This is a genomic window from Streptomyces sp. NPDC002054, from assembly GCF_040296685.1.
Taxonomy (GTDB): Bacteria; Actinomycetota; Actinomycetes; order Streptomycetales; family Streptomycetaceae; genus Streptomyces.
The window spans coordinates 282,918-340,588 of record NZ_JBEOXT010000001.1; the positions used below are offsets into that span (position 1 = coordinate 282,918).

Annotated in this window: 42 protein-coding genes and 1 pseudogene (2 of these 43 cut by a window edge); 30 read left to right on the plus strand and 13 right to left on the minus strand. The window is 73.4% G+C overall.

The features are described from left to right. On the plus strand, nucleotides 1–3,885 hold the 3' portion of the coding sequence (locus ABT123_RS01275; RefSeq protein WP_351307911.1) for a caspase family protein. Its footprint begins 1,824 nt before the window's first position; 3,885 of the gene's 5,709 nt are visible here — the last part of the coding sequence; its start codon lies off the left edge, out of view; its stop codon occupies nucleotides 3,883–3,885. On the opposite strand, the gene ABT123_RS01280 is transcribed toward ABT123_RS01275, so the two are convergent. After that, nucleotides 3,882–5,789 (minus strand): hypothetical protein, encoded by a 1,908-nt coding sequence (locus tag ABT123_RS01280; protein WP_351307913.1) that lies wholly within the window; start codon nucleotides 5,787–5,789, stop codon nucleotides 3,882–3,884. The two genes, ABT123_RS01275 and ABT123_RS01280, sit on opposite strands and share 4 nt — an antisense overlap. Nucleotides 5,790–6,004: 215 nt before the next feature. Here ABT123_RS01280 and ABT123_RS01285 point away from each other — a divergent pair, with 215 nt between their 5' ends. From ABT123_RS01285 to ABT123_RS01305, 5 genes are read left to right on the plus strand one after another with little or no spacing between them, the layout of a single operon-like run. Further along, entirely contained in the window at nucleotides 6,005–7,345 is a 1,341-nt protein-coding gene (locus tag ABT123_RS01285; RefSeq protein ID WP_351307916.1) for an ABC transporter substrate-binding protein, read from the plus strand. Then, nucleotides 7,342–8,271: a carbohydrate ABC transporter permease gene (locus ABT123_RS01290; RefSeq protein WP_351307918.1), complete on the plus strand. Its 930-nt coding sequence runs from the start codon at nucleotides 7,342–7,344 to the stop codon at nucleotides 8,269–8,271. The genes ABT123_RS01285 and ABT123_RS01290 overlap by 4 nt, the downstream gene beginning before the upstream one ends. Next, nucleotides 8,268–9,101, plus strand: a complete 834-nt coding sequence (locus ABT123_RS01295; RefSeq protein ID WP_351307921.1) for a carbohydrate ABC transporter permease — start codon at nucleotides 8,268–8,270, stop codon at nucleotides 9,099–9,101. The genes ABT123_RS01290 and ABT123_RS01295 overlap by 4 nt, the downstream gene beginning before the upstream one ends. Nucleotides 9,102–9,103: 2 nt before the next feature. Further along, on the plus strand, nucleotides 9,104–10,960 hold the full coding sequence (locus ABT123_RS01300; RefSeq protein ID WP_351307924.1) for a glycoside hydrolase family 36 protein: 1,857 nt from the start codon (nucleotides 9,104–9,106) through the stop codon (nucleotides 10,958–10,960). Then, nucleotides 10,957–11,958, plus strand: coding sequence for a LacI family DNA-binding transcriptional regulator (locus tag ABT123_RS01305; protein ID WP_351307927.1), 1,002 nt, complete (start codon nucleotides 10,957–10,959; stop codon nucleotides 11,956–11,958). The genes ABT123_RS01300 and ABT123_RS01305 overlap by 4 nt, the downstream gene beginning before the upstream one ends. Here the strand turns inward: ABT123_RS01305 and ABT123_RS01310 are convergent. Next, nucleotides 11,955–12,749 (minus strand): DeoR/GlpR family DNA-binding transcription regulator, encoded by a 795-nt coding sequence (locus ABT123_RS01310; RefSeq protein ID WP_351307930.1) that lies wholly within the window; start codon nucleotides 12,747–12,749, stop codon nucleotides 11,955–11,957. The two genes, ABT123_RS01305 and ABT123_RS01310, sit on opposite strands and share 4 nt — an antisense overlap. A 60-nt stretch (nucleotides 12,750–12,809) precedes the next feature. Here ABT123_RS01310 and galT point away from each other — a divergent pair, with 60 nt between their 5' ends. The 3 genes from galT to ABT123_RS01325 are packed head-to-tail and all read left to right on the plus strand — an operon-like array spanning nucleotide 12,810 to nucleotide 15,921. Then, nucleotides 12,810–13,850, plus strand: coding sequence for a galactose-1-phosphate uridylyltransferase (gene galT / locus ABT123_RS01315; protein WP_351307933.1), 1,041 nt, complete (start codon nucleotides 12,810–12,812; stop codon nucleotides 13,848–13,850). After that, nucleotides 13,847–15,073 (plus strand): galactokinase, encoded by a 1,227-nt coding sequence (gene galK / locus ABT123_RS01320; protein ID WP_351307936.1) that lies wholly within the window; start codon nucleotides 13,847–13,849, stop codon nucleotides 15,071–15,073. The genes galT and galK overlap by 4 nt, the downstream gene beginning before the upstream one ends. Beyond that, on the plus strand, nucleotides 15,070–15,921 hold the full coding sequence (locus ABT123_RS01325) for a class I SAM-dependent methyltransferase (RefSeq protein ID WP_351307938.1): 852 nt from the start codon (nucleotides 15,070–15,072) through the stop codon (nucleotides 15,919–15,921). The genes galK and ABT123_RS01325 overlap by 4 nt, the downstream gene beginning before the upstream one ends. Before the next feature lie 111 nt (nucleotides 15,922–16,032). On the opposite strand, the gene ABT123_RS01330 is transcribed toward ABT123_RS01325, so the two are convergent. Continuing rightward, on the minus strand, nucleotides 16,033–17,832 hold the full coding sequence (locus ABT123_RS01330) for an ABC transporter ATP-binding protein (protein ID WP_351307941.1): 1,800 nt from the start codon (nucleotides 17,830–17,832) through the stop codon (nucleotides 16,033–16,035). 288 nt (nucleotides 17,833–18,120) lie between these two features. Here ABT123_RS01330 and ABT123_RS01335 point away from each other — a divergent pair, with 288 nt between their 5' ends. Then, the gene (locus tag ABT123_RS01335) at nucleotides 18,121–18,342 is read left to right on the plus strand and encodes an acyl-CoA carboxylase epsilon subunit (protein WP_351307944.1); all 222 of its coding nucleotides are present in this window, start codon (nucleotides 18,121–18,123) and stop codon (nucleotides 18,340–18,342) included. Nucleotides 18,343–18,535: 193 nt separating this feature from the next. Here the strand turns inward: ABT123_RS01335 and ABT123_RS01340 are convergent, their stop codons facing one another. Next, on the minus strand, nucleotides 18,536–20,200 hold the full coding sequence (locus tag ABT123_RS01340; RefSeq protein ID WP_351307947.1) for an FAD-dependent oxidoreductase: 1,665 nt from the start codon (nucleotides 20,198–20,200) through the stop codon (nucleotides 18,536–18,538). A gap of 189 nt (nucleotides 20,201–20,389) precedes the next feature. Between ABT123_RS01340 and ABT123_RS01345 the strand changes: the two genes are divergently transcribed. The 7 genes from ABT123_RS01345 (at nucleotide 20,390) to ABT123_RS01375 (ending at nucleotide 25,699) form a co-directional block, all read left to right on the plus strand. Further along, on the plus strand, nucleotides 20,390–21,499 hold the full coding sequence (locus ABT123_RS01345) for a SchA/CurD-like domain-containing protein (protein ID WP_351307950.1): 1,110 nt from the start codon (nucleotides 20,390–20,392) through the stop codon (nucleotides 21,497–21,499). A 128-nt stretch (nucleotides 21,500–21,627) separates the two neighbouring features. Then, a complete protein-coding gene (locus tag ABT123_RS01350) occupies nucleotides 21,628–22,086 on the plus strand; it encodes a cupin domain-containing protein (protein WP_351307953.1) in 459 nt (152 codons plus the stop codon). Then, entirely contained in the window at nucleotides 22,083–23,369 is a 1,287-nt protein-coding gene (locus ABT123_RS01355) for a beta-ketoacyl-[acyl-carrier-protein] synthase family protein (protein ID WP_351307955.1), read from the plus strand. Before ABT123_RS01350 ends, ABT123_RS01355 begins: the two co-directional genes overlap by 4 nt. After that, the gene (locus ABT123_RS01360; protein ID WP_351307957.1) at nucleotides 23,366–24,628 is read left to right on the plus strand and encodes a beta-ketoacyl synthase N-terminal-like domain-containing protein; all 1,263 of its coding nucleotides are present in this window, start codon (nucleotides 23,366–23,368) and stop codon (nucleotides 24,626–24,628) included. Before ABT123_RS01355 ends, ABT123_RS01360 begins: the two co-directional genes overlap by 4 nt. Nucleotides 24,629–24,639: 11 nt before the next feature. Next, nucleotides 24,640–24,897, plus strand: coding sequence for an acyl carrier protein (locus tag ABT123_RS01365; protein WP_351307960.1), 258 nt, complete (start codon nucleotides 24,640–24,642; stop codon nucleotides 24,895–24,897). Between the two features lie 2 nt (nucleotides 24,898–24,899). Further along, nucleotides 24,900–25,346 carry an SRPBCC family protein gene (locus ABT123_RS01370; protein ID WP_351307963.1) on the plus strand — a complete coding sequence of 149 codons (447 nt, stop codon included), beginning with the start codon at nucleotides 24,900–24,902 and terminating at the stop codon, nucleotides 25,344–25,346. A 26-nt stretch (nucleotides 25,347–25,372) separates the two neighbouring features. Next, nucleotides 25,373–25,699, plus strand: a complete 327-nt coding sequence (locus ABT123_RS01375; RefSeq protein WP_351307966.1) for a TcmI family type II polyketide cyclase — start codon at nucleotides 25,373–25,375, stop codon at nucleotides 25,697–25,699. On the opposite strand, the gene ABT123_RS01380 is transcribed toward ABT123_RS01375, so the two are convergent. Next, on the minus strand, nucleotides 25,688–26,602 hold the full coding sequence (locus ABT123_RS01380) for a LysR family transcriptional regulator ArgP (protein WP_351307968.1): 915 nt from the start codon (nucleotides 26,600–26,602) through the stop codon (nucleotides 25,688–25,690). The two genes, ABT123_RS01375 and ABT123_RS01380, sit on opposite strands and share 12 nt — an antisense overlap. A 79-nt stretch (nucleotides 26,603–26,681) precedes the next feature. Between ABT123_RS01380 and ABT123_RS01385 the strand changes: the two genes are divergently transcribed. Together ABT123_RS01385 and ABT123_RS01390 are read left to right on the plus strand one after the other, a co-directional pair. Continuing rightward, complete coding sequence (locus ABT123_RS01385) at nucleotides 26,682–27,305, plus strand: LysE/ArgO family amino acid transporter (protein WP_351307971.1); 624 nt, start codon at nucleotides 26,682–26,684, stop codon at nucleotides 27,303–27,305. 73 nt (nucleotides 27,306–27,378) lie between these two features. Further along, complete coding sequence (locus tag ABT123_RS01390) at nucleotides 27,379–28,302, plus strand: NADP-dependent oxidoreductase (RefSeq protein WP_351308200.1); 924 nt, start codon at nucleotides 27,379–27,381, stop codon at nucleotides 28,300–28,302. Between the two features lie 54 nt (nucleotides 28,303–28,356). Here ABT123_RS01390 and ABT123_RS01395 read toward each other — a convergent pair whose 3' ends face one another. Next, nucleotides 28,357–31,056: a SpoIIE family protein phosphatase gene (locus ABT123_RS01395; RefSeq protein ID WP_351307973.1), complete on the minus strand. Its 2,700-nt coding sequence runs from the start codon at nucleotides 31,054–31,056 to the stop codon at nucleotides 28,357–28,359. Then, complete coding sequence (locus tag ABT123_RS01400) at nucleotides 31,053–33,086, minus strand: SpoIIE family protein phosphatase (RefSeq protein WP_351307976.1); 2,034 nt, start codon at nucleotides 33,084–33,086, stop codon at nucleotides 31,053–31,055. The genes ABT123_RS01395 and ABT123_RS01400 overlap by 4 nt, the downstream gene beginning before the upstream one ends. Before the next feature lie 110 nt (nucleotides 33,087–33,196). Here ABT123_RS01400 and ABT123_RS01405 point away from each other — a divergent pair, with 110 nt between their 5' ends. Beyond that, nucleotides 33,197–35,254, plus strand: coding sequence for a SpoIIE family protein phosphatase (locus tag ABT123_RS01405; RefSeq protein ID WP_351307979.1), 2,058 nt, complete (start codon nucleotides 33,197–33,199; stop codon nucleotides 35,252–35,254). Between the two features lie 797 nt (nucleotides 35,255–36,051). Here ABT123_RS01405 and ABT123_RS01410 read toward each other — a convergent pair. After that, nucleotides 36,052–37,773, minus strand: coding sequence for a tetratricopeptide repeat protein (locus tag ABT123_RS01410; RefSeq protein ID WP_351307982.1), 1,722 nt, complete (start codon nucleotides 37,771–37,773; stop codon nucleotides 36,052–36,054). 156 nt (nucleotides 37,774–37,929) lie between these two features. Here ABT123_RS01410 and ABT123_RS01415 point away from each other — a divergent pair, with 156 nt between their 5' ends. Continuing rightward, complete coding sequence (locus ABT123_RS01415) at nucleotides 37,930–38,592, plus strand: DUF4360 domain-containing protein (protein WP_351307985.1); 663 nt, start codon at nucleotides 37,930–37,932, stop codon at nucleotides 38,590–38,592. 32 nt (nucleotides 38,593–38,624) lie between these two features. Here ABT123_RS01415 and ABT123_RS01420 read toward each other — a convergent pair whose 3' ends face one another. From ABT123_RS01420 to ABT123_RS01435, 4 genes are all read right to left on the minus strand, one after another. Then, the gene (locus tag ABT123_RS01420) at nucleotides 38,625–41,396 is read right to left on the minus strand and encodes a helix-turn-helix transcriptional regulator (RefSeq protein WP_351307988.1); all 2,772 of its coding nucleotides are present in this window, start codon (nucleotides 41,394–41,396) and stop codon (nucleotides 38,625–38,627) included. Nucleotides 41,397–41,656: 260 nt separating this feature from the next. Next, nucleotides 41,657–43,441: a S8 family serine peptidase gene (locus ABT123_RS01425; protein ID WP_351308202.1), complete on the minus strand. Its 1,785-nt coding sequence runs from the start codon at nucleotides 43,439–43,441 to the stop codon at nucleotides 41,657–41,659. Nucleotides 43,442–43,825: 384 nt separating this feature from the next. Continuing rightward, complete coding sequence (locus ABT123_RS01430) at nucleotides 43,826–44,638, minus strand: VOC family protein (protein WP_351307990.1); 813 nt, start codon at nucleotides 44,636–44,638, stop codon at nucleotides 43,826–43,828. A 137-nt stretch (nucleotides 44,639–44,775) separates the two neighbouring features. Next, a complete protein-coding gene (locus tag ABT123_RS01435; RefSeq protein WP_351307993.1) occupies nucleotides 44,776–45,027 on the minus strand; it encodes an EF-hand domain-containing protein in 252 nt (83 codons plus the stop codon). A gap of 160 nt (nucleotides 45,028–45,187) precedes the next feature. Here ABT123_RS01435 and ABT123_RS01440 point away from each other — a divergent pair, with 160 nt between their 5' ends. From ABT123_RS01440 to ABT123_RS01470, 7 genes and pseudogenes are all read left to right on the plus strand, one after another. Next, the gene (locus ABT123_RS01440; RefSeq protein ID WP_351308205.1) at nucleotides 45,188–45,940 is read left to right on the plus strand and encodes a methyltransferase domain-containing protein; all 753 of its coding nucleotides are present in this window, start codon (nucleotides 45,188–45,190) and stop codon (nucleotides 45,938–45,940) included. Nucleotides 45,941–46,073: 133 nt separating this feature from the next. Then, the gene (locus ABT123_RS01445) at nucleotides 46,074–48,920 is read left to right on the plus strand and encodes a TIM-barrel domain-containing protein (protein WP_351307996.1); all 2,847 of its coding nucleotides are present in this window, start codon (nucleotides 46,074–46,076) and stop codon (nucleotides 48,918–48,920) included. 33 nt (nucleotides 48,921–48,953) lie between these two features. Continuing rightward, complete coding sequence (locus ABT123_RS01450) at nucleotides 48,954–49,958, plus strand: DUF1996 domain-containing protein (protein ID WP_351307999.1); 1,005 nt, start codon at nucleotides 48,954–48,956, stop codon at nucleotides 49,956–49,958. Between the two features lie 81 nt (nucleotides 49,959–50,039). Further along, a complete protein-coding gene (locus ABT123_RS01455) occupies nucleotides 50,040–50,621 on the plus strand; it encodes a sigma-70 family RNA polymerase sigma factor (protein ID WP_351308002.1) in 582 nt (193 codons plus the stop codon). Continuing rightward, complete coding sequence (locus ABT123_RS01460; RefSeq protein ID WP_351308005.1) at nucleotides 50,618–51,352, plus strand: anti-sigma factor family protein; 735 nt, start codon at nucleotides 50,618–50,620, stop codon at nucleotides 51,350–51,352. Before ABT123_RS01455 ends, ABT123_RS01460 begins: the two co-directional genes overlap by 4 nt. Nucleotides 51,353–51,421: 69 nt before the next feature. Continuing rightward, a pseudogene (locus tag ABT123_RS01465) lies at nucleotides 51,422–51,961 on the plus strand (DUF7873 family protein); the annotation flags it as partial. 186 nt (nucleotides 51,962–52,147) lie between these two features. After that, on the plus strand, nucleotides 52,148–53,419 hold the full coding sequence (locus ABT123_RS01470; RefSeq protein ID WP_351308008.1) for a S8 family peptidase: 1,272 nt from the start codon (nucleotides 52,148–52,150) through the stop codon (nucleotides 53,417–53,419). On the opposite strand, the gene ABT123_RS01475 is transcribed toward ABT123_RS01470, so the two are convergent. Beyond that, nucleotides 53,416–54,363: a nucleoside hydrolase gene (locus ABT123_RS01475; RefSeq protein ID WP_351308011.1), complete on the minus strand. Its 948-nt coding sequence runs from the start codon at nucleotides 54,361–54,363 to the stop codon at nucleotides 53,416–53,418. The genes ABT123_RS01470 and ABT123_RS01475 overlap by 4 nt on opposite strands. 117 nt (nucleotides 54,364–54,480) lie before the next feature. Between ABT123_RS01475 and ABT123_RS01480 the strand changes: the two genes are divergently transcribed. Together ABT123_RS01480 and ABT123_RS01485 are read left to right on the plus strand one after the other, a co-directional pair. Next, complete coding sequence (locus ABT123_RS01480) at nucleotides 54,481–54,969, plus strand: hypothetical protein (RefSeq protein WP_351308014.1); 489 nt, start codon at nucleotides 54,481–54,483, stop codon at nucleotides 54,967–54,969. 3 nt (nucleotides 54,970–54,972) lie between these two features. Continuing rightward, on the plus strand, nucleotides 54,973–57,671 hold the 5' portion of the coding sequence (locus ABT123_RS01485; protein WP_351308016.1) for a CHAT domain-containing protein. Its footprint extends 661 nt past the window's final position; only the first 2,699 of its 3,360 coding nucleotides appear in the window; its start codon is at nucleotides 54,973–54,975; its stop codon lies beyond the right edge, outside the window.

The window sequence follows — 57,671 nt, forward strand, 5'->3', positions numbered from 1 at the left end:
CCGCTCGCCTTCGCCCAGGGCGTCGGCCTGCCCTGGGCGGGGATCTGGCCCCAGCTGGCCACCGCCCTGGCCGGCCGCCCGTACGGCGATGCCGACCTGTTCCGACTCCGGGACGAAGCCGGTTCGTACATGGTCGAGAGCGTCGAGGACGGCGGCTCCGTCTACCGCGTCTACCATCGCGCCCTGATCGAGTACCTGCGGGAGGGCCGGGACGAACGCGCCGTCGAGGCGACCGTCACCGCCGTCCTGCGGGCCGCCACCGACCGCCTCCCCGGCGGCTGGCGCTCCGCCCACCCGTACGTACGCCGCTATCTGGCCCTGCACGCGGGCGCGGCCGGCGTCCTCGACGAGCTGGTCCAGGACGCCGAGTACGTCCTGACCTGCGCCCCCGGCCAGCTGATGGCCGCACTGCCCGGCCTGCGCACCCCGGCCGGCCGCCGGGCGGGCGCAGCCGTACGGGAACGGGAGGCCGAACTCCGCAGCCTGGACGGCCGCCCCGCCACCCCGGAGGCCCGCGCCCGGCTCCGCCTGGCCGCCGTCTGCCGGGGCGCCGGGGCCCTCGCCGACTCCTGCGACCCGGCGCCGGGGGAGGACCGGCCGGAGTGGCGGGCCCGCTGGGCGGTGTGGAACCCGCACGGCGGCAAACGGGACTACGCCGGGCTGTCGGACTGGACGGGGCTGGTGGTGCCGCGGGCCGACGGCGGCGCGGACTTCTGCGGGCTGCGGGACACGCGGGCCTTCTTCCGGTGCGACGTGGATTCGGGGGAGCAGGCCGCCGACATCCCGGTCCCGGGGCCGCAATGGCTGCGCAGAGGCCCCTGGACGGCGCTGCCCGGGCAGCACGGCCGGGCAGCGGTGGTGCTCGACGACTTCATCCCGCGGGAACCGGAGGACAACGCCGCGCCCTACGGCCGGCGGACCTCGCCGCTGGAATCCGCCTGGGAGCTGCGGGTCTTCGACGTCCGGACGGGTGACACGACCTCCTGGCGGCTGCCCCTGCCGCCCGACGAGCCCGACTCCTTGCGGCGCAGTCCCCTGGACGTGGCGGTCGTCCTCCGCCGAGGTGCCAGCGGTCGCGCGATCCTGCGGATCTCGTCCACCCAGGTGTTCGTCTACCGTCTCGACGCCGGTCCTGCGCGGCGGCGGCTCACCCGTGCGGTGAACCGGGTCGCGGACGATTACCAGCGGGAGCAGGTCCGGGAACGGTCCCACCAGCGTGCCGCCGAGCTGGTCTACTCGCTGGGCGGCGACTTCGGCCCGGTCACCGCCTGTGCCGTGCCGGACGGTCTGCCGGAGGGCACCTTCCTGCTGGGCCTGGCCGACGGCGATGTGATGCAGATGGGCGACGTCTTCGAGGCCGGCATCGTGGGCGAGACGATCCCCAGCGAGCACCGGGCCGCGGTACTCGCCATGGCGGTGATCCACCCTCATCCGCTGGGGCGGCTGCTGGTGTCGGGCGGGCGGGACGGGCGGGTGCAGATCACCCCGATGAACCCCGCCTCGGAGGAGCCCGCCCGGACCGTACTGAAGTGGCCCTACATCGTCACCTCGGTGGCCGTCCTGCGGTCGGACCGGCAGTGGCTGATCGCCGCCGCCACCGCCGACGGCCTCGTCCACCGCATCGACGTCGAGAGCGGCCGTCCCATCGGACGCCCGCTGCACGTCGGCCGGTGGGGCGGCCGGCTGTCGGCCTTCCGTATCGGTGTGACGGACTGTGTGGCCGTCTGGGGCGGCGGTCGCGGCCTCCAGCTCTACGACCTGGTCTCCGGAGAGCGCATCGGTGGCCAGGAGGACGAGCACGAGGTGTGGTCCCTGGCCCGGGTGGACGGCATCCGGAGCCTCGGCGGCTCGGACGGCATCGTCCGGCTGCTGCCCACCCCGTACGCCGTCGACGCCCAGCAACTCGTCGCGCACGATGTGCCCGTGCTGGCCCTCGGTGAGATCCGGGGACCGGCCGGTGTTCCCTGTCTGGTCAGCGTCGGAGCCGACCTCGGGATCCGCTGCTGGGATCCCCGCCGGCGGGCCGAACTGTGGAGCCGTCCGGCCGAGCCGCTGCCATCGGGCATCAGGGAACGGACGGACTCCCTCGCCCACGCCGTGTGCGGCCGGACCGCGGACGGCCTCGACTATGTGGCCACCACCCGGTACGTGGGCCTCGGCCGGGTCCGGATCCTGCTGCTGGACGCCGGAGTGCCGGTGCGCGAGCAGGAGTTCACCGCGCCGGGCCCGGTCACCGCGCTGTGCGCCGGCCGGGTCCGCGGCCGGGACGTGGTCGTCGCGGGTACCGACGACGGGCGGGTCCTGTGCTGGGACCTGGCGGACGGCGGGCGCCCGTTCGGGCAGAACCCGCCGGCCGCCGACGGCGGCGCGGCCGGTGCCTGGCTCACCGCGCTCGCCCTCGCCCCGGACGGCTCGGGCCGGCTCGCGGGCGGCGCCGAGGACGGCAGTTTGCGGCTGTGGTCCCTGCCCGGCGGGCGGCTGCTCTCCGGCCCGGTGGCCGCGCACCGGCGCCCGGTCGCTGCCCTGTCCTTCGTCACGGCCGCCGGCCCGGGGTTGTGGCTGGCCAGTACGGGGGACGACCACCGGCTGACCGTCCACGAGCCGGACGAGAGCGGGATGCTGCACCCGGTGTGGGAGCGCCGCACCGACCGCCGGATCCGCTCCCTGTGCCCCGAGGACCGCGGCCTCGCCTGCGGTGACACAGGGGGCGGCCTGCACCTGCTCGTCCGGGAGCCGGGCGGCGGCTGGACCCTGACGGACGGCCGGGAACCGGTCCCCTCCGGGCTTGCCGTCGCCACCACCTCCCTCGGCGACCGGCCGGTCTGTGTCTCCCCGGACGGCCGGGACGGGCTGCTGGTGCACGACCTGGCCGACGGTACGACGGTCCGGCGGCTCGCCTCGGCCTGCGGCAGCGGCTATCGCGCGGTGACCGCGGCCCGCCGGCCCGCTCCGGGAGCGCTTGTGGTGGCCCGGAACCACCACGGGCTGGTGGAGTACTGGGACTTCGCCGATCCGGCGGCGCTCGCCCCGGCCGGGACCCCGCTGCGGCTCGCGGTACCGCACGAGAACGGTCCGGGCCGCAAGCGGCTGACCGCACTGCCGGACCCGGCGGGGGAGAGGGAGGACCTGCTCTCCCTCTCGGCCGGCCGCGGCTTCCTCGCCGTCGAGGACCTGGCGCGCGGCCCGCTGCTGCACCAGCTGCTGTGGACCGGCAGGCACCGTGCCCTGCTGCACAACCTGCGCCCGGAACCCGTGCCGGTATACCCGCAATGGTCCCGGTACGACACGGACCACGTCCGGCTTGCCGCACTGCACGATGCCTGGGCCGTGCGCTGCGCCGGCCACACCCTCGGGTTCGCGGAGACGGACGAAGGGATCTGGCTCGCCGACCCGGCCACCGGCCGGTGGGCCCGCGCGCGGCTCGACGGGTCCGGAGTACGGGCGGCCTTCACCGCCGTCCTCGACCGGAGGCCGGGGGTACTGCTGGTGCACGGCGACCGGGCCCGGTTCCATGCGCTGACCGACCTGCTCGCCGCCCTCGCCGACCCCGAACCGCCGCTGGAGGGACTCCGGTTGCTCGGCCGGGAGCGGCTGCTGCGGCGCGGGCGCGGGCGGGTGCTCCGCGCGACCGCGGACCACGCCACCCCGCACCCCGTCCGGCACGCCGCACCCCTCCCCGGCGGCCACGCGTACGTCGCCGCCGGCACCCGTGAGCTCCACATCCGCCCGGTGGCCGGCGGGGAACCCGGCCACCGGGTCGAACTGCCCTCCCCCTGCACCGGCCTGGCAGTCTCCCCGGCCGGCGAGATCGCCGTCGCCACCCGCAACGGCCTGCTGCTCTTCGACCCGCCGGGGAGCCCCAACCGGGACCTCCAGGAGAGCTAACCGACCCGGACGGTGGCCGTCCGGCCCGGGGCGACCGCCGTGGTGGTGTAGGTGTACGTCACTCCGTCCACCACCTTGGTCCGGGCCGGCCGGGGCACCCCGTTGACCGTGATCCGGTTGTGCCGGCCGGGGAAGCGGGCCTCCCAGGAGTACGTGGCACTGCCCGCGGTGTTGGCCAGCGTGGACCGGGTGGCGCCGTCGTGCCGCAGCGAGAAGCCGGAGTCGCCGACCCGCAGGTCGTCGATCTTCAGCCAGTCCATGCCGGACGGCAGCCGGGACTGGGTGGTGAGGGTCCGGGCGGGGGCGTCGGGGGTGACGCCCATCAGGCCGCGGACGGTCTGGCCGAGGAGGGTGAAGGAGACCTCCGGGTAGTCGCCGTTGGTGCCCTGCTTGGCGTTGACGTGCTGGACGTCCTTCCGGTCGTACACCTCCTTCATCCACTTCCAGGCGGTGTCGTTGCGGTTGTTGGTGAAGAAGGTGTCGGGCAGGTAGGTGAGGGCCTCGATGTTGTCGGGGCGGCCGGGGCCCGAGGCCTCGCGGTCGATGTAGTCGAGGTAGGCCTCCCGGCGGGCGCCCGGGTCGATGATCTGCTTCATCGGCATGAACCAGCTGTTCTCCTTGCCCCAGCCGGTCAGCGCCCGCCCGTCGGTGGTGTAGCCGCGTACCATGTCCGCGCCCGAGCCGGAGCCGCTCCACACCGTGTTGTAGTACGTCTTGAGGTCCTTGGCCCGACGCTCGTGGGCGTCGGCCAGCTCGCAGTCCCCCTTCGCCCGGGCCAGCGAGGCCATCGCCAGGTAGGCCTGGTACTGGGAGCCGATCGCGTCGCCCGCCTCGGCCAGCGGCTCGCCGCTCTGCTCGTTGTAGCTGGCGGTGCCCTGGAAGATGCCGCCGCCGGTGCCCTCGGCCACCTTCACGGTGCCGTTGTCCTTGAGGCCGTTGTGGAGGTCGACGAACTCGCCGGTGGTGTGCCGGTAGAAGTCCCACAGCACCGGGTCGTCGAGGTAACTGCGGTCCCCGCTCCAGCGGTAGGCCTCCTCGGCCTTCTGCACCAGCTCGAAGGGGGCGGGCACCTCGCGGACGAAGTTGGTCGGGCTGCGGTAGTCGATGGCGAGGGGGGTGCCGTTGTCGAAGTTCAGTGCCCACACCGGGTAGTACTTGTGCTGCGCGGTGGCGGTTGCCGCGAAGGACCTGAGCATCGCCTTGTTCTCGGCGGAGAGGCCGAGCACGCCCGCGCCGGCCAGCTGGTGGGCCATGTCGCGGGAGTAGTAGCCGCTGCGGTTGGCATAGCCGGCCCAGTAGGAGGGCCCGTACGTGCCGGTTCCGGTGCCGCCGGTGCGGTTCTCGTCCACGTTGAGCGGGCCGGGGGTGCCGGGCAGGTGCACCCAGCTGTTGGCCTTGCGCTTGGACCAGTCGAACATCTCGACGATCTTCGGGTCGGAGGAGCTGACCCTGGGGTCGGCGGGCGCGGCGGGGGAGAGCATCAGGTCGTCGGCGTTGACCCAGCCGTCCCCGGACTCGAAGGCGATCTCCAGCCGGTCGCCGGGCACGAGCGCGATCCGGCTCAGCGTGTAGCGGCGGTAGTTGGAGGCGGCCGGCAGGGTCAGGGCCGCCCGCTCGGTGCCGTTGACGCGGGCGACGTAGCGGCCGTTCGGGCCGCCGGTGGCGATCCAGGCCGACACGTCGTAGCTGCCCCGCTCGGTGGCGGTGAGGGTCTGTGCGACCTTCCGGCCCGCCCCGGCATCGAGGTAGATCAGTCTGCTCCCGCCGTGCGGGTAGTTGGTGGCCACCCCGGTTCCCGGACCGAACTCCCAGCCCTGACCGCCCTGTTCGAAGCCGGGGTCGAGGAAGGTGAGCGGTGCGAGCAGGGCGAGCGCGGACAGCAGCGGCACAGGGGAAAGCGGCATCGGGTTCTCCCGGGTCGGACGGCCGGATCTCGGCGCGCGGCACGCTAGCAACGCTTCAGGAAGGCTTGCAATGGATCCGGCAGAACTTTCTGCCAGGCCGAACTGAAAGATTTCATCGAACTCTTGCAAGTGTGACGGACGGCGTGGTTGAGTTCCGGCCAGTCAGCTACCGCAACGGTGCGAGCAGGGGTGGATCAGCCATGGAACTGGAACGTATGGGACGTCGGAGAGCGCTGAAGACGGTCGGCGCGCTGGCCGCCGGGGCCGGCCTGACCGGGCTCACCGCCTGCTCCGGCAGCGGCGCCGACAGTGCCTCGGGCAGCGCGGGCGACCCGGCCAGCGGTCGTATCTCGGTCTGGTCCTGGCAGGGCCCGGCCGCCGAACTGAAGGCCCTGATACCGGAGTTCAACCAGAAGTTCCCGGACATCCAGGTCACCATCGAGGACATCGGAAACCCCGCCATCTGGGACAAGATCACCACCGCGATGGCCGCCGGCGGCCAAGGCCTCGCCGACGTCCTGCACATCGGCGTCGACTACCTCCCGGGCTACGTCGAGAAGTTCCCCGGCGCCCTCGCCGACCTCGGCCCGCTCGGCGCGACCGCCCACAAGGACGCCTTCGCCCAGGGCCTGTGGCAGACCGTCTCCCCCGACGGCAAGCGGGTCAACGCCCTTCCCTGGGAGGCCAACTCGGCCGGCTTCTACTACCGGGCTGACCTCTTCGAGAAGGCCGGCATCGACGTCGCCGGACTGCAGACCTGGGACGAGACCATCGAGGCCGGCCGGCAGCTCAAGGCCAAGACCGGCGCCTTCCTGCTCGGCATCGACAAGCCCGCCTCCCAGCCCGACGCCGCCAATTTCTTCCAGATGCTGCTCCAGCTCCAGGGCACCTCCTACTTCGACCAGGACGGGGCGATCACCCTCGACACCCCCGAGGCCGTGAAGGCCATGACCCTCATCAAGACCATGAACGACGCCGGCCTGGTCAACGATCTCTCCGGCGGCTGGAACGCCCTGATGAGCGCCCTCAAGAAGGGCACCGCAGCCGTTCACCCCTCGCCCACCTGGTTCGGCGGCGTCGTCGAGGAGCAGGTCCCGGACGAGGCCGGCAAGTGGAAGGTGCGGCTGCCCCCGGCCGTGCGCCGGGGTGGCCCCACCGCGGCCACCGTGAACTCCACCCACCTCGCCGTCGCGGGCAGCAGCAAGCACCAGGCCGCCGCCTGGACCTTCATCGAGTTCGTGCTGACCCGCCCGGCCTCCCAGGTCAAGATCTACCGCAGCAAGGGCATCGCCCCGGCCCTGATGAAGGCCTACGAGGACAACGTGTTCCACGAGCCCTCGCCCTTCTTCAGCGGCCAGAAGAAGGGCGAGATCTTCCTGGAGGCCCTCAAGGCCCCCTCATCCCCCTTCCACTACACCGCCGACTACGCCCGGGCCCTCAAGCTCGTCACCGACGCCCAGTCCAAGGTCCTGCTCAAGGGCGCCGATCCGGCGAAGGTCCTGGCCGACGCGGCCGACCAGCTCGCCGCCCAGACGGGACGCAAGGTCCGGCGATGACCGCCGCCGCCCCCATCCGTACGCGCACCCCCGCCGCTCCCGCTCCGGGGGCGGCGGCCCGCCGCCCCCGGAGCCGCCGCCGGCTCGCCCCGTACCTCTTCGTACTGCCCGCCCTGCTGCTCTTCGCCGCCTTCAAGCTGTACCCGATCGGCTCGTCCTTCGTCCTCAGCCTGCATACGACCGTCGGCGGGAAGGAGACCTTCGCCGGCGCGGACAACTACACCCGGCTGCTCCACGACCCGCTGTTCTGGACCGCCCTGAAGAACACCGCCGTGGTGCTCCTCGTCCAGGTCCCGCTGATGCTGGCACTCGCCACCGGCCTCGCCGTGGCCCTCAACTCCCGGCTGCTGTACGGCCGGAGCGTCTTCCGCCTCGGCTTCTTCCTGCCCATGGTCACCGGCCTGGTCGCCTACGGCATCGCCTTCTCCGTCCTCCTCAACAAGGACTACGGCCTGGTCAACTGGGTGCTCGGGCTGGCCGGCCTGGACGCCGTGCCCTGGCTGACCGACCCGCTGTGGGCGCGGATCTCCCTCGGCCTCGCGCTCACCTGGCACTACACCGGCTACAACGCGGTGATCCTGCTGGCCCGCCTGCAGACCGTGCCCGCCGAGCTGTACGACGCCGCCGCCGTGGACGGGGCGGGCGCCTGGCAGACCTTCCGCCACGTCACCCTGCCCGGACTGCGGCCCGCCCTGCTGCTCACCACGGTCCTGTCCACCATCGGGACCCTCCAGCTCTTCGACGAGCCGTTCGTCCTCACCGGCGGCGGGCCGGACAACGCCACCCTCACCATCGGCGTGTACCTCTACCAGAACGCCTTCAAATACTTCGACTTCGGCTACGCGTCCGCCATCGCCTACGCCCTGGCCGTCCTGATCGGAATCCTCGGACTGATCCAGTTCCGGATCCTGGGGGAGAAGACATGACCACCACCGCTGCCCGCCGCGGTCGCGGCATCCTGCTCACCTCGGGCCTCGCGATCGTGCTCGCCGTCGTCGTCGTGCCCTTCTACTGGCTGGTGGTCGCCGCCACGCACAGCTCCCAGGAGATCTTCTCCAGCCCGCCGCCCCTGATCCCCGGCGGCCACCTGCCCGACAACCTGGCCACGCTCCAGGAAACCGCCGACTTCGGCCGGGTCCTGGTCAACTCCCTGCTGATCGCCGTCCTCTACACGGTGTGCGCGGGCGCCGTCTGCACCCTCGCCGGATACGGCTTCGCCACCTACCGGTTCCGGGGCAGCAACGGGCTGTTCGGGCTGATCATGCTGGGCCTGGTGATCCCCGTCCAGGTCACCCTGGTGCCGCTGTTCCGGATGATGGCCGACCTGCACTGGCTCGACACCTACCAGGCGGTCATCGCCCCCAACCTCGCCCTGCCCTTCGGGATCTTCCTGATGCGCCAGTCCATGTCCGCCCTGCCCCAAGAGCTCCTCGATTCCGGGCGGATGGACGGCTGCGGCGAACTGAAACTGTTCTGGAAGGTCGCCCTGCCGCCGATGAAACCCGCCCTCGCCGCCCTGGCGATCTTCCTCTTCCTCTACCAGTGGAACGACTTCATCTGGCCGCTGATCGTGCTGCGCGACAGCTCCTCGTTCACCGTCCCGGTCGCCCTCGCCTCGCTCCAGGGCCTGGACGACACCGACTACGGAGCAATCCTCGCCGGCACCGCGATCGCCGCGGTCCCGATGGCCCTCGTGTTCCTGGCGCTGCAGCGCCACTTCGTTTCCGGCCTGCTCGCCGGCGCCGTGAAGGAGTGACCGTGCAGACCCCGTACATCCAGCCGACCCCGCCCGTCCCGCCCGTCGTGCCGGGCCTCGCCGACGCGGAGCCGGTGACCACGGCCTGGCTGCCCCCCGTCCCGTACGAGCCGCTGCTCGACCGGGTCGAACTGGCCGTCCTGGCACACACCCCGCGCACCGCCCCGAGCACCACCACCCCGGCCTGGACCCTGACCGAACTCCCCGACGGCCTGCGGATGCTGGAGGTCCGGGCCGACGGCGCCGCCGTGGAGATCCGGCTGTCCGTCCCGCTCGGCGACGCCGCCGGCTACTGGCACCCCCAGGGCGGCTGGCGGCGCACCCTGCTCGCCGACTGGGAGGGCCGGGCCCGGGTCTCGCTGGTCGACGGGCACGCCGCCGGCTGCCTGTACGACCACTCCGGGGCCACCCTGCTGACCTTCGCGGCGGCCGACCCGGTCCCGGAGGCCACCCTCCGGTTCGGTGTCTCCGAGGAGGAGGACACCCATGTCGTCCACCTCCGGCTGCCCGCCTCCGACGCTCCCCACCGGCTGCTGCTCGTCCCCCGCGCCCCCTCGGTGGCCACCGCGCTGCGGGCGCTGCGCAGCTGGTTCGCCCGCGAGATCTCCCCCGCGCCGGTGCCGGAGGCGGCCCGGGCCCCCGTCTACTCCACCTGGTACGCCTTCAACCAGGACGTCAGCGCCGCGGAGGTGGAGACCCAGGCGGCCCTGGCCGCCGGACTCGGCTGCCGGGCGCTGATCCTCGACGACGGCTGGCAGCGGGGCGGCCACGGCCGCGGCTACGCGGGCTGCGGCGACTGGACCCCCGACCCCGCCAAGTTCCCCGATTTCACCGCCCATGTGGCCCGGGTCCGGGCCCAGGGCCTGCACTACCTGGCCTGGGTCGCCCCGCTGCTGATCGGCCCGGCGGCCGACGCCTACGCGCGCTGGGCGGCGTACGCACCGGCTGCCGCCATGGTGCCCGGAGCGTACGTCCTCGACCCGCGCCGGCCCGAGGTCCGCCGGCACGTGGTGGAGCTGTGCACCGGCCTGGTCCGCGAGCACGGACTCGACGGACTGAAGCTCGACTTCCTCGACCATGCGATGGTGTACGCGTCCGAAGCCGAAGGCGGTGAAGGCAGCGAGGGCGCGGGGGACATCGGCCGGGCCATGGTCCTGCTGCTGACCGAACTCCGGGCCGCGCTGGAAGCCGTACGCCCCGGCGTGCTGCTGGAGCTGCGCCAGCCCTACACCGGCCCCGGCATGGCCCCCTTCGGCAATATGCTGCGCTCCTTCGACTGCCCGGCCGACGCCTCCGCCAACCGGGTCCGCATCCTGGACACCGCCCTGCTCGCGGTCGGCGGAGCCGTCCATTCCGACATGCTGCTGTGGTCCGCGGACGCGCCCGTGGAAGCGGTGGCCCGGCAGCTGATCGGCGCCCTGCACGCGGTTCCGCAGATCTCCGTACGGCTGGACCGGATCCCCGAGGCGCACCGCGCCACCGTCGCGTTCTGGCTCCGGCAGTGGCAGCTCCACCACGAGCTGCTGCTCGACGGCGAGGTCGAGCCCGGCCGGCCCGACACCCTGTACCCGCTGGTGCGGGTGACGGCCGGGGACCGCTGTCTGCTGAGCGTCCACGGGGACCTGGTGGTCCCGGTGGAACCGGCCCGCCACCGGACGATCCAGCTGGTCAACGGCTCCGACCGGGACCGGCTGATGCTGGAGGTCCGCGGTGGCGGGGCCCGGGTCGCGGGAGTGATCCACGGACCGGACGGCCGTATCATCGAGGACACGCTGCTGCTCCTGCCGGAGGGGCCCCACTCCCTGACCGTGCCCCGCGGCGGTCTGGCTTCGCTCACGATCACGGAAGGACCGCGATGAAGGTCGGCATCACCGACGTCGCAGCCCGCGCGCAGGTCAGCGAGGCGACCGTCAGCCGGGTCATCAACCGCCGGCAGGGGGTGTCCAAGAAGACCCGGGACGCCGTCGAGCAGGCCATGGCCGAGCTCGGCTACGAGCGCCAGACCCAGGGCCAACTGGTGGCGGTGGTCACCGAGTTCGTGTCCAACCCGTTCTTCGCCGACGTCGCCGAACGCATCGAGTCGGCGCTCGCGCCGCACGGCCTGAAGAGTGTCCTCTGCCCGGCCTTCCCGGGCGGGGTCCAGGAGCGCGAGTTCATCTCCGCGCTGGTCGACAAGGGCATCGCGGCCGTGGTCTTCCTGTCCGCCTCGAACACGGTCGAGGGCTCGGACACCGACACCTACGAACTGCTGCGCCAGCGCCGGGTTCCGTACGTCGGGATCAACGGGGAGTTCGCGGACGGCGTGCCGGTGCCGGTGTTCTCCACCGACGACATGCTGGCCGCCGAGCTGGCGGTAGACCACCTCTACCGGCTGGGCCACCGGCGCATCGGCATGGCCTCCGGCCCGGCCGGCAACCAGCCGGCCGACCGTCGGGTGCGGGGGTTCCTCGACGCCATGGCGAAGCGGGGCCTCGAGGACGCCGAAAGCCGGGTGATCCGGCAGTCGTACACGGTAGAGGGCGGGCAGGCGGCGGTGGCGCCGCTGCTGGCGCTCGGCGCCACCGGGATCGTCGCCGCCAGCGACTACATGGCGCTGGGCGCGATCCGCGGGATCCGCCGCCAGGGCCGTTCGGTCCCGGACGACGTCTCCGTGGTCGGCTACGACGGCTCCGCCATCACGGAGTTCACCGACCCGCCGCTGACCACGGTCCGGCAGCCGGCCGACCGGCTGGCCCTGGAGGTCGGACGCAGCGTGCTGGCGCTGGTCGGCAACCGGGACGTACCCACGGGCGAGCTGCTGTTCGACCCCGAGCTGGTCATCCGCTCCACCACCGGCCCGCCCCCGGACAGGGCCTAAGCGGTTTCGGCCACCAGCAGCTCGCCGACGGCCCCGGCCAGGATCTCGCGGGCCGGCTCCGGCATGCCGGCGTCCGTGACGAAGTGGTCGACCCGGTCCAGCGGGGCGAAGCCGCTCAGCCCGACCACCCCCCATTTGCTGTGATCGGCGACCACGGCGACCCGCCGGGCGGCTGCGACCAGCGCCCGGTTGGTCTGGGCCTCCGCCAGGTTGGGGGTGGTCAGCCCGGCCCGCTCACAGACCCCGTGTGCGCCCAGGACCAGCAGGTCCACATGGAGCGAGGAGATCACCAGGTCGGCGAGCGGGCCGACGAGCGCGGCCGACGGGGTGGGGGAGCCGCCGGTGAGCAGCAGTGTGGGGGCCTGGGCCTCGCCGCGTTCCCGGCCGGCCGCCCGGACCAGCTCCGCCACCGGCAGCGAGTTGGTGACCAGGGTGAGGCGCGGCACCTCCAGCAGCCGGGCGGCGACGGCATGGGCGGTGGTGCCGGCCGAGACCGCGACCACGCTGCCCGGTTCGACCAGCCCGGCGGCCACGCCGGCGATGGCCGCCTTGGCGGCTTCCTCCCGGCCTGACTTGGATTCAAACCCGGGTTCCTCGCCGCGTGCCCCCGAGACGGCGACCGCGCCGCCGTACACCTTCTCCACCACCCCGCGGGCGGCGAGCGCGTCGAGGTCGCGGCGGATCGTCATATCGGACACGCCCAGCCGGTCGACGAGGTCGGCGACCCGGACCGCGCCGTCGCGCCGTACCGCTTCCAGGATGAACGCACGTCTCTGCTGAGCCAGTTGCACCTCGACAAGATAGCACGCAGCAACTGTTGATTCTTGCGGAATCTTGTTTAGTCTTGGGGCGTGAAGAAGAGCGTCACGAAACTTGCCGACGGTCGTGAACTGATCTACTACGACGCCGCGGACAGCCCCGCCGTACGGGACCACATCCCCGACCTCCGGCCGCTGGACCGGGTCGAAAGCCGCCCCGAACTCCGCCGCGACCCGGCCACCGGCGACTGGATCACCATCGCCGCCCACCGTCAGGCCCGCACCTACCACCCGCCCGCCGACCAGTGCCCCCTGTGCCCCTCGCGGGACGGCCGGCTCGGCGAGATCCCCGCCGCCGACTACGAGGTCGCGGTCTTCGAGAACCGCTTCCCCTCCCTGGCCGGCCCGGCGGGCCGCTGCGAGGTGGTCTGCTTCACCCCCGAGCACGATGCGGGCTTCGCCGACCTCACCCCGGCCCGGGCCCGCCTGGTCCTGGACGCCTGGACCGACCGCACCGCGCAGCTGTCCGCCCTCCCCGGAATCGAGCAGGTGTACTGCTTCGAGAACCGGGGCGCCGAGATCGGGGTGACCCTCGCCCACCCGCACGGCCAGATCTACGCCTTCACCACCCCTCCGCCGCGCACCGCGAAGATGACCGCCGCCGCCACCGCCCACCGCGCCGCCACCGGCCGCAACCTCTTCGAGGACCTGCTCGCCGAGGCCCGCGCCGCCACCGCCCGGGTGGTCACGGCCGGCGAGCACTGGACGGCCTTCGTCCCGTACGCCGCCCGCTGGCCCTACGAGGTGCACCTCTACCCGCACCGCCGGGTCCCCGACCTCACCTGCCTCACCGAGGCCGAACGGGCCGAGTTCCCCGGCCTCTACCTGGACCTGCTGCGCCGCTTCGACCGGCTCTTCGGCAGCCCGGAACCCACCCCGTACATCTCCGCCTGGCACCAGGCGCCCGCCACCGCCCCCGGGGGCACCGAACTCGCCCTGCACCTGGAGCTGTTCACCGTCCGGCGGACCGCGGAGAAGCTCAAGTACCTGGCCGGCACCGAATCCGGCATGGAAGCCTTCATCAACGACGTGGCGCCCGAGACGGCCGCCCGGCACCTGCGGGAGTCCGTATGACCCTGGCCGACGGCACGGCAGCCGACACCACGGCCGCCGCCTTCCACCACGTGTACGGAGCCCACCCGGACGGCGTCTGGTCGGCGCCCGGCCGGGTCAACCTGATCGGCGAACACACCGACTACAACGACGGGTTCGCGCTGCCCATGGCCCTGCCGCAGGCCACCCGGCTGGCCGCCCGCCGGCGCACGGACGGCCGACTGCGCCTGCACAGCGCCCAGTTCGACGGACAGGTCACCGAACTGGAGGTGGCAAAACTCGCCCCCGGCACGGTCGACGGCTGGGCCCGCTACCCGGCCGGGGTGGTCTGGGCGCTCGCGGAGGCCGGCCATCCGGTCGGCGGCGGCGCCGACCTGCACGTCGACAGCAGCGTCCCCACCGGGGCCGGGCTGTCCTCCTCGGCCGCCCTGGAATGCGCCGTCGCCGTGGCCTTCGACGAGCTGTACGGGCTGGGCCTGACCCGGCCCGAACTCGCCCGGACCGCCCAGCGCGCGGAGAACGCCTTCGCCGGGGTGCCCTGCGGGATCATGGACCAGATGGCCTCCCTCTGCTGCACCGAGGGCGCCGCCCTGTTCCTCGACAGCCGCACCCTGGGCCACCACCGGGTGCCCTTCGACCTGGCCGGCCACGGCCTGCGGCTGCTGGTCGTCGACACCCGCGTCCAGCACGACCTGGCCGACGGAGCGTACGCGGGCCTGCGGGCGGGCTGCGAACGCGCGGCGGCCCTGCTCGGCCTGCCCGCCCTCCGCGACCTCGCGGCCGAGGACCTGCCCGCCGCCCTCGCCGCCCTGCCCGCCTCGCTGGCCCCGCTGGTGCGTCACGTGGTCACCGAGAACGCCCGGGTCACCGAGGCCGTCGCGCGGCTGACCGCCGGCGACCCGGCCGCCCTCGGCCCCCTGCTCACCGCGGGCCACGCCTCCCTCCGCGACGACTACCGGGTCAGCTGCCCCGAAACCGACCTCGCCGTCGACACCGCCGTCGCCGCCGGAGCCCTGGGCGCCCGGATGACGGGCGGCGGCTTCGGCGGCTCCGTCATCGCCCTCACCCCGGCCGACCGCGCCGAGGCGGTGGCCGCCGCCGTCACCGCCGCCTTCGCCGCCGCCGGCCACCGCCCCCCGGCCCTCCTCACCGCCACCCCGTCGGCGGGCGCCGGCCGCCTCACCACCCGGTCCGGCCTGCCGCCGTGCGGGCCCCCGACCGGTGAGGCATGCTCGGGAACATGACCGACCCGAGCGACGCGGTCGAAGCCGACCGAGCCCTGAAAGACAAGCACCGCACCATGTGGGCGCTGGGCGACTATCCGGCCTTGGCCTCCCGCCTCATCCCCGAACTGGGCACCGTACTGGTCCGGGCCTGCGGGGTGAAGGGCGGCCAGCGGGTGCTCGACATCGCCGCCGGATCGGGCAACGCCTCCATCCCGGCGGCGCAGGCCGGCGCCCATGTGGTGGCCTCCGACCTCACCCCCGAACTGATGGAGACCGGCCGCCGACTGGCCGGCGAGGCGGGGGTCGACCTCGAATGGCGGGAGGCCGACGCCGAGGCGCTGCCCTTCGGTGACGGGGTTTTCGACATCGTGATGTCCTGCCTCGGGGTGATGTTCGCCCCGCACCACCAGGCCGCCGCCGACGAACTCGTCCGGGTCTGCCGCCCCGGCGGCACCATCGGCCTGATCAACTGGACCCCGCAGGGGTTCGTCGGCCAGATGTTCGCCACCATGAAGCCCTTCATGCCCCCGCCCCCGCCCGGCGTGCAGCCGCCGCCCCTCTGGGGCACCGAAGCCCATGTACGCGAGCTGCTGGGCGACCGGGTCACCGATGTGGAGGCCCGCACCCGGATGCTCCGGGTGGACCGCTTTGCGCGGCCCGAGGAGTTCCGCGAGTTCTTCAAGGCCTGTTACGGGCCCACCGTCGCGGTGTACCAGCACATCGCCGACCGGCCCGAGCAGGTCGCCGATCTGGATGCGGAACTCGCCGCGCTCGCCGACCGGAACCTCCGCGACGGCGGCATGGACTGGGAGTACCTGCTGCTGACCGCCCGCCGCGCCGGCCAGGCCGCAACCGGCCCGGAGTAACCGGCCGCGCCCGCGAACTCCTGGACCTGTCCCGTCGACAAGACGACCAAGACCGAGATCATGGAGCAGTGCCTGATCCCGGTCCCGCCCGTCTGCGGTCCGACCAGTGGACTAGTGCGTGAGCTCGGCCGCGGCCAGGAACTGGGTCGCGGCCAGCTCCCCGTACAGCGGGTCGCCCGCCACCAGCTCCTCGTGCGTGCCGGTGGCCCGCACCCGGCCCGCCTCCATGACCACGATCCGGTCCGCCAGGGTCACCGTCGACAGCCGGTGCGCCACCACCAGCACCGTGGTGTCCCGGGCCGCCTCGGCCACCACATCGCGCAGCGCCAGCTCGTTGACCGCGTCCAGCTGGGAGGTCGCCTCGTCGAGCAGCAGCAGCCGCGGCCGGCGCAGCAGGGCCCGGGCGATCGCCACCCGCTGCCGCTCACCGCCCGACAGCGTCGACCCGCGGTGTCCGACCATGCTGTCCAGACCGTCCGGCAGCTTCTTCACCAGACCGTCCAGCCGGGCCCGGACCAGCACCTCGGCGATGTCCTCGTCGGTGGCATGCGGAGAACCCATCAGCAGGTTCTCCCGCAGGGTTCCGGCCAGCACCGGGGCGTCCTGCTCGACATAGCCGATGGCCGCCCGGAGTTCGGTCAGCGGCCAGTCCCGCACGTCCCGGCCGTCGAGCAGCACCCGGCCGCCGGTCGCCTCGTAGAACCGCTCGATCAGGCCGAACACGGTGGTCTTGCCCGCACCCGACGGACCGACGAAGGCCGTCATACCGGCCCCCGGGACCTCGAAGCTCACCCCGTGGTGGACGAGGGGCAGTTCCGGCCCGTACCCGAAGCGGACGTTCTCGAACGTGACCGAGGCCGGGGTGCGCACTCCCGCCGCGGGCTGCACCGGGGCCGCCTCGCCGCCGGTCGGCTCCGTCTCCAGCGCCTCGGCCTCGACGATCCGCGCCAGCGCCGCCGAGCCCACCTGGTACTGCGAGGCCGCGTCCGCGAGCTTGGAGATGGGGTCGATCAGGTAGAAGAGGAACAGCAGGAAGGCGACCAGGGTGGAGACGGATATCTCCCCCGAGGCGACCCGGGCCCCACCGATGCCCAGGACGGCCAGGAAGGACACCTGCACCGACAGACCGATCGAAGGACCGGCCACCGCCTGCCACTTCGCCGAGGTGACACCGTGCCGCCAGGCGTCCTCCGCCGCGGCTTCCACCCGGGCCGTCTCCCGGGCCTCCGCGCCGGACGCCTTGATGGTCCGGTAGGCGCCGAAGGCCCGCTCCAGCACCGTCGAGATCTCGCCGACCGCCTCCTGGGCGCGCGCCGAGGCCTTCGCGATCTTCGGGTACACCATGCCGGTGGCCCCGCCGACCAGCACGATCACACCGAGGGTGACACCGAGCAGCACCACGTCCATGGCCGCCATCAGCGCCACCGTCGCCAGGAAGGTGAGGCTGCCGGTCACCGCGGAGACCACCGACTTGGTCGTCACCTCGCGCAGCAGGGTGGTGTCGGAGGTCACCCGCGACATCAGGTCACCCGGCTGGGTGCGCTCCACCTCCGGGATCCGCAGCCGCAGCAGCCGGCCCACCAGCGTGCGCCGCGCCGCCAGGACGACGGACTCGGCGGTCCGCTCCAGTACGTAAGAGCCGATCGCCTCGATGAGCGTGCCCAGCACCACCAGCGCCGTCAGCAGCACCAGTACGCCGGCCACGGAGTTACCGTCGCCCAGCCGGTCCACCAGCGCCTTCGCGGCCAGCGGCTGCGCCAGCCCGCTGGCCGCGCCCATCAGCGAGAAGAGCGCGCCCAGCGCCACGGTCCAGCGGTGCGGACGGAAGTGCCGGTACAACGCCTGCCAGTTCTGTGCCGCGGGCAGCTTCTGCGCGGCCGCGGCCTCCTGCTCCACCACTTGAGAGTTCATAACCGACAGGATGCTGAAAACCGGCCGACCACCTGACCTGCGCCGCCCAGGTATGTCACGTCACCCGACCGGCCGAAGGGGCCCACCGGACGGCCGAGCGGCCACACCCGGTCGGGGACAGGGCGGTGACACGAACGGACGCGTCCTCGCGGGCTGTTCCCGCACGACACGCCGAGGGGCCGCGCGTAGCGTCGTCCTACGCGCCCCGGCGTACGCGCCCGGCGTCTTGGGGGGAGTCTTGCCGGTCGGGCAGGGCCTGATCGGCACTCCGTACGAGGAGCCGAGCCAATGCCGAACAACCCGCCCGTCACCACCCTGCTCCGGATAGAGCGCGGCCACGCCGAACCGGAGGAACTGGCCGCGATAGCCGCCGTCCTGACAGCCTGCGCCGCCGGCCGAGCCCTGGCAGCCGAAGCCGCCATCGCCCCCGACCCCCCCGCCCGCCGCATCGTGCGCCGGTCGAGCGGCCTACACCAGGCCTGCTGGGCAGGCTGCTGGGCCTGCGCCTAGCCCGGCCCCGGGGCACAGCCCCCGTCAGGGGTCCGGGGCGGAGCCCCGGTTTCGGGAAGGGGTGGGGGTCCCCCCAGCGAAGCGAGGGGGAGGGTGGGGGAAGGCTCCGCGCAGCGGCACCACCGCACCGCCCCCACCCGCCGGAGCGCCGGCCCCGGCGGAGCGCCCGCCGGGGCCATGGCGTGGCGTTGGGTCAGGTGCGGTGCAGCAGCCGGGTCAGCGCCTGCGTCAGGACCGCCGCCGGGTCCTTTGCCGGGCCCTCCGAGCGCCACGCCACGAACCCGTCCGGCCGCACCAGCACCGCCCCCTCCGCCCGCACCCCATGCGCCGCCGCCCAGTCCACGCCCTCCTCCGTACGGAGTTCCGCGTCCGCGGCGTCGCCGCCGCCCATCGTGTGCCCGGCCAGCCGTACCGACAGCTGCCCGGCCACCCGCCCGGCCGCCGCCTGCCACGGCGTACCCGGGCTGCTGAGCAGCACGAACGACCGCTCGTACAGGTCGAGGCTGGACATCCGCCCGGCCGGCCCCTGCAGCCACAGGTGCGGGGCCCGCGAGCCGGGCTCACCGTCCAGCTTCATCCCGGCCGGGATGATCTCCCGCGCCGGATCCCCGCCGATGACCGCACCCTGCGGGTAGCAGTACGCCATCGCCGTCGGCAGCATCCGGCTGTCCCTCCCGGCCTTGCCGCTCGGCCCGCCGGGCACCCCGGGCGCCCCCGGCAGCGGCGAGTAGCCGGGGTGGTCGTGCTCCACGGACCGGGCCGAGGCCCGCTCGCTGGTGGCCAGCGCCACCGGCCGCCGCTCCTCGCCGTACGTCTCCAGCAGCTCCGGCCCGGCCTCGCCCGCCAGCACCGCGGCCAGCTTCCAGGCGAGGTTGTGCGCGTCCTGGATGCCGGTGTTGGACCCGAACGCCCCCGTCGGCGACATCTCGTGCACGGCATCGCCCGCCAGGAACACCCGGCCCACCGAGTACCGCTCCGCCACCCGTTCGGCGGCATGCCAGGCCGCCTTCCCGCCGATCTCCACGTCCAGGTCGGGCACCCCGATGGCCCGGCGGATGTGCGACACGCACCGCTCGTCGGTGAAGTCCTCCATGGTCTCGCCCGTCTCGGGGTGCCACGGGGCGTGGAAGACCCAGTTCTGGTCGTTGTCCACGGGCAGCAGCGCACCGTCCGCGCCCGGCTTGATCAAGTAGCAGACGATGAACCGCAGATCGCCCAGCAGCTCGGGCAGCCGGCGCGACCGGAAGGTGATGCTCACGTTGTGGAACAGGTCGCCGTTCCCGGACTGCGGGATGCCCAGCTGCTCCCGCACCGGGCTGCGCGGCCCGTCCGCCGCGATCAGGTACTGCGCGCGGACCCGGATGTGCTGCCCGCCGTCGCGGTCCTTCACCACGGCGCTGACGCCCTCGGGGTCCTGGTCGAAGGAGATCAGCTCGGTGGAGAACCGCACGTCGGCGCCCGCCGCCCGGCTCAGCGAGGCCAGCACCGGCTCGATGTTGTTCTGGCTGCACAGGCACCACCGGGTCGGGCTGAACTTGGCCAGCGCGCCGCCCGGGTCGGTGTTCTCCACCAGCCACCGGTGATCGCCGCCGGTCAGCGAGGTGGCCTGGATCAGGCCCTTGTTCTCCTCCAGCACGGCCGCGGCGCTGCGGATGTCCGGCTCCGCGCCGGCCACCCGGAACAGCTCCATCGTCCGGGCGTTGATGCCACGGCCACGCGGGTGAGGGGAGACCCCCGCGTGCTTCTCGACCAGCAGATGTCTGATGCCGTGCCGGCTCAGGAACAGCGAAGTGGCAAGCCCCACCAGGGAGCCGCCCACGACCAGCACGGGCACGTCTACGTCGAACTTCTCTTCCATGGCCTGCTCGGCTCCTTCCCGCGGGGGGTGACCCAGCTTCTATGCCCGCTGACCGGCCGAAGTGCGCCCGCGTTCACCCGCTTGATCTGCATGTGTCGCGTTCTGTGCAGGCTGCGGCAACGATCTGACTCAGGAAGGACACCAGGCCTGCGCGTGCCGCGCGGCCACCGTCGCAAGGGAGCGTACGAAATGACGATCAGCCTGCCGGAACGCGTGTCGCAGTCGGCCTTCGACGGATCCCGGCTGCGCGTCGTGATGCTGGTCGACCTGCACGACGGCACCCAGAAGCGGTTCCTGGACGCCTACGAACAGATCCGCCACCATGTTGCCGCGACCCCGGGCCACCTCAACGACCAGCTGTGCCAGTCGTTCGAGAATCCCTCCCAATGGCTCATCACCAGCGAGTGGGCGAGCGCCCCGCAGTTCCTCGACTGGGTCAACAGCGAGGCGCACATCGAGCAGATCCGGCCGCTGAGCGCCTGCATCCGCACCACCTCCTCGATGCGCTTCAACGTGCTGCGGGAGACCGGCGAGAGGGTGACCGGCGGCTCGGTGCAGCACGCCCCGCGGCTCGGCGACGACCTGGTGCGCCACGCGCTGACCTTCACGGTCCGCCCCGACAGCGTGGAGCAGGTCGCGAAGATCCTCGCCGACTACACCGCACCCGCCGCCCGCGTCGACGACACCACCCGGCTGTGCCGCACCACCCTCTTCATGCACGGCAACCGGGTCGTGCGCACCGTCGAGGTCAAGGGCGACCTCACCAAGGCGCTGCGGTACGTGGCCCGGCAGCCCGAGGTCCGGGCCGTCGAAGAGGCCATCAACCCGTACCTGGAAGTGGACCGGGACCTCGACGACCCCGACTCCGCCCGGGTGTTCTTCACCCGTGCGGCCCTGCCCGCCGTCCACCACGTGGCCGCCCACGACCGGGCCGCCGCCGGCGCCGTCGACCGGCACGCCCTCTACTACCGGGCGAAGCCGGGCCAGGGCACCGCCCTCGCCCGCTTCCTCGCCCAGCAGGCCGAGGACGCCGCCGACATCCCCAAGAGCCCGGTGCTCAGCAGCACCGTCTTCCAGCGCGACGACATCGTGGTCCGGCTGATCGAGGTCGACGGACCGCTGGACGCCGACCCGGCCGCGGCCCTCGCCCTCCAGGGCGACCGCAAGGCCGCCGTCCTCGACCGGCTGCTCGACAGCACGGCGTACGAGCCTCCGGCCGCCGCCGCACAGCCCGCGCAGCTGCTCGCCCGCACCGGGATGCGCCTGATCACCGACCGGCTGGCCGCCCCCGACGCCTGACCGGCCGGCCCACACCGGCGGCCCCCACCGGCCGGCCCACCCCGTCCGCCGCCCCCCACGGCCGGCCCCCCGCCGGCCGCCCCCTTCCGATCCCGTCCCAGCCCGCCCCCGCCAGGAGGAACGCAGCCATGACCACGCACGCCCCACGCATCGTGGACCTCAGCGAGACTCAGCCCAACCGCAGGCGGGGCGGTGATGTGCGCGCCGTACTCACCCCGACCTCGGCCGGCTCGACCAGCGGATTCATGGGCCTGGCCCTCATCCAGCCGGGCGAGTGGATCGCCGAGCACTACCACCCGTACTCGGAGGAGTTCGTCTACGTGGTGGCCGGCACGGTCCAGGTGGACCTGGACGGCGTCACCCATGAAATGCGGCCCGACCAGGGCCTCCTCGTCCCCGTCAACGTCCGCCACCGGTTCCGCAACACCGGCTCCGACGAGGTCCGCATGGTCTTCCACCTCGGCCCGCTGGCCCCCCGCCCCGAGCTGGGCCACGTCGACACCGAGACCAACCCGGCGGGCAAGGGACATCCGGCACCGCACCACGGACCGGCCCCCAGCCCGGCCCCGTCCGAGGCGCTTTCGTGACCCGCCGGGTGGCCGTCACCGGCATCGGCGTGGTCGCCCCCGGCGGCATCGGCGCCCCGGCCTTCTGGGACCTGCTGTCCCACGGCCGGACGGCAACGCGCGGCATCACCCTCTTCGACCCGACCGGGTTCCGCTCCCGGATCGCCGCCGAAGTGGACTTCGAGGCCGCGGACCACGGCATCGACGAGGAGACCGCCGCGCGCTGCGACCGGTACATCCAGTTCGCCCTGGTCGCGGCCCGGGAGGCGGTCCGGCACAGCGGACTGGACCTCGCCGAGGCCGACACGTGGCGCACCGGTGTCTCCCTGGGTACCGCGGTCGGCGGTACCACCCGGCTGGAGCACGACTACACCGCCGTCAGCGGCAAGGGCGCCTGGTGGGACGTGGACCACCACCCCGCCGGCCCGCACCTGCACCGGGCCTTCACCCCGGCCACGCTGGCCGCCACCGTCGCCGAGGACGTGGGCGCCCGCGGCCCCGTACAGACCGTCTCCACGGGCTGCACCTCCGGCCTGGACGCCATCGGCTACGCCTGCCACGCCATCGAGGAAGGCCTGATGGACGTCTGTGTGGCGGGCGCCTCCGACTCGCCCATCTCCCCGATCACCGTGGCCTGCTTCGACGCCATCAAGGCGACCTCGGCGAACAACGAGGACCCGGCCCACGCCTCCCGCCCCTTCGACGCCCGCCGCGACGGCTTCGTCCTCGGCGAGGGCGCCGCCGTCCTGGTCCTGGAGGAGCTGGAGCACGCCCGGGCCCGCGGCGCCACCGTGCTCTGCGAGATCGGCGGCTACGCCACCTTCGGCAACGCCCACCACATGACCGGACTCACCACCGAGGGGCTGGAGATGGCCCGCGCCATCTCCGTCGCCCTCGACCACGCCCGCCTCGACCCCACCGAGGTGGACTACGTCAACGCGCACGGCTCCGGCACCAAGCAGAACGACCGGCACGAGACCGCCGCCGTCAAACGGGTCCTGCGCGAGCACGCGTACCGGACCCCGATGAGCTCCATCAAGTCGATGGTGGGCCACTCCCTGGGCGCCATCGGCGCGATCGAACTGGTGGCCTGCGTCCTCGCCCTGCTCCACCAGGTGGTGCCGCCGACCGCCAACTACGAGAACCCCGACGCGGAGTGCGACCTGGACTACGTCCCGCGCACCGCCCGCGAGCGGAAGCTGCGCACCGTGCTCTCGGTGGGCAGCGGCTTCGGCGGATTCCAGTCCGCGGTCGTCATGTCACGGCCGCCCGAAACCGCCCGGACGAAGGTGAGGACGGTATGAGCGCAGACGAACCGGCGCACCGCGACCGCGACCGCACCGCGGTGATCACGGGAATCGGTGTGGTCGCCCCCAACGGGGTCGGCGCCGGAGCCTTCTGGAAGGCCACCCAGGCGGGCACCAGCGTGCTCGACCGGATCACCCGCAAGGGCTGCGAGCACCTGCCGCTGCGGATCGCGGGCGAGGTACGGGACTTTGACCCGCACGGGCTGGTCGAGGAGCGCTACCTGGTCCAGACCGACCGGTTCACCCACTTCTCGCTGGCCGCCGCCGACATGGCCCTGGAACAGGCCCTGCTCGGCACGGCGGACTACGAGGACGACTCCTACTCGGTCGGGGTGATCACCGCGGCGGGTTCCGGCGGCGGCGAATTCGGCCAGCGGGAACTCCAGCAACTGTGGGGCCAGGGGCCCAAGTACGTCGGCCCCTACCAGTCCATCGCCTGGTTCTACGCCGCCACCAGCGGCCAGATCTCCATCCGGGGCGGCTTCCGCGGCCCCTGCCAGGTGGTGGCCAGCGACGAGGCCGGCGGGCTCGACGCCTTCGCCCAGGCGGCCCGCACGATCCGGCGCGGCACCGGCACTGTACTGGTCGGCGCGGCCGAGGCCCCCCTCGCCCCCTACTCGATGGTCTGCCAGCTCGGCTATCCCGAGCTCAGCACCCATCCGGACCCGACCCGGGCCTACCGGCCCTTCACCGCCTCCGCCTGCGGGTTCGCCCCCGCCGAGGGCGGCGCCGTCCTCATCGTCGAGGACCTCGAACGGGCCACCGCCCGCGGCGCCCCGATCCGCGCCGAAATCGCCGGCCACGCCGCCACCTTCACCGGCGCCGGACAGTGGAAGGCCTCCCGGGAAGGCCTGGCCCGGGCCATCGGCGGCGCCCTGCGGCAGGCCGGCTGCGCTCCCGAGGAGATCGACGTGGTCTTCGCGGACGCCCTCGGTGTCCTCGAAGCCGACCGGGCCGAGGCCCTGGCCCTGGCCGACGCCCTCGGCGCCACGCACGGCCGCTCCGTACCGGTGACCGCCCCCAAGACGGGCACCGGCCGCGCCTACTGCGGCAGCGCCGCCCTCGACGTGGCCGCCGCCGCACTGGCGCTGGAACACGGCCTGGTGCCGCCCACCCCGAACGTCTTCGACGTCTGCCACGACCTCAACCTGGTCACCGGCCAGGCCCTGACGTCAAACCCCCGCACCGCGCTGGTCCTCAGCCGCGGCCTGATGGGCTCCAACTCGGCCCTCGTCCTGCGCACCCCCTCACGCTAAGGAGCACGCACATGTCCGAACCCCTCACCGTCGAAGAACTGAGCGCCCTGATGAAGCGGAGCGCCGGAGTCACCGTCGATCCGGCGGTGCTCGCGGCCCGCCCGGACGCCCCCTTCGCGGACTACGGCCTCGACTCGCTGGGCCTGCTCGGCATCGTCGCCGAACTGGAGAAGCGGCACGGCCACCCCCTCCCCATCGAGGTGGACCAGTGCAAGACCCCCGCGACCTTCCTCAACCTCGTCAACGACAGCCTCATGACAGGAGCCTGACCGTGCCCGGACACACCGACAACGAGATCACCGTCGCCGCACCCGTCGACCTGGTCTGGAAGATGACCAACGACCTCCCGAACTGGCCCCGCCTGTTCAGCGAGTACGCCTCCATCGAGATCCTCGCCGAGGAGGGCGACACCACCCGGTTCCGGCTCGCCATGCACCCCGACGAGAACGGCGTGGTCTGGAGCTGGGTCTCCGAGCGCACCGTCAACCGCGACGAACTCCACGTCAAGGCCCGCCGCGTGGAGACCGGACCGTTCGAGTACATGAACATCCACTGGGAGTACGCCGAGGTCCCCGGCGGCACGAAGATGCGCTGGCGGCAGGACTTCGCGATGAAGCCGGGAGCCCCGCTCGACGACGCGGGCATGACCGACCGGATCAACCACAACTCCAAGATCCAGCTGGAACTGATCCGCGACAAGATCGAAGCACACGTCTGAGAGCACACGTCTGAGGAGCGCGCCCGATGCACCAAGCACTGATCGTCGCCCGGATGGCACCGCAGTCGGCGGACGACATCGCCCGGGTCTTCGCCGAGTCCGACGCCGGCGAACTCCCGCACCTCGTGGGGGTGACCCGCCGCAGCCTGTTCCAGTTCGGCGACGTCTACCTGCACCTGTTCGAAACCCCGCACCCGCCGGGCCCCGAGGTGGCGAAGCACACCTCCCACCCGCTGTTCCAGGACATCAGCGAACAGCTCTCGTCCTACGTCAGGCCCTACGACCCGGCGACCTGGCGCAGCCCGAGCGACGCGATGGCCCGGCAGTTCTACAGCTGGCAGTCAGGGCGCTGACCGCAGCGCCTCGGCCGCCTCGGCCAGCACCGCCCCCGCCACCGCCGACAGGGCGGGGGAGTGCAGCTTCCACTGCTGCCAGTACAGCGCGACATCCAGCGGACGGTCCGGCGCCAGCGCGGTCAGCGCGCCGGACCTCAAACCGGGCAGCGCCTGCGGCTCCGGCACCAGGCCCCAGCCCAGCCCGGCCACCACCGCGTCGCGGAACCCCTCCGAGGTCGGCACCCGGTGCTGCACCGGCCCGGTGCCCGGCCCACCGCCCGTCCCGCCGCCCGGCAGCGCCCGCACGAAGGACGCCTGAAGATCGTCGCTGCGGTCGAAGACGATCACCGGCGCGGTGTGCAGATCCCGCTCCAACGGCCCGGACAGGTACCGCGCGGCGAACTCGGGGCTGGCCACCGCCAGATACCGGGCCAGCCCCAGCCGCCGCACCGAACAGCCCGCCACCGGATCCGGCGAAGAGGTCACCGCGGCCATCACCTGCCCCTCCCGCAACAGCAGCGTGGTCCGGCTCTCGTCCTCCCGGTGCAGCTCGAAACAGACCGGCGGATCCTGCGGGACCCGGGTCAGGGCCGGCAGGAACCAGGTGGCCAGCGAGTCCGCGTTCACCGCGATCGGCACCCGGGCCGGCCCCTGCCCGTCCCCGATCCCCAGCTCGGCCCGCGCATCCCGCTCCAGCCGGGCCAGCTGACGGGCGAACCGCACCACCACCTGCCCCGACTCGGTCGGCCGCACCGGCTTGGTGCGCAACAGCAGCACCCGCCCGGTGCGCTGCTCCAGGGCCTTCACCCGCTGACTCACCGCCGAGGGGGTCACGTGCAGCGCCGCCGCGGCGGCATCGAAGGTGCCCTCGTCCACCACCGCGAGCAGGGTGCGCACCTGGTCCAGGGGAAGTTCTTCCATCACAACGCTAAAGACTAGCTAAGGATGCGTAAGAATCTTTAGCTGTACGCATGATCTGTGCCTCCCTACGCTCAAAGCCATGACCAGCGGAATCCTTACGGCAGCCCTGGCCGGCTTCGGCACCGGCCTCTCCCTCATCGTCGCCATCGGCGCCCAGAACGCCTTCGTCCTCCGGCAGGGCGTGCGCCGCCACGCCGTCCTCGCCGTGGTCGCCATCTGCGCGATCTCCGACGCCCTCCTCATCACCCTCGGCGTCGCCGGCGTCGGAGCCGTGGTCGCCGCCTGGCCCGCCGCGGTCACCGCCGTCGGGCTGGCCGGCGGCGCCTTCCTCATCTGCTACGGACTCCTCGCCGCCCGCCGGGTGCTGCGCCCCGAACCCGGCGCCGCCCTCGGCACCACCGGCCGGACCGCGGGCTCGGCCGGCGCCGCCGTCCTGACCTGCCTCGCCATGACCTGGCTCAACCCGCACGTCTACCTGGACACCGTGCTCCTCGTCGGCAGCCTTGCCGCAGACCGCGGCGAGCTCCGCTGGGCCTTCGGCGCCGGCGCCGTCCTCGCCAGCCTCATCTGGTTCACCACCCTCGGCTACGGCGCCCGGCTGCTCAGCGGGGTGTTCGCCAGCCCCCGGGCCTGGCGCGTCCTGGACGGCCTGGTCGCCGCCACCATGCTCACCATGGGCGGTCTTCTGCTCGCCGGGACCTGACCGCCGTGGTGGGATGGACCGGTCGGATCACCGGGGGGCCACACCGGAGGACGGGCAGATGTCCGAGGACACCATGCGGGCGATGACGTACGACACCTACGGCGGACCGGAGGTGCTCGCCGAGACCCGGCTGCCGCGGCCCAAGTACGGGCCCGGCGAGGTCCTCGTCCGGGTCCGGCGGGCCGCCGTCAACCCGGTCGACTGGAAGATCATGGCCGGCGCCCTCGACGGGCTGATGGAGGTCACGTACCCGGTCGTGCCCGGCTGGGACGTGGCCGGCACCGTCGAGGCCGTCGGCATCGACACCCCCGAGTTCGCCGTCGGCGACGAGGTCATCGCCTACGCCCGCAAGGACTGGGTGCACGGCGGCACCTTCGCCGAGTACGTCACCGTCCCGGTCCGCGCGCTGGCCGCCAAACCGGCCGCCCTGGACTGGGACCAGGCCGCCGGACTGCCGCTGGCCGGGCTCACCGCCCACCAGCTGCTCACCCGGCTCGGCACCCGGGCCTCGGACACCGTGCTGGTGCACGGCGCCGCCGGCGGGGTCGGCTCCTTCGGCGTACAGATCGCCCGCGCCCTCGGCGCCCGGGTCATCGGCACCGCCTCCCCGCGCAACCACGACCGGCTCCGGGAACTCGGCGCCGACCCCGTGGCCTACGGCGACGGCCTCGCCGACCGGGTCCGCGCCCTCGCCCCCGACGGCGTCACCGTCGTGGCCGACTTCGTCGGCGGGGTCCTCGACGCGACCCGGGCCGTGCTCGCCGAGGGCGGCCGGCACGCCTCGATCGCCGACCCCGCCGTCCTGGGCGCCGGCGGGCAGTGGATGTGGGTCCGCCCCGACGGCCCGGGCCTCGCGGCCCTGGGCCGGCTCGCCGACGAGGGGAAACTGACCGTCCCGGTGGCCGCCGTCTTCCCGCTGGAGCAGCTGGCCGAGGCCTTCGAGCTCAGCCAGGCCGGACACACCGCCGGAAAGATCGTCATCCGGATCGCCGACTGACCCGCCGGGCCGCCGGCCCGCCGGAGCCGGCGGCCGACCAGGCCCGCCGGGCCGTCACCAGGCCAGGTCCTCCAGGTCGTCCAGACTCGGCATCGGCAGCGCACCCGCCTCCCCCGGTGCGCCACCGGACAGCGGCAGCTCCGCCCAGATCACCTTGCCGCGTCCGGTGTACCGGGTGCCCCACCGCTCCGCCAGCTGCGCCACCAGGAACAGCCCGCGCCCGCCCTCGTCCGTGGTCGCCGCGTACCGCAGGTGCGGGGCCGTACTGCTGCTGTCCGCGATCTCGCAGGTCAGCACCCGGTCCTTCAGCAGCCTGACCCGGATCGGCTCGCCGCCGTACCGGATCGCGTTGGTGATCAGCTCGCTGAGGATCAGCTCCGCGGTGAACGTGACCTCCTCCAGCCCCCACGCACTCAGCTGCGCGGCGGCCGTGTTCCGCACCCGCGACACCTCCGCCGGATCGGCCCGCACCTCCCACTCGGCCACCTGGTCCGGCGCCAGCAGCCGGGTCCCCGCCACCAGCAGCGCGATGTCGTCGCTCGGCGACGGGAACAGCAGGGCGCCCAGCACGTCCGCGCAGATCTGCTCGGGGGTGCGGTCCGGCTTGGCCAGGGCCTGCTGGAGCAGCTCCAGACCGGCCTCCAGATCCCGCTCCCGGTCCTCCAGCAGCCCGTCCGTGAACAGCACCAGCCGGCTGGACTCGGCCAGCTGCATCTCGTGGGACTCGTACGGCATCCCGCCCAGCCCCAGCGGCAGACCCGCCGGCACCTCGGGGAACTCCACCCGCCCGTCCGGATGCACCACCGCCGGCCCCGGATGCCCGGCCCGGGCCACCGCACACCGGCCGGACGCCGGATCGTAGACCGCGTACAGACAGGTGGCACCCGTGATGCCGGCCCCGTCCCGGGCCTCCGCATGGTCCATGTCGATCCGGCCGACCAGCTCGTCCAGATGGCCCAGCAGCTCCTCCGGCGGCAGATCCAGGGTGGAGAAGTTGTGCACCGCGGTCCGCAGCCGGCCCATGGTGGCCGCGGCGTGCAGCCCGTGCCCGACCACATCGCCCACCACCAGCGCCACCCGCGCCCCCGGCAGCGGGATCACGTCGAACCAGTCACCGCCCACCCCGGCCTCCGCCGGCAGGTAGCGGTACGCCACATCCACCGCGTTCTGCTCCGGCAGCACCCGGGGGAGCAGGCTGCGCTGCAGGGTCACCGCCATCGCGTGCTCCCGGGTGAACCGCCGCGCATTGTCGATGGAGACCGCCGCCCGCGCGGCCAGCTCCTCGGCGAAGGACAGATCGTCCTCCACGAACGCGTCGGGGGTGTCCGCCCGCCAGAAGTTCGCCATCCCCAGCACCACCCCGCGGGCCTGCAGCGGCACGCTGATCAACGAATGGATGCCGTACTCCAGCGTCAGCGCCGCCCCTTCCGGATCCTGGTCCCGCCAGGCGTGTGCGGTGGTGAGGTCGGGCTCGAGCACGGCCCGGCCGGACTCCAGCGCGGCAGCCATCGGCGTCGACGGCGCCACGAACCGGATCAGATCGCCCACCGGCTGCAGCGGCGGATCCGGCCGGACCCCGCTCAGCGCGGTCCGCCGCATCTCCGCGTGCACCCCCGAGGGCTCCTCACCCCGCAGCACCGGATCCAGCAGCTCCACCGTGACGAAATCCGCGAACCGCGGCACGGCCACCTCGGACAGCTCCTCGGCGGTCCGCACCACGTCCAGGGTGGTGCCGATCCGTACCCCGGCGTCGTACAGCAGCCGCAGCCGGCTCCGCGCCACCTCCGACCGGCCGGACAGCGCGGCCAGCTCGGTGGAGTCCCGCAGGGTTGCCACCGTGCCGGTGGACTGCCCCCGGTACTCCTTGGTGGGCCGGACGTTCACGGCCAGCAGCCGGTCCCCGACCAGGTGCAGCTCGTCGGTGGCGATCCGCCCGGAGGCCAGCAGTGCGGAGATCCGCGGCGGCAGGCCGAGCCCGGTCATCGGCTGCTGCTCGGCATCGGGCGGCAGGTCCAGCAGCCGCCGCGCCTCGTCGTTGGCGAGCACCAGCCGGCGGTCCGCCCCGATGATCAGTACCCCCTCGCGGACCGCGTGCAGCACCGCCTCGTGGTGCTCGTTGATCCGGGTCATCTCGACCGGCCCGAGGCCGCCGGTCTGGCGCCGCAGCCGCCGGCTGACCAGCGCCGCACCGCCGGTGCCCAGCAGCAGCGCGACCGCGCCCGCACCCAGTACCAGCGGCAGCTGCCTCTCCACCGCCTCGGAGACGTTCTGGATCTCTATGCCCGTGCTGACCATGCCGACCACCTGCCCGCCGGCGTCGCGGACCGGCACCACGGCCCGGACCGCATCGCTGGGCCGGCCGCGGAAGATCTCGGTGAACGACTGCCCCGCGGCGGCCCGCGCGATGTTGCCGCCGGCCCGGGTGCCGATCAGGTCCGGCTGTGGATCGGTGAACCGGACGCCGTCCCGGCCGAGCACGGCGACGAAGTCCACGCCCGAGGACACCCGGGTCGCCTCGGCCCGCGGCTGGAGCTCAGCAGTCGGATCCGGTGACCGGAGGGCCACCGCGGTGCCCGGGGCGTGCGCGAACGCCTCGGCGGCGGCCAGCGAGCGGTTCCGGGCGTTCTCCGTACCGTCGTGCTCGGCCTGCAGGACGAGGGCCACGACGGCCGCCGTCACCAGCAGCAGCACGATCACCGCCTGCAGAGCGAACACCTGTCCGGCCACGCTGCGCGACCAGGCCCGCGGGCTCACGGCCGGCTCCGGGCGATCAGCAGGGCGACGTCGTCGGACACCTCGTCCTGCCGCAGCCCGTCGAGCAGCAGGTCGCAGGTCTCCTCCAGCGGCCGTCCGGGGTCGTCCAGCAGGGCGGCCAGCGCGGCCAGCCGTTCGTCGATCGGATCGTTGCGGGTCTCGACCAGCCCGTCGGTGTAGAGGACCAGCTGGTCACCCTCGCGGAAATCCACCGCGGTGGTTTCGAAGGGGATCCCGCCCACTCCCAGCGGGGCACCGGTCGGCAGCTCCACCAGCTCGGCCCGGCCGCTGTCCGCCCGCAGCAGGACAGGGGGCAGGTGCCCGGCATTGGCGATCCGGCACTGCCCCCGCTCCGGGTCGTAGACCGCATACAGACAGGTGGCGATGTAGTGCTCCAGCCCCGAGGTGATCTTGTCCAGGTGGCGGAGGACCTGCGCCGGATCGAGGTCGAGGTCGGAGAAGGCGCAGGTGGCGGTGCGGAGCCGGCCCATGGTCGCGGCGGCGTCGATGCCGCTGCCCATCACATCGCCGACCACCAGCGCCGTCTTGTCCCCGGCCAGCGGGATCACGTCGTACCAGTCCCCGCCGACCTCGTTGGAGGCGTGCGCGGGCCGGTACCGGGAGGCGATCTCCAGGCCGGGCGGGTGCGGCGGCACGCGCGGCAGCAGACTCCGCTGGAGGGTCTCCGCCGAATTCCGCACGCTCTGGTACCAGCGGGCGTTGTCGATGCTGACGGCCGCCCGGGCGGCCAGCTCGGTGGCCAGCACCACGTCGTCCTCGTCGAAGGGCAGCGGATTGCGGGCCCGCTTCAGGTCCAGGGCGCCCAGCACCTCCCCGCGGGCGATCAGCGGCACCGCCAGGTACGAGTGCACGCCCGCCCGCTCCAGCTGCGCGGCGGCCTCCGCGTTGCGCGCGATCCGGGGCAGGTCCTCCGGGCGGACCCGGGAGACCATCACCGGCCGGGCCGTGTGCACGCAGCGGGTGACCAGCCGGTCCTCCCCGTACATGGCGAGCTCGCCGGCCGGATCGGCGGCGGTCATCGCCTCGGTCTCATAGGCGGTCTTCACCGCCAGGGCCCGGAACAGCTCCGGACCGCTGTCCGGGGCACCCGGACGGCGGCAGGACAGCACCGAGTCGAGCACGTCCACCGCCGCCACGTCCGCGAGCGCCGGCACCACCACCTCGGCCAGCTCGTGGGCGGTCCGGTCCACCTCCAAGGTGGTGCCCACCCGGGCGGAGGCATCGGCGATCAGCGCCAGCCGCCGCCGGGCCCGGTCCGCCTCGGTGGCCGACCGGTGCCGCTCGGTGACGTCGACCACCGAGACACCGACCCCCAGCACCCGCCCCTGCGGGCCCTCCAGCCGGTAGAAGGACACCGACCAGGCATGGTCCTCGTCCGGATCGGCGGGGGTCCGGCCGACCGAGTACTGGTCGATCAGCGGCACCCCGGTGGCCAGCACCAGGCGCAGGGCCTTCTCCAGTGCGTCGGCGTCGAGGAAGGGCAGCGTCTCCCGGATCGTGCGGCCCACGTGGTCGGCCGCCGGAATGCCGTTGATCCGCTCCAGCGCCGGATTGACCAGCACGTACCGCAGATTCGGGTCCATCAGGGCCAGCCCGATCGGCGACTGCGTGACCAGCCGGTCGGACAGGGCCAGGTCGGTCTCCACCCGCTGGACGGTGGCGTGATCGGCGCAGATCCCGAGCGCATACAGGTCCCCGAAGGTGTCCTGCAGCCGCATGTTCCGGAACTCCACCATCCTGACGTCGCCGTTCTTGTGCCGGACGGGGAAGGCCCCGGCCCAGCTCTCACCGCTGGCCAGCACCTCGGCGAAAAGCCCCATCACCAGTTCCAGGTGCTCCCGGTGCACCAGCAGCCTGCCCGCGAACCGGCCGAGGGCCTCGGCCGCCGTCCAGCCGAAGAGGCGCTCGGCCTCGGGGCTCCAGAAGCGGATGCGCCCCTCCGCGTCGAGCACCACGGCAGCAACGCCGAGGACATCCAGCAGTCCCCTGGGCTCCGGAGTCTCGGTCACCCCTCCATGCTGCCCCCTGGGGCCTGTCCGGGCGCTGCGAGCGCCGCCGGGGGACGTCTCCGATAGGGTGTTTTGAGCGGAATGTACCCCTTCGGGGTGAGGTCATTGCCTTGGACACACATCAGCGGGCGAGCCAGGCGCCGGAGCAGCCCCAACGCGCCGTCGGCTACGCAGGCGTGCTCCGCGAACTGCTCCCGATCGCCCTGTGGCGGGAGGACGCCGACGGCCGGGTCGTGGAATGGTCCCTCGCCGCCCAGGACCTGCTCGGCCACCTCCCCGAAGAGATCATCGGCCGGCCCGCCGCCACCGTCCTCGTCCCCGAAGGCAACCGCGAGCTCGCCGACGAACTGACCCGCCGCGTCCACGCCGGCGAAACCGTCATCGGCACCCTCTCCGTACGCCACCGCAACGGCCGGCCCGTCACCATGGAGATGTGGATCGTCCCCACCCCCGACCCGGACGGCCGCCCCGGCGCCCTGCTCGTCGCCGTGGAAACCACCCAGGTCATGCACATGAGGGACTCCCTCGCCGCCCTGGAGAGCCTCTTCACCCAGTCGCCCATCGGCCTCGCCACCCTCGGCACCGACCTGCGGTTCCTCCGCGTCAACGAGGCCCTCGCCCGTATGAACGGCGTCTCCGCCGCCGACCACCTCGGCAAACGCCTCAGCGAAGTGGCCCCCGGCATCAACGCCACCGCCCTCGAAGCGATGATGCGGCAGGCCATCGACCGCGCCACCCCCGTCATCGACACCCGCCGCACCGGCCGCACCCCCGCCGACCCCAGCCGCGACCACACCTGGTCCTGCTCCTACGCACCCCTCAGCGACAGCTCCGGCCGCATCCTCGGCGTGATCGCCTCCATCATCGACATCACCGAAGGCCAGCAGGCCCTCGTCGAAGCCGAACGCGCCCGCCAGCGCCTCGCCCTCCTCGCCGAAGCCGGCACCCGCATCGGCACCACCCTCGACGTGAACCAGACCGCCCGCGAAATCGCCGAAGTCCTCGTCCCCCGGCTCGCCGACTCCGCCGACGTCCAGATGCTGGAAGAAATCCTCGCCCCCGACGAAGCCGGCACCGCACGCCACGGACTCATCCGCCGACTGGCCGCCACCTTCCCCGACCCCTCCGCCCCCACCGCCAAACTCGCCCCCGGCATGACCTTCCAGGTCCCCCTCGGCTCCGTCTACGACCGGGTCATCGAGCAGGGCCGCCCGATGAACCTCACCTACGCCGACATCCCCGCCCTCATCACCGACCCCCGCGCCGAAAACCTGCGCACCTACTTCTCCACCCGGATCGGCTCCGCCCGGCTGATCCCGCTGGTCGCCCGCGGCACCGTCCTCGGCGCCGTCGTGGTGACCCGGCTCCTCAGCCGGGAGCCCTTCGACGAACAGGACTGCCTGCTCATCGACGAACTCGTCTCCCGCGCCGCCCTCAACATGGACAACGCCCGCATGTACACCGGCCAGCGCGAAGCCGCCCTCACCCTGCAGCGCAGCCTCACCCACAACACCCTGCCCGAGGTGCCCGGACTCGCCCTCACCGGCCGCTACGTACCCGCCAGCGACCACGACGTCGGCGGCGACTGGTACGACGCCATCAGCCTGCCCGGCAACCGCACCGCCCTCGTCATCGGCGACGTCATGGGCCACGGCATCCACGCCGCCGCCGTCATGGGCCAACTCCGCACCGCCGTCCGCACCCTGGCCGGGCACGACATCCCGCCCGTCCACATGCTGCACTCCCTCGACGCCATCGTCGCCGACCTCGGCGAAGACGAGATGGCCACCTGCGTGTACGCCGTCCACGACCCCGCCACCGGCGGCTGCGAGATCGCCCGGGCCGGCCATCCGCCACCCGCCCTGGTCACCCCGGACGGCACGGTCCGCTTCCTCGACGGTCCGCCCGGCACCCCCCTCGGCACCGGAGCCGACTCCTTCCACTCCGAACACGTCCCACTGCCCGCCGGCAGCGTGCTCGCCCTCTACACCGACGGGCTCATCGAATCCCGCCACCGCGACCTCGACGAAGGCATGCGCCAACTGGCCCGCGCCCTCACCGGCCCCGACCGCCCCCTGGACACCATCTGCGAATCCGCCCTCACCCGCCTCACCCCCTCCCCAGCCCAAGACGACGTAGCCCTCCTCCTAGCCCGGCCCCTCTTTTAGGGGGCTCGGTTCGCCTCCGGGGGCGCTTCTGCCGAGCTCACAGGGCCGTGCGTCCTCGAAAACCGCTCGTTCCTCGCGGTTTCCGCCGGGCGCTCGCCCCTGTTCCCTCGGCGCGCCCCCTTCGGCTCACTCGCCCCGCGCAGGCTGCGAGGACGCGGAACGGGGGCGGCTCCGAGCCGGGCGGAGCCCGGGACCCAAGGGGGCTGGGGCAGAGCCCCTGCACCGGGGTTCGGGGCCGAACCCGTGCACGGAGGTTCGGGGCGGAGCCCCGCACGGGGTCCGGGGCGAAGCCCCGAAATCCGGGCGAGGCCCGGGCACCCACGGGGGCTGGGGCGGAGCCCCTGAACGGGGTTTGGGGCGGAGCCCCGCACGGGGTCCGGGGGCTCTGCCCCGACGGGGCCGGGGCGAAGCACGGCACCCAAGGGGGCTGGGGCTGGGCCCCCACGGGGTTCGGGGGCGGAGCCCCTGAACGGGTCTGGGGCAGAGCCCCCGCACGGGGTTCGGGGCGGAACCCGTGCACGGGGTTCGGGGCTGGGCCCCGCACGGGGTTCGGGGCGGAGCCCCGCCATGGGGTCCCGGGGCGAAGCCCCGAAAGGGGTGCCGGGCGGAGCCCGGGCACCCGGGGTGTGGGGCGGAGCCCCACGGGCGGGGTCCGGGGCCGCAGGCCTCGGTTTCGGGAAGGGGCGGGGTGGGGAAAGGCCCCGCGCAGCGGGCCAGCCCGCCGGGGCGGCGGTATGCGTCCCGGCCGCGCAGCGGGGCCAGCCGGGGCGACGGCACGCGGCCCGGCCAGGCAGCGGCTACGTTTCGTAGCGGGTTACCGCGGCCAGCATGCGGGCCGCGACCTCACGGACCCCCCGCTCCACCCAAGGGCACCCCAACACCAACCTGCACAGCGAAGCCAGAATCGTCGCGTCCCGCTCCTGCCACGCCCGCCCCACCGCCGTCATCCGGTCCGTGAGCAACGCCCCCACCTCCTCCCGCGCCGCCGGATCCGCCCACGCCGTCGCCAGCAGCGCAAAACCCGCCGCCTCGTTCACCCAGTCCTCCGGCCCGAACAGCAGATCAATCAGCACGGCCCGCCGCCGCGAACCGGCCCACGGCTCGTCCGCATGGTGATGGGCGATCCCCAGACACGCGAAGGTCTGCACCGCCCGCACCCACAACTCCGGCTGCCGCCCCAGCAGATACGCACCCTGCGCACTGTCCCGCGGCAGCGGCGGATGCACGCACACCGCCAGCAGGTCCCCCAGCGACAGCCCGGACAGGCGCACGGCATGGTCGTACGCCGCCCCCGGCGCGTCCCAGCCCACCGAGGCGACCTGCCGGACCAGCTCCGCGGCCGGCCGGGACGGCGGGTCCAGCGCCGGCCGGGCCGCCGGCCCGTCGAACTCCCAGAGCCGGGTGCCCACCTCGTGCTGCGGGAGCCTGGGATCCGGCAGCGGCACGCACTTGTAGGCGATGCCCGACCGCGGCAGCCCCATCCGCACCGCAAGCACGGTGCTGGGCGGCTCCAGATGCGAACCGACCAGCTCGATCCCGCTGCCCGGCGCCGTGCCGGGATCGGCCAGTATCCGGTGCAGCACACCCAGGCTCGCCTCGGAGGCCGGATGCACATGCCCCAGCCATGGCACCCCGTCGCACAGCTCCGCCAGCAGGTGACCCGCGTAGCCGTGGTCCGGATACTCCCTCAGGTGGTCGGAGAGGGCCAGCAGATGCTCCGTCCCGCCCCCCTCCGCGGCATGCCGCAGCGCATGCACCGCCGGGCCGGCCGTCGGGTGCCCGGGGTCGATGTCCAGGACCCGGTCCAGCCAGGGCAGGCCCTCGGCGGGCCGCCCGGTGCGCTGGTAGACCTCGGCCACGTCCACGTACCGCTCCAGGTCGGACGGGTCCCGGGCGATCTCCGCCTGACAGACCGCCAGCGCCTGCTCCGCCCAGCGCGCCGCCTCGTCCGGCTCGCCGAGCCGCCGGGCCAGCACGGAGGCCAGGGTCAGCAGCGCCGTGTGCTCCGGATGCCGCTCCAGGACGGCCCCCACCAGCCCGCGGAACGGGCCCACCGCCTCCCGCAGTCCGGCCGGCGCCGGCCCCTCGGGCAGGCCGCCCGTCACCGCGGCGACCGCCCGGCCCACCGCCTCGGGGGAGACCAGCCCGGCCAGATCCGGCCGGGCCAGCCAGGCGACCTGCGCCCAGCCGCGCTCCGGCTCGGCACCGATCACCGCCCCCAGCCGGTCGACCGCCGCATCCCAGAAACCCGCCGCGGCGTACAAGTGCGCCATACAGGCCACGATTCCGGAAGACGCCTCGTCCGTCGGGAACCACTCCAGCGCGGCGAGCGCCCCGCCGGCCGCCGCGGCCAGCTCGGCGAGCGCCTCGTGCGCCTCCGGCAGCCCCGGCTCGGCCGCGAACGCGGAGCCGAGGTGCCGGGCCGCGTGACCGAGCTCCCCTTCGGACAGGGCCAGGTACGCCACCGCCACCTCGCTGCGGGCGTCCGCCCTGCCGTGCTGCACCTCGTTCATCCCCATGCCGGAAACGTACCGCCCGCGGCCGACAGCGTCCCCGTCCAGGGCCGAGCGGGTGGTGACGGTCCACCGTCCGGCATGGGATCTGTGAGGATTTGTCACAGGGTGATGGAGTGCGGCCGACAAGCGTGACCCGCACAACCCATGGAAGGGAACTCGGTGTTCAGAACGGTGTTCACCGGTGGCGCTACCGCCGCACTGCTCGCAGCCGCCGCCCTCACCCCCTCGGCGGGGATCGCCGCGCCCCGGCCGGCTCCCCCCACCGGAAACGTCACCATCGACCTCGCCTCCGTCAACGGCTCCGGCTGCCGGCCCGGCAGCGCCGCCGTGGACGTGTCACCGGACAACTCGGCCTTCACCGTCACCTACAGCGAGTACCTCGCCCAGGTCGGCAAGGGGGCCCAGCCCACCGAGTTCCGCAAGAACTGCCAGCTGGGCCTGCGCGTCACCGTCCCGCAGGGCTACACCTACGCCATCGCCAAGGTCGACTACCGCGGCTTCGCCAGCCTCCAGGACCAGGCGTCCGGCACCCAGCAGGCCGGCTACTACTTCCAGGGCATGTCCCAGACGCAGCGCCGCAGCCACACCTTCCGCGGCCCGGTCCAGGGCAACTGGCAGGTCACCGACACCACCCCGGTGGAGTCGCTCGCCTTCGCGCCGTGCGGCGAGAAGCGCAACTTCAACATCAACACCGAGCTGCGGGTGGACGCCGGGGCCTCGGACACCGAGACCACCAACAGCTTTATGGCGATGGACTCGACCGACGGCACCTTCAACACCGTCTACCACTTCTCCTGGAAGGAATGCCCGGTCCGCCGCTGACGCTCCGTCGCCTGCGGCATCGGTACGGTGGATCAGCCGCGGCGCAGTGCTGCCGCCAGCTGGGCCCGGGAGCGGACGTCGAGCTTCTGGTAGATGCGCGTCAGCCGGGCCTCGACGGTTTTCACGCTCAGGAACAGCTTCGCCGCCGCCTCCTGGTTGCTCGCCCCCTGACCGACCAGCAGGGCCAGCCGGGTCTCCGCCTCGGTGAGCACCTCCGGGCCGGCCCCGGGACCCCGTCCCGGAGCCGGCCCGCGCCCCGTTCCGGCCGGCACCTGGCGGGTCAGCTCCACCCACGGCACCGCCCCGGCCCGCTCGAAGACCTCCGCCGCGCTCTGCAGCGCAGCCCGCGCCGGAGCCCGTCGGCGCCGCCGCCGCTCCACCCGCGCCAGCGCCAGCAGGGTCCGCCCGCGCTCCCACGGCAGCCCCAGCCCCTCGAAGCGCTCCGCCGTGGCCTCCAGCAGCGCGACCGCCGCGTCCGGTTCCCCGGCCGCCGCCAGCAGCAGCCCCTGCGCCCGGTCCAGCGAGGCGACCACCCCGGACCGGCCGAGCCGCACCGCCACCGCCCGTACCTCGTCGAGCAGCGCCGCCGCCTCGGCCGGGGCGTCCGCCGCCACCAGGGCCTCGGCCAGCTCCCCGTGCCAGCGCAGCACCGAGGGGTCCACCACCTGCTGCGCGGCCTCCAGGTCCGCGACCCGGCGCAGGGTGGCCACCGCCTTCGCCGCCTCCCCGCCGGCCAGTTCCACCAGCCCGAGCGCGTACAGGCTCCGGGAGAGGAACACCTGGTCGCGTTCCTCCTCCGAGGCCTGCACCCCCCGCCGGGCATATCCGGCGGCCCGGGCGAAACTGCCGCCCATGTACTCCGCGATCGCCGCCAGGTACCAGGCCGGCCCGGGGGACAGGCCCGCCTCGATGGTCAGCTGCAGCGCCCGCCGGGCATGGGCCGATCCGGCCGCGCACCGGCCGCTGCGCAGCTCCACCTCGGTGAGGCTGCGCAGCACCTCGAAGACGTCCTCGGCGGAGCCGGTCCGCTCCACCGCGGGCAGCAGCACCAGCAGCTGTTCCCGGGCATCGGCCGACCGGTCGTCGAACAGGGCGTGCCGGACCGCCAGGTACTGCGGTGCGTTTCGCATGCCCAGCGGCACCTCGGGCACCGGCAGCGCCAGCGCCTCCGCGAGGATCTCCTCGGCCCCCGGATCGCCCAGGATCCGGCCCATCCGGGCCCGTACGGTCAGCGCCATCGCCTCGGCGACCCGGTCCCCGCCGGCCTTGGCCAGCTCCCCGGCCTCGTCGGCGGCCTCGCGCGAGCGCACCGGATCCCCGTCGCTCAGGTTCAGCTTCCACGCCACCCGCAGCTGTACGGCGGCCAGCAGCGCGGGATCCCCGGCCGCGTCGGCCACGGCGTGCGCAAAGGTCTCGTCGAGGTCGGCCAGGGCCTGGCCGGCGGCGTCGATCACGGCCAGCCGGGCCCGTACCCGGTCGGCGGGCGCGGCATCCCGGGCCAGCACCGCCCGGGCGGCCCGGCGGGCCAGGTCGGCCCGTCCGGACCAGCCGGCGTCCTCGGCGGCGGCGACCAGCCGGGCCAGTTCGGCCGCGGACCGGTCCACCGGAGTGCGTTCGGCGGCAAGCAGCCCGAGTTCGGCGGCCAGTGCCCGGTTTCCGCGCCGCCGGCAGGCCGCCGCGGCCTCCCCGAGGTCGGCGGCCAGCTGCTCGTCCGGGAGGTCCACGGCCAGCGCCCGGTGCCGGACGGCCTGCACCGGGTCGTCGACGGCGGCGGCCAGCGCGGCGTGCCCGGCGGCCCGTTCGGGCCAGCCCGCGTCGGCGGCCAGGGCGGCCGGCAGGGCCCCGGCGGTGAAGGCGACGGTGCCGTCCTGGCCCACCGTCACCAGGGCGGCCCGCTCGGCCTCGGCGAGTTCCGCCTCCGCGTCCGGCCGGCCGGCCCGGCGCAGCAGCGCCGTCGTGGGGCGGGTGGCGAGCGCGGCGAGCAGCAGGCTGGGGTGCGCCCGGTCGGGCGCCTCGGCGAGCAGCCGCCGGGTGACCTGCCGGACCGGGCCGGACACCGGGAGGGTGTCGGCGTGGTGCGCGCAGCCGTCCCCGGCCTCGGCGAGGGAGTGCCCGAGGGCGAGGGCGAGGCGCGGATTGCCGCCGCTGGCCTGGTGGACCCGGCCGGCCAGCCGGGCGGGCAGCCCGTGCCGGACCAGGAGTTCGGCCACCTCGTCGGCGCCGAGCGGGGGGACCCGTACGGCGGGGGTGCCGGGACCGCAGAGGGCCTCGGCGACGGTCGCGCCGCCCCGGTCGCATTCGGCGGCGAGCAGCCGCACCCCGGGCGGGGTCAGCCTCAGAGCGAACCGGAGCAGGCCGGCACTCTCCGGGTCCAGCCACTGCGCATCGTCCAGGACGATCAGCAGCGGCTCGGCCACGGCGAGGCTGCGGAGCACCTCGACGACCGCCAGGCGCAGGGCCACATCGTCGCGGCCGGCCCGCGGGGCATCGGTCTCCCGGCAGAGCAGGGCGACGGCGGCGCGCTGCGGTCCGGCCAGCCGGTCCAGTGCGGCGGCGGGCACGGAGGCGAGCAGCGCCGCGGCGCCTGCCTCCGGCAGCGCGCGGTCCGCGGCCTCGGGGGCCAGCCGGAGCACGGTCTCGCCGCGGGCCTCGGCAGCCGCTGCCACCGCCCCGGCCAGGACGGTCTTGCCGGCCCCGGTCGGGCCGGTGAGGATCACCCGGCCGCGCGTGGTCAGCGCGCGGTCGACCGCCTCGATCAGTTCGCCGTGTCCGACGGTCGCCTCAGCGTTCCCCGTCGCCGCCACGCACAGCCACCAGCCTCTCGCTCCCCGTCCTGTGCCTCACCTGTGAGCGCGAGAATACGAGGTCGGAGGCCTGGCGGACCCTGATTGTGACGCAGAAATCAGCCGGCGGCAGGAAAGACCCGCGGGCCTGCCGTCATGGGACGAATCGGCAGGCCCGCGGGCGGAGTTGGTCCGGACCTATTGGTCAGGCAGGTACGGACCTTTGTGGGGGGTGGCGGCTTGGGGTGTGCGTGGGGGAGCAGCCGGTGGTGCGGGGTGTCCTAGAAGCCGAGGCTCCAGGAGTCGATGTAGCCGGTGTCGGCGGCGGCGACGTCCTGGACGCGCAGCTGCCAGGTGCCGTTGGCGGGCCAGGCGGAGGCGTCGACGGTGTACGTGGTGAGCACGTTGGCCGCGCTGTCGCCGGAGGAGCTCTGCAGCCGCTTGACCGCACCGCCCGGGCCGACCAGGTCGATGACCAGGTCGCCGCGGTAGCTGTGCTTGATGTCGACGTTCACCTTCAGGGCGGCCGGGGCGTTGCCGGTGCGGCCGGTGACGGCGATGGAGGAGGAGACGGCACCGCCGTTGTCCGGGATGGCGACATCGGTGGTGTTCTCGTGGGCGGCCGGGGTGCCGGTGCCGCCGGTGACGGCCGCGACGGTCTTGGCCGCGTCGGCGAGGCCGGTGCCGCAGCCGCCGGTGCAGGTGCCGGCCAGCGGGCGGGCGTTGGTCTTGATCGCGGACTCGATCTGGGCCGGGGTCAGCGCGGAGTTGGCCGACTTCAGCAGCGCGGCGAGGCCCGCGATGTGCGGGGCGGCCATGCTGGTGCCCTGGTAGGGCTTGTAGTTCTCGGCGCCCGGGGTGCTGGTGCCGGCGTTCAGGGTGGAGAGGATGCCGTTCTCGGGGGTGGTGATGGTGCCGGGCGTGTCGGTGGCGCGGCGGGTCTCACCGCCCGGGGCGGCGACGTCGACGGAGGCGCCGTAGTTGGAGTAGTAGGAGCGGTCGCCGGTGCGGTTGCTGGCGGCCACGTTGATCACGTTGCTGCAGCTGGCGGGCGAGAAGCCGCTCGCGTCCGCGTTGCTGTTGCCGGCGGCCACCACGACGGTGGTGCCACGGGCCACGGCCGCGTTGATGGCGTTCTGGTAGCTGCTGCCGCAGGTGCCGGAGCCGCCGAGGCTCATGTTGATGACCTTGGCCGGGGTGGCGTTGACCGGGATGCCGGCCACCGAGCCGCCGGACGCCCAGGTGATGGCGTCGACGATGTCGGAGGTGGCGCCGCCGCACTTGCCGAGCACGCGCACGGGCTGGATCTTGGCGCCGTACGAGATGCCGGCGATGCCCTTGCCGTTGTTGGTGGCGGCGCCGATGGTGCCGGCCACGTGGGTGCCGTGCCAGGAGGAGGTGCTCGCCTTGGAACCGAGGCCGCACTCGCCGGCCGCGGTCCAGTCGCCCTGGTCGGCCGGGTTGTTGTCGCGGCCGTTGCCGTCGCGGGCGTCGGCGGCGCTGGAGATGAAGTCGTAGCCGGGCACCACGTTCGCGGCGAGGTCGGAGTGGGCGACGTAGCCGGTGTCGATGACGGCGACGGTGACGCCGGAACCGGTGGTCTTGTCCCAGGCGGCCGGAACGTTCATGCCGGCGGTGGGCTCGAACAGGTCCCACTGCTTGGCGTACTCGGTGTCGTTCGGGGTGGCCAGCGCGTAGGCGCGGGTGTCGGGCTCCACGTAGGCGACGTCCGGGTCCGCGCGGAACTGGGCCATCACGTCCGCGGCTTCGGCGGGCGCGAGGGTGCCGCCGAGGTCCACGAGTGCGGCCCCGGTGCCGAGACGGCGCTCGAATTCCACCGATTCGCCGGCCTTCTTGCCCTTGGCCTTGGCGTCGGCGTCGGCGGCGGTGTTGGAACTGGCCTCGGAGGCGGTCGACTTGTAGCCGACGATCAGGTTCGCGACCGGCGCGGACGGCTGCGGGACGGACGCGGCCGTGGCGGCGACGGGGGCCGTGCCCGGTGCGGCCACGGGCTGGGACAGGGCCAGCGAGGTGGTGGCGGTACCACCGAGCAGGGTGGCGGACATCGCCACCACGGATATGAGCCGGCGTCGGGATGCGTGCAAGGTGTGCCCTTTCGCGGCCGTTTCCGGGCAGGCCGGAGCGGCCGGTTGGTGCGTGTGGGAGGTGTACCGGCGGTGGCGCTTGCGGGGAGCCGTCCGCCGGTGGGCAGACAGTAGGCAAACGCGGAATGAACCCGATACGGGGAAAACCCTTGCCGCACCCCTCCCACCCCCCGGCGCCCCACCCGGGCAGCCGACCTGGATCAGCTCAACTCACAATGCCTGCACGGAAGTTGGCGATGACATCAAAAAATGCCCGCGCGGAAGAGTTCACACGCCGGACACACTCGTCCGGATTCCGGACAGCGTTTCGTGGTCCCGGGCCGACGGCCTCGGCGTCCGCCGCTCTCAGATCAGCGGGCGGGTCGGTTCGTAGCGGTCGGCCTCGGCGGTGGTGGCGATGGTGAACAGCCCCCCATCGGGGTCCCGCAGCGTGGCGTGCCGACGGCCCGGCTCGTCCCTTCCGGTGGACACCTCCGAGCCGCCCAGCCGGAGGGCCGTGGCGACCGCGGCCTCAAGGTCCAGCACCCGGAAATTGACGTGCCAGCGCGGCCGGATCTGCGGATCGGGCGCGTCCTCGGGTGCCCCGCCGCGGATCCGGGCCACCGGGTGCCCGCTGTGCCGCAGCACCACATGGCCGTCCTCGTAGGACGCGTCGCAGCACCCTTCGGTGTCGCACGCCCAGTCCAGGACCTCGCCGTAGAAGATCGCGGCGTCCAGGGCGTGCCGGGTGCGCAGCTCCAGCCAGGCGGGCGCGTTCTCCCGGCCGACGTGCCAGTCGGGGATGGCGTTCCCCTGCCAGATCCCGAACACCGCACCCTCGCGGTCCGCGGCGAGCGCCGCCCGGCCGGTGCCGAAGGTCAGCGGGCCGACCGCCAGGGTGCCGCTCCGCTCGACGATCCGCGCGGCGGTCACATCGGCGTCGTCCACGGCGAAGTAGGGGGTCCAGGCCACGGGCACGGAGAGCTTCTCGGCGAAGGCCCCGATCCCGGCCACCGGAATGCCGTCCCGGAAGGCGACGCGGAACGCCTCGCCGAGCCTGGTCGGGCGGAAGCTCCACCCCAGCACCTCGCCGTAGAAGTGCTCGGCCGCCGCCAGGTCCCGGGCCATGAGGCTGACCCAGCAGGGCGCACCGTACACCTCGTGGGTAGACGTCGACATGGCTGTCAGCCCCATCCGCCTCGGCTGTCACTGAATTCTCTCACCGCGGGAGGGTCCGGAGCCCCTCACATCACGATATGTCCCCACCTTCCCACAATCCGGCAACTCTTTGTTGTCGGCGCCTCACGCCGGGTGACCTACCACCCGAAGCGCCGGTCGACCACCGCCGCAAATTCCTCGAACGTCAGTACGCTGTCCCCGTTCTGGTCCGCTGCGTCGAACAGGGCGGAGGAGTCGTTGGCGTCCCCGAGTCCCCAGAACGGCAGATCGCCGCGGGCGGCCAGGGTCGGGCCCTTCGTCCGGAGCGCCGAGATCACCTCGGCGCGGGTCAGCGTGCCGTCCGCGTTCAGGTCGAGCGCGTCGAACAGCTTGCGGGCCTTCTCGCTCATCGTGGTCCCTTTCCCCTCGGTCGAACCGTCCTCCGAATAGTCACATGAGCCGTCTTCGGTCCGTCCGGGGCGTGCCGCGGCGGCCCCTGCCGGGCCCTGTGGCAGGGTCGCCTCGGCCCGCCCGGGCCGTCGGCGATGCGCGAGGTGGTGACGGGTGACGATGTCCCGCGGTGAGGCGTACGGCACGTGGTTCTGTGCGGATCGGGCGGACGGGCCGGAGCGGACCGCCGAGCGGGTGCTGCCCCTGGTGTTCGATCTGGCCCGCCCGTCCAGTGTGGTCGATCTCGGCTGTGGAACGGGGGTCTGGACGGCCGTCGCCGGGCGCCTGGGCGCGGAGACGGTCCTCGGCATCGACGGCGACCGGGCCGGTGGTGGTGCCCTGCGGATCCCGCCGGACTGCTTCCTGCGGCGGGACCTCGGCCACCCCGTCCGCCTGGACGGCCGCCGCTTCGACCTCGCCCTGTGCCTGGAGGTGGCCGAACACCAGCCGCCGGTCCGCGCCGACACCCTGGTCGCCGACCTCTGCGCCCTCTCCGACCTGGTCCTCTTCGCCGCGGCCCTCCCCGGCCAGCCCGGCAGCGCCCACCGAAACGGACAGTGGCCGCCGTACTGGCGCGACCGGTTCCGCCGGCGGGGGTACGTCCTCGTCGACTGCCTGCGCTCCCGGCTGTGGGACGACCCGGAGATCGAACCGTGGTGCGCCCAGAACGCCTACCTGTACGTCAGTACGGAACGGCTCGCCGGCGATGCGCGCCTGCGCGAGGCCGCGGCGGAAACCGGGCGGATGCCGCTGAGCGCGGTCCACCCCGGCCTGGCGGCCCTGTCCACCCCGGCCTTCGCCCCGCCGGTGCCCGCGCCGCCCGAGCAGCGCGCGGCCCCGCTGCGGTTCGTGGCGGCCGTTGAAGATGCGTGAAGGTGCTTGAAGCAGGCCAGTTTCGAGCAACTCCCTTCAAACGGTCCCGGCGGAGCGCTATCTTGCCGAGCGCATGACAAGCCGATGGGCGTATGTCCGTCCGCACCTGCCGACCGCATGAGGAGCCGCCCGCATGAGCCGCCCCATGAGCCGCACCGCACACCGCATCGCACGCCGCATCCTGACCCGCGCCCTGCTCGCCCCGCTCCTGGTGGTGGCGGCCCTCGCCATGGCCGCGCCCGCCCCGGACGCCGCCGCACAGGCCGCTGTTCAGGCCGCCGCCCCGGCCGCCACCGCCGGATCCGTCACCGGCATCACCCGCACCGGCAGCACCTTCACGATCAGCACCACCACCCGGGCCAAGGTCCGCCTGGTCGTCGCCCGCCCCGACATCTTCCGCCTGTGGCTGTCACCCGACGGCACCTTCGCCGACGACCCGGCCGGCTCCGACCTCGCGGTCACCACCGACTTCGGCCCGGTGACGGCCGCCCTCACCGACGCCGGCACCCACCACCGCCTCACCACCGGAGCCCTGTCCATCCGGATCAACAAGTCACCCCTGCGGTTCGCGGTCTACCGGGCGGACAACACCACCCCGGTCTGGCAGGAGGCCCAGCCCACCTCCTGGACCGGCGGCCGGACCACCCAGTACCTCACCCGCGGCGCCGACGAGCAGTTCTACGGCACCGGCCTGCGCCTGGGGGAGTGGGCGCTGCGCGACAAGACGGTGCCCGTGGCCGTCGACAACAGCTGGCGCGAGAACGACAACGCCAGCCCCGCCCCCTTCTACATGTCCACCAACGGCTACGGCGTCATGCGCAACACCTGGGCCCCCGGCTCCTACGGCTTCCACGCGCCGAGCGCGCTCACCCACAACGAGAGCCGCTTCGACGCCTGGTACTTCACCGGCACCTCCCTTAAGGGCGTGCTCGACGCCTACACCGACGTCTCCGGCAAACCCTTCCTCGCCCCGCTCTGGGGCTTCGAACTCGGCAACGCCGACTGCTGGAACGCCTCCAACCCCGACTACCAGGGCGACCACAACCGCGCCCGCCACCAGACCACCCCGGACGTGGTCTCGTACGCCGCCGACGCCCGCGCCGCCGACATGCCCTCCGGCTGGTTCCTGCCCAACGACGGCTACGGCTGCGGCTACACCAAACCCCTCAAATCCACCGTCGACGCCCTGAAGGCGAAGGGGTTCCAGACCGGACTGTGGACCTCCACCGGCCTCGGCGGGATCGCCGACGAGGTCGGCACCGCCGGAACCCGCGGGGTCAAGACCGACGTCGCCTGGATCGGCAGCGGGTACAAATACGCCTTCCAAGGGGTCCAGCAGGCCGTCGACGGCATCGAGAAGAACTCGGACGCCCGCCGGTACGTCTGGACCGTCGACGGCTGGGCCGGCACCCAGCGCAACGCCGTCGTCTGGACCGGAGACACCCACGGCACCTGGGACGACATGCGCTGGCACGTCCCCGCCATCGCCGGCGCCGGCCTCTCCGGCCTCAACTACGCCGCCGGCGACATCGACGGCATCTTCGGCGGCAGCCCGAAGACCTATGTACGCGACCTCCAGTGGAAGGCCTTCACCCCGGCCTTCATGACCATGTCCGGCTGGGGCGCCACCAACCCGGCCGCCGGCTACCAGGACAAGCAGCCCTGGCGGTTCGCCGAGCCGTACCTGTCCATCAACCGCAGGTACCTCAAGCTCAAGATGCGCCTGATGCCGTACTTGTACACGATGAGCCGGACCGCCCACGAGACCGGCGTCCCCTCTACCCGCCCCCTGGTCCTGGAATACCCGAACGACCCGGTGGCACGCGGCAACCAGACCAGCCAGCAGTTCATGGCGGGGGACTCCTTCCTGGTCGCCCCCGTCACCTCCGACACCACCGTCCGCAACGGCATCTACCTGCCGGCCGGCACCTGGACCGACTACTGGACGGGCAGGACCTACGCGGGCCCGGGCTGGCTCAACGGCTACTCCGCGCCCCTCGACACCCTGCCGCTGTTCGTCAAGGGCGGCGCAATCGTGCCGATGTGGCCGCAGATGAACCACACCGGCGAGAAGCCCGTCTCCACCCTCACCTACGACATCCACCCGCGCGGCAGCTCTTCCTTCACCCTCTACGAGGACGACGGCCGCACCCGCGCCCACCTCGGCGGCGCCTACGCCCGCCAGCAGGTGGACGTCACCGCACCCGCCTCCGGCACCGGGAACGTCACCGTGGCCGTCGGTGCCGCCACCGGCAGCTACGCGGGCAAGCCCGCCTCCCGCGGCTACGAACTCACCCTGCACGTGGCATCCCGCCCGGCCGCCGTCACCCTGCAAGGCGGCGCCCTGTCCGCCCACGCCTCCAAGGCCGCCTACGACGCGGCCCCCACCGGCTGGTACTTCGACCCGGCCGACCGGTCCGGCGTCCTCCACGTCAAGACCGGCCCGCAATCGGCCGCGTTCACCGTCGCGGCCACCGGTACGAGTGTTCCCGCCGCCACCCCGGTCACCGGCTCGGCACCGATCCCGCAGTCCGGCTGGACCCTGGTCAAGGCCGACAGCCAGGAGACCGCCGCCGAGAACGGCGCCGCCGCGAACGCCTTCGACGGCAACCCGGCCACCCTGTGGCACTCCGCCTGGTCCGGCAGCGCAGCCGCCCCGCTCCCGCACGAGATCCAGATCGACCTCGGCGCCCGCTACACCGTGGACGGTCTCGGCCACCTGCCCCGGCAGGACGGCGGGATCAACGGCCGCATCGGCGCGTACGAGGTCTACATCTCGGACAGCACCACCGACTGGGGCGCCCCGGTGGCGACCGGCACCTTCCCCGACACCGCGGCCCCCACGACCGTCCCCCTGACCGCGAAGACCGGCCGCTACCTGCGCATCAGGGCACTGACCGAGGCGGGCGGACGCGGTCCGTGGACCAGCGCCGCCGAGTTCACGGCGACCGGCCGTCCCGCTGACTCCCGGTCAGGTTGACGCGCCCGGCAGGCAGCGGCGAACGTGACCCGCATGGGGAAAGAACGCCGACTGCTCACGCTCCTCGTCTGCCTGGCGCTGGGCGGGGTCCTGGCCACGGCCGTCCTGGGGGCCTCGCGCGCCAGCGGCCCGCACCACGGGCCGGCCGGCGCCCCGTCGGCCGCGCATGAGTACATCGACATACGTGACGTACCGCCCGTGTCGCCTGTACCGCAGCCGGAGTCGAAGGCCGGGCCGGACGCCTCCACCGGCACGGTCACGGTGGAGTGCGGCCGGAACGAGGAGGCCCACTACAACGAGGACAACGTGGTCGTGTCGCCCGGTCTGACGGGCGGCGCCCACCACACCCACGCCTACGTCGGCAACCTGTCCACCCGCGCCTCCTCCACGGACGAGCAGCTCGCCGCCGCCCCCACCACCTGCCGCGGCGGCGACCGCTCCACGTACTACTGGCCCGTGCTGCGCCGCCCGGACCGGCCCGCCACCCAGCCCTACGAACGGGCCGCCGGACACGGCAACACCGGCCAGATCCTCCTCCCGGCGGATGTGCGGGTGGAGTTCCGCGGCAACCCCGTCGGCAAGGTGGTGCCGATGCCCCGCTTCCTGCGCGCCATCACCGGGGACGCCGTCGCCTTCACCGCCGGCACCGATGCCCACGTACGGGCCCGCTGGGGCTGTTCCGGCTCCCCGGACCGGTCCACCGTCAAGTACCCGCGCTGCCCGGCCGGTGACCGCCTCACCCGCACCCTGGTCTTCCCCAGCTGCTGGAACGGCCTGGACACCGTCAACGACGGCCGCACCCACCTCCGGTTCGCCGCCGCCAACGGAGTCTGCCCGCCGGGCACCTTCGCCGTGCCCGAACTCCGGATCTCCCTCGCCTACGAGGTCCCGCCCGGCGCACGGATCGCCCTGGACTCCTTCCCCGAGCAGCGCCACAGCCCCCGCACCGACCACGCCATGTTCGTGAACGTGATGACGGACGAGCGGATGGCCGAGGTCGTCGCCTGCCTCAACGAGGGCCGGCGCTGCCGAACCTGAATGTGACGCACGCCACGTGAACAGTCGGGGCCCGGGCCGCGTGTTCCGCACGACGCAGCACAGAAAGACGGAGAGGGTGAGATGGCCGGACCACTGTGGCCCCGCAGTCGGCGGGGCTCGACCGACGAAGCACTGATCAGGTCGGTGTACGAGGAGCACGGCAACGCCCTGCTCGCGTACGCGACCCGGCTGACCGGTGACCGGGCCACGGCCGAGGACGTCGTCCAGGAGACCCTCATCCGGGCCTGGCGGCACTCCGAGGTCCTGGTGAACGGAAAGGGCTCGGTGCGCGGCTGGCTGCTCACCGTGGCCCGGAACATCATCACCGACCGCTACCGGGCCAAGGCCGCCCGGCCGACGGAGGTCGCGGGATCCGCCGCGACGCCCCCGGTGGAGGCGGACCACTCGGACGCGATCGTGGACGCCATGACGGTGCTCGGCGCCCTCGACCGGCTGTCACCCGAACACCGCGACGTGCTCACGGAGCTGTACTACCGCGAGCGCAGCGTCGCCGAGGCCGCGGACAGCCTCGGCATTCCGGCGGGCACGGTGAAATCGCGTTCGCACTACGCACTCAAGGCCCTGCGCGAGACGTTCAGGGAAGGCAACAACCGACCGAGCAGGCCCCAGCAGCCCGCCGGACTCAGGGAGGTGGTGGCATGAACCGGCAGCAGCACGCGGAGGAGGAACTGCTCGGCCCGTACGTCCTCGGCGTACTCGACGAGGCGGAGGTCCGGCGTGTCGAGGACCATGTGAACGGCTGCGAGCAGTGCGGGCGGGAGGTGACCGCCTTGCGTGAGATGGAGAGCGCACTCGGCGAAGTACCCCAGGAGGCCTTCCTGGACGGACCGCCCCAAGGAGGCGATCTGCTGCTGCAGCGCACCCTGCGGCAGATGCGCGGCGAACGCGCGGGCAGCGCGCGGCGCCGCGGCGCCGTCATCGGCCTGGCCGCCGCTGCCGCGCTCGCGACGGTGTTCTGGGCCGGCACGGCCCTCGGCGGCGGCGAAGAGGCCCCCCTCGCCCTGCCCGTCCCGCCGCCCCCCGCCACGGCCACTCCCGCACCGCCGCCCGCCGGCACCAAGGTGGCCTCCGCCACCGACCGGGCCAGCGGGGCCCGGATGACGGTCCGGGTGACCCCCGCCGCGCACTGGGTACGGGTCAACGCCGCGGTGACCGGCGTGCCGCCGGGCGAGCGCTGCCGGCTGGTCGTGGTGGCCCACGACGGCAGCCGCACCACGGCGGGCGGCTGGGTGACGGGCAGCCAGGCCAACGGCGAGGGCAAGGGAGCCTCGCTGGACGGTTCGGCGGCGGTCGACCCGGCCCAGGTGAAGGAGGTCGTGGTGGAAAACGAAGCAGGCACCCGCTTCGTCACCGTCCCCGTCCAGTCCGCCTGACCCCCCGCCCGCGCCGGGACCACCGTCCCGGCGCGGGCGCCGGCCCGCCCTGCTCGCCGGGATCTCGCGGACGTGCTCCGGGACACGGCGGCCACCCTGACGCGGCTGTTCGACGTGACCGCGACGAAGGACTGGGCGAACCGGACGGCCGTCGCCGATGTCGTCGTGGACGGGACGGTCCTGCTGCCCCAGGTGCCGGTGCCCTACCTGCTGTTCCTCGAGAAGCAGCTCACCGACCTGCACACCTTCGTCCGGAAGCTGCCGGTGCTCGACGCCTCCGAGTCGTGGAACCTGGACCCGTCGACGGACTCGTGGAAGACGGACGCGGTGCGGACCATCCGCACCAAGAAGGTGCCGCGCAACCACGTGAAGGCCGAGGCCACCGAGAAGCACCCGGCCCAGGTCGAGGTGTACTACGAGGACGTCGCGGTCGGCTACTGGACGACCGTCAAGTTCTCCGGCGCGCTCCCGGCCCGACGGGTCAACGAGCTCCTCGACCGCGTCGAACGGCGCCAGCAGGCAGTCAAGTTCGCCCGCGAGGAGGCCAACAGCACGGAGGTCGCCGACCAGCGGGTCGGAGACGCCGTATTCGGCTACCTGTTCCGGTAGCCCCATGCAATTGGGTGGCAAGCAGGAGCCCGGGAGCTGGATATGCTCCCGGGCTCCGTCACGTTTCCGGCCGGCCGCGCACTCTTGTGCGACCGCAGCCGGCCCGGCACTCTGGCCTGCGCTCAGCCGGTTCGCCGGAGCACCGGCGACCCCACACCCGGTCGAGGAAGGTTCAGGTGCCGTCGCATGAGAGTGACACGCCGCCGACTGCCCGCGTTATCCCTGCTGCCCGCCGCCCTGTTGGCGGTCGCGCTGCCGCTCGCCGGCTCCCTCCCGGCAACCGCCGCACAAGCGCCGCCGCCCGCCGAGATCGCGTACGCGGCCGTGGGGGAGACCGCGATCCCGGACTCCTGGATCGTCGAGCTGAAGGACGCGGACGCGGTACACACCGCGGGCGTGCGCGGCGTGGCCCATGAGCTGACCGGCCGCACCGCCGGCGCCCGCCTCGGCCACGTCTACACCTCCGCCCTGCACGGCTTCTCCGCGCGGATGGGCCGCGCCGATGCCGTCCGGCTGGCCGCCGACCCCCGGGTCGCCCGGATCGTGCAGGACACCCGGGTGACCCTGGACCCGGCAACCCCAGCCGCAGCCACCGCCGCGGTGCCGGCCGCGACCCAGCCGAACGCCCCCTGGGGGCTGGACCGCATCGACCAGCGCCTGCTGCCGCTCTCCACCACGTACACGTACCGCACCACCGCCGCGAACGTGCACGTGTACGTCATCGACACCGGACTGCGCACCACGCACACGGACTTCGGCGGCCGTGCCTCCGTCGGCATCGACACGGTCGGCGACGGCGGCAACGGCGAGGACTGCAACGGCCACGGCACCCATGTCGGCGGGATCGCCGCCGGAACGGTCCACGGGGTCGCCAAATCCGCCCGGCTGGTGGCCGTACGCGTCCTGAACTGCCAGGGCTCCGCCGCCACCTCGGGAGTCATCGCCGGCATCGACTGGGTGACCGCGCACGCCGTCAAACCGGCCGTCGCCAATATGAGCCTGGGCGGCGCGGCCAACACGGCCCTGGACGCGGCCGTCCGCAGGTCCATCGCCTCCGGTGTCACCTACACCGTCTCGGCCGGCAGCTCCGCCCGCCCCGACGGGGCCTGCACCACCTCGCCCGCCCGGGTGCCCGAGACGATCGTGGCCGCGGCCTCCGACCGCACGGACCGCCGCGCCTCCTCCTCCAACCACGGCAACTGCGTGTCCCTGTTCGCCCCGGGGGTGGCCATCCCCTCGGCCTGGAAGGACAGCGACACCGCGACGGCCACCCTCAGCGGCACCTCCATGGCCACCGCGCACACGGCCGGCGCCGTCGCACTGCACCTGGCGTTCCGCCCGGCCGACACCCCGGCCCAGGTGAAACAGGCGCTGCTGGCCAACGCCACCACCGGAGTCCTCCAGGGCAGCCCGCCGCCCGCCCCGAACCGGCTGCTCTACACCCTCTACCTGCCCTAGCTGGCAGGCGGTCCGCCGAGGGCGGCCACGGCGGCCACCAGCCGGTCCCAGAACCGCTCCTGGTCCAGGGAGACGGCAACCCTGGCGTTCACCGGCTTGCCGAGGTACCGGTGGAGGTCCACCACCGTCGCCCCGCGGGTGTACTCCCCGCGCAGCTCCACGGCGACATGCGCCTCGACGCACTGCACGAGGCCCGGGTCGAGGACCCGGGCGACCGCGACGGGGTCGTGCAGCGGCGGGCTGGAGAACCCCCACAGCCGGCGGTAGGTGCCGGCGAAGTAGGCCATCAGCTCCGCGCAGATGCGCCCGAGGTCCGTGCCCAGCCCTTCGAAGCGGGCCAGGACCTCGGGCGTGGCGAGGGCCTGGTGGGTGACGTTGAGCCCGCACATGGTCACCGGTACGCCGCTGCGGAAGACGATGTCTGCGGCCTCCGGGTCCGTATACATGTTGAACTCGGCGGCCGGCGTCCGGTTGCCCCGCTCGGTGGACCCGCCCATCAGGACGATCTCCCGGATCCGGGCGGCCGATCCGGGATGGCGGGTCAGCAGCAGGGCGATGTTCGTCAGCGGCCCGGTCGGCACCAGGGTCACCGGTTCCGGGTGCTCGGTGAGCACCCGGTGGATGAGGTCCACGGCGTGCTCGGGCACCACGTCCACGGTCGGCTCCGGGAACCGCGGCCCGTCCAGCCCCGACACGCCGTGCACGTCGTCGGCCACCTGCAACGGCTGCACGAGCGGCCGGTCACAGCCCGCGGCGATGGGAACCCCGGTGATGCCCGCGACCGTGCACACCCGGCGCGCGTTCAGGGTGGTCTTCTCCAGGGTCTGGTTCCCGGCGACCGTGGTGATGGCGAGCAGATCGACCGCGGGGTCGCCGGCGGCCAGCATGAGGGCGAGCGCGTCGTCGTGCCCGGGATCGCAGTCGATGATGATCGGTAAGGCCACGGCCATGCTCCTCGGCGTCCGCGACGACTGGGGTTTCGATCATACGTAGCGAGATGACCGAGGCACCAACTCCCGCGTTCACCCCCGAACAGCCGTCGGAGGAGACAGAATTCCGGCATGTCGAATCACGGTGATTTAGGGCAGCACATCCGAGCGCTCTCCGACGAGGAGGCCGTTCGGGCGCTGACGGTGGTGGCGGAGGAGCGCGGGTTGCTCCCCGCCGCCAGGCAACTGTCCTCGAGCGGTGCCGAGCTGCGGGACGCGGTGGACGTCCTGGACCGGGAGGAGTATCTGCTCCCCGGCCAACCAGTCGCCACCGAGGGCGAGTTGGCGCGCATCGCGCTGGAGTACGCCGCGGCGCAGCACGAGGACCTGGCGCAGACGATCGGCGAGGCCGTCGAGTACGTGCAGTCGCCCATGGACCGGATCGACCCCGCCACGATTTCGGTCGCCGCGCTCGTGGTCACCTTCCTGCAGACCGAGGTCATCATGAAGCGGGACACCCGCGGAAAGTGGACCCTGACCATCCATAAGCGGGCCCTCCGCGACTCCGCCCTCGGCCGGGTGCTGACCGCCCTGCTCTCGCAGATCACCAGCGGCAAGTAGCCGATGACGGTCTCGGTGAGGGCGCCCTACGCCTGGCACTGCGAGGGGTGTGCCCAGGAACGCCAGGCTCCGGTGTGGCGCATCGTCGACGCCCGTGAGCGGGCCGACGTCCTGACGGCCCCCGGCCCGGGGGTGTCGTGGGTGGACTGCCCCACCTGCGGGACGAGGACATATGTCGAGGCGCCGCTGCTGGTCCTCCGCCCGGGTGCGGCGGCGCCCCTGCTGCTCGCGCTCTCCGTCCCGGAGATCGGGCACGGCATGCCGCCGTCCGCGGCATCCGTGCTGGCCGAGGCCGAGCGGGCCGGGGCCTTCCTCGGCCACCCCTTCGCCGGGCAGGTGATCCCGCTGCCGCGCAGGCTGCTCCCGGTCGTCCTGGCCCGCGACGTCGAGCAGGACTTGCGGGACCCCGAGGCGGCATGCCGGCAATTGGAGCCGGAGGGGGAACCGACGGCCGCCAACTACCGGATCTTCCTCGAATACCTTGAGGAGGAACGTGCTGCCGTCCGGGTGACGCAGCTGCCGGCCGCAGTGTTGGGAAGCCTGCCGGACGACCTTGCGGAGCTCGTTCGCTCGCACCCGGAGCTGACCCACGGCACCAGCGTGCGCGACGCAGGCCGTGAGGAGCTGCACGCGGCCGTCGGCACCCCGCTCGAACCGGTGCTGCGGATCCGCCAGCAGCTGCTGGACGAACTGAGCGACGGCCGGACGCCTCCGGACGCGGCGATACGACGCTACGCCGAGTCCCTGAACCACTTCACCGGCGGTCTGCGGACCCAACTGCACGCGCTGTACCTCAAGGCCCGGGACACCGAAGGCCCCGAAGGCATCGCGCCGGCCCGCGAGGCGCTGGAACTCGCCGCCGGGCTGGGCGAGGAAGAGATGGAGACCGAGCTCGCCGCCAGACTCGGCGAACGCCTGGTGCACGCCGTACGGGCCGGGCTCGATGCCGACCTGTCCGAGGCGCTCAGAGTCATGGAGCAGGCGCTGGCCCGGCTCCCCGAGGGCAGCCTGAACTGGGCGGAAGTGGCCAACAACCTCGCCACCGCCCACCACCTGCGCGACGACGGCGACCGGCAGGAGACCTGGGAAGCCGCCCGCGACCTGCTGGCGCGGGCGAGCGCGCTGGACCGCCGTGCGCATCCCGAAACCTGGGCACGGATCCAGACCAACCTCGGGCTGCTGCTCTCGGAGCGGCCGGGCGGCGGCCCCGAGGACCTCACCCTGGGCATCGGCCATATCAGGGCCGGGCTGGAGGAGCGGTCCCCGCAGCGCAACCGGCTCGACTGGGCCTACTCGATGATCAACCTCGGCCTGCTGCTGTACCGCCGCGCCGAGGCGGCGGACCTGCCGCAGGCGGAGCGGTGCTACCGGGACGCGCTCCAGCACCTCACCGCCGATGACGACCCGGTCCTGTGGTCACAGCTCCAGTGCAATCTGGCCGACCTGCTGCTGTCCCGTGACCCCGCCGACGCAGCCGGCGCCACAGCGGCGGCAACCGCGGCGCTCGAGCTGTCCAGGGCGCGCCCCGGGCTCGTCAACACCGGCCGCATCTCCTGGTTGCTGGCCCGGGCCAGTGACCGTCTCGACGGACCGGACAGCGCCGAAGGCATCCGGCTGCGCCGCGAGGCCCTCGCGGCCGTCCCCGCCGCGGTGTCGCCGTCCCTGCACCTCGGCATCGCCCGAGAACTGCTCCGCGCCCACGCCGCGGCGGCACGCTGGAGCGAGGCGGCCCAGGTCGCATCGGACATGCTGACCGCGGTCAACGCCCTCTACGACGCCCAGGTCACCGGAGCCGGCCGCCGGAGCGTGCTCGCCCAGGTGAGCCGGATCGCCCGCTGGGCCGCCTTCCTGCTGGCCCGGGCGGGGCGCCCGGACCGTGCGGTCGAAGCGATCGAAGGGGGCCTGGCCTGCGAGCTCTCGGTGGCGGCCGGTCGGGGAGCGGCGGATCTGGCGGACCTGGAGAACATCGACCCCGCACTGGCCCGCCGCTACCGGCTGGCGCGGAGCCGGTACCGGGCCTCCGTCGCGGAACCGTCCGCGGCGGCCGGCGGAGTCCTGTCTCCGGCATGGCGCGAGCAGGCCGAGGCGGAACGCGGTGTGCGCACGGTGATCGAAGACATCCGCTCGATCCCGGGCTTCGAGCGCTTCCTGCGCACCACCGAGCTGGCGGACATCGTCCGGGCCGCCGACGGACGGCCGCTCGCCTACCTGGTGAACGCGCCCTGGGGCAGCTACGTCCTCACGATCCCCCGGACTCCGGGCTCCGGTTCCGGTCCCAGTCCCAGTCCCGTACGGGCCGTTCCCGTGCCCGAGGTGAGCAGCGAGACCCTCACCCGCCTCCTGATCGTGGACCCGGCGGACGGCACGCAGGGACTGCTCCTCGTCCAGCAGGCCGGCGCGCTGAGGCGCCGGCGTGAGCTCCCCGCGGCCCTGGGACGCCTGGGTGTCCTCGAACCGCTCGTGCGCCCGATCGCGGAGCTCCTCGCGGACGATCCGGGGCACGAGGCCGTCGTCATCCCGAGCGGTCTGCTGGGCCTCGTCCCCCTCCACGCTGTGCCGCTCGGGCGGGAAACGGAACGAGCAGTTGAAGAAGTGCTCGACGACATCGGCACGGTGATCGTCTCCCCGTCCGCGGCGCTGTACGCCGCTTCCTGCGCAGGATCCGCCCGGCCGCCGGAGGCAGTGCCACGCCTGGTGGCCGT

Coding starts and splice junctions, on each gene's coding strand:
- ABT123_RS01280 (WP_351307913.1), bottom strand. CDS start 5,789: ATGCCGCTTTCCCCTGTGCCGCTGCTGTCCGCGCTCGCCCTGCTCGCA.
- ABT123_RS01285 (WP_351307916.1), top strand. CDS start 6,005: ATGGGACGTCGGAGAGCGCTGAAGACGGTCGGCGCGCTGGCCGCCGGG.
- ABT123_RS01290 (WP_351307918.1), top strand. CDS start 7,342: ATGACCGCCGCCGCCCCCATCCGTACGCGCACCCCCGCCGCTCCCGCT.
- ABT123_RS01295 (WP_351307921.1), top strand. CDS start 8,268: ATGACCACCACCGCTGCCCGCCGCGGTCGCGGCATCCTGCTCACCTCG.
- ABT123_RS01305 (WP_351307927.1), top strand. CDS start 10,957: ATGAAGGTCGGCATCACCGACGTCGCAGCCCGCGCGCAGGTCAGCGAG.
- galK (WP_351307936.1), top strand. CDS start 13,847: ATGACCCTGGCCGACGGCACGGCAGCCGACACCACGGCCGCCGCCTTC.
- ABT123_RS01325 (WP_351307938.1), top strand. CDS start 15,070: ATGACCGACCCGAGCGACGCGGTCGAAGCCGACCGAGCCCTGAAAGAC.
- ABT123_RS01330 (WP_351307941.1), bottom strand. CDS start 17,832: ATGAACTCTCAAGTGGTGGAGCAGGAGGCCGCGGCCGCGCAGAAGCTG.
- ABT123_RS01335 (WP_351307944.1), top strand. CDS start 18,121: ATGCCGAACAACCCGCCCGTCACCACCCTGCTCCGGATAGAGCGCGGC.
- ABT123_RS01340 (WP_351307947.1), bottom strand. CDS start 20,200: ATGGAAGAGAAGTTCGACGTAGACGTGCCCGTGCTGGTCGTGGGCGGC.
- ABT123_RS01345 (WP_351307950.1), top strand. CDS start 20,390: ATGACGATCAGCCTGCCGGAACGCGTGTCGCAGTCGGCCTTCGACGGA.
- ABT123_RS01350 (WP_351307953.1), top strand. CDS start 21,628: ATGACCACGCACGCCCCACGCATCGTGGACCTCAGCGAGACTCAGCCC.
- ABT123_RS01360 (WP_351307957.1), top strand. CDS start 23,366: ATGAGCGCAGACGAACCGGCGCACCGCGACCGCGACCGCACCGCGGTG.
- ABT123_RS01365 (WP_351307960.1), top strand. CDS start 24,640: ATGTCCGAACCCCTCACCGTCGAAGAACTGAGCGCCCTGATGAAGCGG.
- ABT123_RS01375 (WP_351307966.1), top strand. CDS start 25,373: ATGCACCAAGCACTGATCGTCGCCCGGATGGCACCGCAGTCGGCGGAC.
- ABT123_RS01380 (WP_351307968.1), bottom strand. CDS start 26,602: ATGGAAGAACTTCCCCTGGACCAGGTGCGCACCCTGCTCGCGGTGGTG.
- ABT123_RS01385 (WP_351307971.1), top strand. CDS start 26,682: ATGACCAGCGGAATCCTTACGGCAGCCCTGGCCGGCTTCGGCACCGGC.
- ABT123_RS01390 (WP_351308200.1), top strand. CDS start 27,379: ATGCGGGCGATGACGTACGACACCTACGGCGGACCGGAGGTGCTCGCC.
- ABT123_RS01410 (WP_351307982.1), bottom strand. CDS start 37,773: ATGGGGATGAACGAGGTGCAGCACGGCAGGGCGGACGCCCGCAGCGAG.
- ABT123_RS01425 (WP_351308202.1), bottom strand. CDS start 43,441: ATGTCCGCCACCCTGCTCGGTGGTACCGCCACCACCTCGCTGGCCCTG.
- ABT123_RS01430 (WP_351307990.1), bottom strand. CDS start 44,638: ATGTCGACGTCTACCCACGAGGTGTACGGTGCGCCCTGCTGGGTCAGC.
- ABT123_RS01435 (WP_351307993.1), bottom strand. CDS start 45,027: ATGAGCGAGAAGGCCCGCAAGCTGTTCGACGCGCTCGACCTGAACGCG.
- ABT123_RS01440 (WP_351308205.1), top strand. CDS start 45,188: ATGTCCCGCGGTGAGGCGTACGGCACGTGGTTCTGTGCGGATCGGGCG.
- ABT123_RS01445 (WP_351307996.1), top strand. CDS start 46,074: ATGAGCCGCCCCATGAGCCGCACCGCACACCGCATCGCACGCCGCATC.
- ABT123_RS01450 (WP_351307999.1), top strand. CDS start 48,954: ATGGGGAAAGAACGCCGACTGCTCACGCTCCTCGTCTGCCTGGCGCTG.
- ABT123_RS01455 (WP_351308002.1), top strand. CDS start 50,040: ATGGCCGGACCACTGTGGCCCCGCAGTCGGCGGGGCTCGACCGACGAA.
- ABT123_RS01460 (WP_351308005.1), top strand. CDS start 50,618: ATGAACCGGCAGCAGCACGCGGAGGAGGAACTGCTCGGCCCGTACGTC.
- ABT123_RS01470 (WP_351308008.1), top strand. CDS start 52,148: ATGAGAGTGACACGCCGCCGACTGCCCGCGTTATCCCTGCTGCCCGCC.
- ABT123_RS01480 (WP_351308014.1), top strand. CDS start 54,481: ATGTCGAATCACGGTGATTTAGGGCAGCACATCCGAGCGCTCTCCGAC.